The 53,679-nt window shown below is 71.3% G+C and carries 56 protein-coding genes and 1 riboswitch (2 of these 57 only partly in view); of the genes, 30 read left to right on the top strand and 26 right to left on the bottom strand.

Translation table 11 applies throughout. The annotated features are described in order from the left end of the window. Positions 1-1,637, top strand: the 3' portion of a protein-coding gene (locus tag OHA58_RS32050; protein WP_405483067.1) for an ABC transporter ATP-binding protein. It extends 154 nt beyond the left edge of the window; only the last 1,637 of its 1,791 coding nucleotides appear in the window; its start codon lies beyond the left edge, outside the window; the stop codon is at positions 1,635-1,637. A 32-nt stretch (positions 1,638-1,669) separates the two neighbouring features. On the opposite strand, the gene OHA58_RS32045 is transcribed toward OHA58_RS32050, so the two are convergent. Next, positions 1,670-2,464, bottom strand: a complete 795-nt coding sequence (locus OHA58_RS32045) for a metal-dependent hydrolase (protein ID WP_405483066.1) — start codon at positions 2,462-2,464, stop codon at positions 1,670-1,672. 157 nt (positions 2,465-2,621) lie between these two features. On the opposite strand from OHA58_RS32045, the gene OHA58_RS32040 reads away from it, so the two are divergent. From OHA58_RS32040 to OHA58_RS32030, 3 genes are all read left to right on the top strand, one after another. Continuing rightward, positions 2,622-5,135 (top strand): DEAD/DEAH box helicase, encoded by a 2,514-nt coding sequence (locus OHA58_RS32040; protein ID WP_405483064.1) that lies wholly within the window; start codon positions 2,622-2,624, stop codon positions 5,133-5,135. Positions 5,136-5,202: 67 nt separating this feature from the next. After that, positions 5,203-6,075: an acyl-CoA thioesterase gene (locus OHA58_RS32035; protein WP_405483062.1), complete on the top strand. Its 873-nt coding sequence runs from the start codon at positions 5,203-5,205 to the stop codon at positions 6,073-6,075. Beyond that, positions 6,072-6,635: a tetratricopeptide repeat protein gene (locus OHA58_RS32030; protein ID WP_405483060.1), complete on the top strand. Its 564-nt coding sequence runs from the start codon at positions 6,072-6,074 to the stop codon at positions 6,633-6,635. Before OHA58_RS32035 ends, OHA58_RS32030 begins: the two co-directional genes overlap by 4 nt. A 37-nt stretch (positions 6,636-6,672) precedes the next feature. Here the strand turns inward: OHA58_RS32030 and OHA58_RS32025 are convergent, their stop codons facing one another. Together OHA58_RS32025 and OHA58_RS32020 are read right to left on the bottom strand one after the other, a co-directional pair. Beyond that, a complete protein-coding gene (locus OHA58_RS32025) occupies positions 6,673-7,659 on the bottom strand; it encodes a DUF6397 family protein (protein ID WP_405483059.1) in 987 nt (328 codons plus the stop codon). 110 nt (positions 7,660-7,769) lie between these two features. Beyond that, on the bottom strand, positions 7,770-8,168 hold the full coding sequence (locus OHA58_RS32020) for a roadblock/LC7 domain-containing protein (RefSeq protein ID WP_405483057.1): 399 nt from the start codon (positions 8,166-8,168) through the stop codon (positions 7,770-7,772). 96 nt (positions 8,169-8,264) lie between these two features. Between OHA58_RS32020 and OHA58_RS32015 the strand changes: the two genes are divergently transcribed. Continuing rightward, entirely contained in the window at positions 8,265-8,693 is a 429-nt protein-coding gene (locus OHA58_RS32015) for a PPOX class F420-dependent oxidoreductase (RefSeq protein WP_405483055.1), read from the top strand. Positions 8,694-8,705: 12 nt separating this feature from the next. On the opposite strand, the gene OHA58_RS32010 is transcribed toward OHA58_RS32015, so the two are convergent. The 5 genes from OHA58_RS32010 to OHA58_RS31990 are packed head-to-tail and all read right to left on the bottom strand — an operon-like array spanning position 8,706 to position 13,553. Then, positions 8,706-9,320, bottom strand: a complete 615-nt coding sequence (locus OHA58_RS32010) for a GTP-binding protein (RefSeq protein ID WP_405483054.1) — start codon at positions 9,318-9,320, stop codon at positions 8,706-8,708. Continuing rightward, on the bottom strand, positions 9,301-9,732 hold the full coding sequence (locus OHA58_RS32005) for a DUF742 domain-containing protein (RefSeq protein ID WP_405483053.1): 432 nt from the start codon (positions 9,730-9,732) through the stop codon (positions 9,301-9,303). The genes OHA58_RS32010 and OHA58_RS32005 overlap by 20 nt, the downstream gene beginning before the upstream one ends. A 16-nt stretch (positions 9,733-9,748) precedes the next feature. Continuing rightward, on the bottom strand, positions 9,749-10,186 hold the full coding sequence (locus OHA58_RS32000) for a roadblock/LC7 domain-containing protein (protein ID WP_344385925.1): 438 nt from the start codon (positions 10,184-10,186) through the stop codon (positions 9,749-9,751). Next, the gene (locus tag OHA58_RS31995; protein ID WP_405483051.1) at positions 10,183-12,723 is read right to left on the bottom strand and encodes a nitrate- and nitrite sensing domain-containing protein; all 2,541 of its coding nucleotides are present in this window, start codon (positions 12,721-12,723) and stop codon (positions 10,183-10,185) included. The genes OHA58_RS32000 and OHA58_RS31995 overlap by 4 nt, the downstream gene beginning before the upstream one ends. Before the next feature lie 56 nt (positions 12,724-12,779). Continuing rightward, on the bottom strand, positions 12,780-13,553 hold the full coding sequence (locus tag OHA58_RS31990; RefSeq protein ID WP_329436242.1) for an MHYT domain-containing protein: 774 nt from the start codon (positions 13,551-13,553) through the stop codon (positions 12,780-12,782). Between the two features lie 225 nt (positions 13,554-13,778). Between OHA58_RS31990 and OHA58_RS31985 the strand changes: the two genes are divergently transcribed. Continuing rightward, complete coding sequence (locus tag OHA58_RS31985; protein ID WP_405483050.1) at positions 13,779-14,378, top strand: class I SAM-dependent methyltransferase; 600 nt, start codon at positions 13,779-13,781, stop codon at positions 14,376-14,378. On the opposite strand, the gene OHA58_RS31980 is transcribed toward OHA58_RS31985, so the two are convergent. Beyond that, positions 14,375-15,154, bottom strand: coding sequence for an alpha/beta fold hydrolase (locus tag OHA58_RS31980; RefSeq protein WP_405485285.1), 780 nt, complete (start codon positions 15,152-15,154; stop codon positions 14,375-14,377). The genes OHA58_RS31985 and OHA58_RS31980 overlap by 4 nt on opposite strands. Before the next feature lie 136 nt (positions 15,155-15,290). Here OHA58_RS31980 and OHA58_RS31975 point away from each other — a divergent pair, with 136 nt between their 5' ends. The 4 genes from OHA58_RS31975 (at position 15,291) to OHA58_RS31960 (ending at position 18,905) form a co-directional block, all read left to right on the top strand. Next, complete coding sequence (locus tag OHA58_RS31975; RefSeq protein WP_389705915.1) at positions 15,291-15,836, top strand: PadR family transcriptional regulator; 546 nt, start codon at positions 15,291-15,293, stop codon at positions 15,834-15,836. A gap of 71 nt (positions 15,837-15,907) precedes the next feature. Continuing rightward, positions 15,908-16,204 carry a hypothetical protein gene (locus OHA58_RS31970; RefSeq protein ID WP_405483049.1) on the top strand — a complete coding sequence of 99 codons (297 nt, stop codon included), beginning with the start codon at positions 15,908-15,910 and terminating at the stop codon, positions 16,202-16,204. Between the two features lie 179 nt (positions 16,205-16,383). After that, positions 16,384-17,325 carry a hypothetical protein gene (locus OHA58_RS31965; protein WP_405483047.1) on the top strand — a complete coding sequence of 314 codons (942 nt, stop codon included), beginning with the start codon at positions 16,384-16,386 and terminating at the stop codon, positions 17,323-17,325. Between the two features lie 176 nt (positions 17,326-17,501). Next, positions 17,502-18,905: a tannase/feruloyl esterase family alpha/beta hydrolase gene (locus OHA58_RS31960; protein ID WP_405483046.1), complete on the top strand. Its 1,404-nt coding sequence runs from the start codon at positions 17,502-17,504 to the stop codon at positions 18,903-18,905. 10 nt (positions 18,906-18,915) lie between these two features. Here OHA58_RS31960 and OHA58_RS31955 read toward each other — a convergent pair whose 3' ends face one another. Both OHA58_RS31955 and OHA58_RS31950 read right to left on the bottom strand, forming a co-directional pair. Further along, positions 18,916-19,098 carry a hypothetical protein gene (locus OHA58_RS31955; protein ID WP_116500187.1) on the bottom strand — a complete coding sequence of 61 codons (183 nt, stop codon included), beginning with the start codon at positions 19,096-19,098 and terminating at the stop codon, positions 18,916-18,918. 282 nt (positions 19,099-19,380) lie between these two features. After that, positions 19,381-20,436 carry a fatty acid desaturase family protein gene (locus OHA58_RS31950; RefSeq protein ID WP_405483045.1) on the bottom strand — a complete coding sequence of 352 codons (1,056 nt, stop codon included), beginning with the start codon at positions 20,434-20,436 and terminating at the stop codon, positions 19,381-19,383. Positions 20,437-20,756: 320 nt separating this feature from the next. Between OHA58_RS31950 and OHA58_RS31945 the strand changes: the two genes are divergently transcribed. From OHA58_RS31945 to OHA58_RS31935, 3 genes are all read left to right on the top strand, one after another. Further along, positions 20,757-23,627: an SNF2-related protein gene (locus tag OHA58_RS31945; RefSeq protein WP_405483044.1), complete on the top strand. Its 2,871-nt coding sequence runs from the start codon at positions 20,757-20,759 to the stop codon at positions 23,625-23,627. Further along, positions 23,624-24,961, top strand: a complete 1,338-nt coding sequence (locus OHA58_RS31940; protein WP_405483043.1) for an SWF or SNF family helicase — start codon at positions 23,624-23,626, stop codon at positions 24,959-24,961. Before OHA58_RS31945 ends, OHA58_RS31940 begins: the two co-directional genes overlap by 4 nt. 161 nt (positions 24,962-25,122) lie before the next feature. Further along, the gene (locus OHA58_RS31935; RefSeq protein ID WP_405483042.1) at positions 25,123-27,315 is read left to right on the top strand and encodes an alpha-N-acetylglucosaminidase; all 2,193 of its coding nucleotides are present in this window, start codon (positions 25,123-25,125) and stop codon (positions 27,313-27,315) included. Positions 27,316-27,378: 63 nt separating this feature from the next. Here the strand turns inward: OHA58_RS31935 and OHA58_RS31930 are convergent, their stop codons facing one another. Next, positions 27,379-28,608: an acyl-CoA dehydrogenase family protein gene (locus tag OHA58_RS31930; protein WP_116500184.1), complete on the bottom strand. Its 1,230-nt coding sequence runs from the start codon at positions 28,606-28,608 to the stop codon at positions 27,379-27,381. 164 nt (positions 28,609-28,772) lie between these two features. Here OHA58_RS31930 and OHA58_RS31925 point away from each other — a divergent pair, with 164 nt between their 5' ends. Beyond that, the gene (locus OHA58_RS31925; protein WP_405483041.1) at positions 28,773-29,429 is read left to right on the top strand and encodes a TetR family transcriptional regulator; all 657 of its coding nucleotides are present in this window, start codon (positions 28,773-28,775) and stop codon (positions 29,427-29,429) included. 34 nt (positions 29,430-29,463) lie between these two features. On the opposite strand, the gene def is transcribed toward OHA58_RS31925, so the two are convergent. Then, positions 29,464-30,018 (bottom strand): peptide deformylase, encoded by a 555-nt coding sequence (def, locus tag OHA58_RS31920; RefSeq protein ID WP_405483040.1) that lies wholly within the window; start codon positions 30,016-30,018, stop codon positions 29,464-29,466. Between the two features lie 141 nt (positions 30,019-30,159). Between def and OHA58_RS31915 the strand changes: the two genes are divergently transcribed. From OHA58_RS31915 to OHA58_RS31895, 5 genes are all read left to right on the top strand, one after another. Continuing rightward, positions 30,160-31,398: a Mur ligase family protein gene (locus tag OHA58_RS31915; protein ID WP_266667981.1), complete on the top strand. Its 1,239-nt coding sequence runs from the start codon at positions 30,160-30,162 to the stop codon at positions 31,396-31,398. 23 nt (positions 31,399-31,421) lie between these two features. Then, entirely contained in the window at positions 31,422-32,150 is a 729-nt protein-coding gene (locus OHA58_RS31910; RefSeq protein WP_405483038.1) for a type 1 glutamine amidotransferase, read from the top strand. 143 nt (positions 32,151-32,293) lie between these two features. Beyond that, positions 32,294-33,319 (top strand): 6-phosphofructokinase, encoded by a 1,026-nt coding sequence (locus OHA58_RS31905; protein WP_405483037.1) that lies wholly within the window; start codon positions 32,294-32,296, stop codon positions 33,317-33,319. A gap of 103 nt (positions 33,320-33,422) precedes the next feature. Further along, on the top strand, positions 33,423-34,373 hold the full coding sequence (locus tag OHA58_RS31900) for a cytochrome c oxidase assembly protein (RefSeq protein WP_405483036.1): 951 nt from the start codon (positions 33,423-33,425) through the stop codon (positions 34,371-34,373). An 84-nt stretch (positions 34,374-34,457) separates the two neighbouring features. Further along, positions 34,458-34,616: a hypothetical protein gene (locus OHA58_RS31895; protein WP_100597532.1), complete on the top strand. Its 159-nt coding sequence runs from the start codon at positions 34,458-34,460 to the stop codon at positions 34,614-34,616. A gap of 38 nt (positions 34,617-34,654) precedes the next feature. On the opposite strand, the gene OHA58_RS31890 is transcribed toward OHA58_RS31895, so the two are convergent. Next, complete coding sequence (locus tag OHA58_RS31890; protein WP_405483034.1) at positions 34,655-35,056, bottom strand: SSI family serine proteinase inhibitor; 402 nt, start codon at positions 35,054-35,056, stop codon at positions 34,655-34,657. A 189-nt stretch (positions 35,057-35,245) separates the two neighbouring features. Between OHA58_RS31890 and OHA58_RS31885 the strand changes: the two genes are divergently transcribed. Beyond that, entirely contained in the window at positions 35,246-35,968 is a 723-nt protein-coding gene (locus OHA58_RS31885; RefSeq protein WP_405483033.1) for a lysophospholipid acyltransferase family protein, read from the top strand. Between the two features lie 95 nt (positions 35,969-36,063). On the opposite strand, the gene OHA58_RS31880 is transcribed toward OHA58_RS31885, so the two are convergent. The 8 genes from OHA58_RS31880 to OHA58_RS31845 form a co-directional block, all read right to left on the bottom strand. Further along, on the bottom strand, positions 36,064-37,575 hold the full coding sequence (locus OHA58_RS31880; RefSeq protein ID WP_405485283.1) for an alpha/beta hydrolase: 1,512 nt from the start codon (positions 37,573-37,575) through the stop codon (positions 36,064-36,066). Positions 37,576-37,870: 295 nt separating this feature from the next. Next, on the bottom strand, positions 37,871-38,626 hold the full coding sequence (locus OHA58_RS31875; RefSeq protein WP_405483032.1) for an urease accessory protein UreD: 756 nt from the start codon (positions 38,624-38,626) through the stop codon (positions 37,871-37,873). Then, positions 38,623-39,300: an urease accessory protein UreG gene (ureG, locus tag OHA58_RS31870; protein WP_405483031.1), complete on the bottom strand. Its 678-nt coding sequence runs from the start codon at positions 39,298-39,300 to the stop codon at positions 38,623-38,625. Before ureG ends, OHA58_RS31875 begins: the two co-directional genes overlap by 4 nt. A 65-nt stretch (positions 39,301-39,365) precedes the next feature. After that, positions 39,366-40,040: an urease accessory protein UreF gene (locus tag OHA58_RS31865; RefSeq protein ID WP_405483030.1), complete on the bottom strand. Its 675-nt coding sequence runs from the start codon at positions 40,038-40,040 to the stop codon at positions 39,366-39,368. Positions 40,041-40,059: 19 nt separating this feature from the next. Next, positions 40,060-41,781, bottom strand: coding sequence for an urease subunit alpha (locus tag OHA58_RS31860; RefSeq protein WP_405483029.1), 1,722 nt, complete (start codon positions 41,779-41,781; stop codon positions 40,060-40,062). Further along, entirely contained in the window at positions 41,774-42,085 is a 312-nt protein-coding gene (locus OHA58_RS31855) for an urease subunit beta (protein ID WP_227293444.1), read from the bottom strand. Before OHA58_RS31855 ends, OHA58_RS31860 begins: the two co-directional genes overlap by 8 nt. A gap of 16 nt (positions 42,086-42,101) precedes the next feature. Beyond that, positions 42,102-42,404, bottom strand: a complete 303-nt coding sequence (locus OHA58_RS31850) for an urease subunit gamma (RefSeq protein ID WP_116501972.1) — start codon at positions 42,402-42,404, stop codon at positions 42,102-42,104. 719 nt (positions 42,405-43,123) lie between these two features. Then, the gene (locus tag OHA58_RS31845) at positions 43,124-43,402 is read right to left on the bottom strand and encodes a type II toxin-antitoxin system Phd/YefM family antitoxin (protein WP_327576918.1); all 279 of its coding nucleotides are present in this window, start codon (positions 43,400-43,402) and stop codon (positions 43,124-43,126) included. A gap of 230 nt (positions 43,403-43,632) precedes the next feature. Here OHA58_RS31845 and OHA58_RS31840 point away from each other — a divergent pair, with 230 nt between their 5' ends. From OHA58_RS31840 to OHA58_RS31820, 5 genes are all read left to right on the top strand, one after another. Further along, the gene (locus tag OHA58_RS31840) at positions 43,633-43,992 is read left to right on the top strand and encodes a hypothetical protein (RefSeq protein ID WP_405483026.1); all 360 of its coding nucleotides are present in this window, start codon (positions 43,633-43,635) and stop codon (positions 43,990-43,992) included. Positions 43,993-44,185: 193 nt separating this feature from the next. Continuing rightward, positions 44,186-44,821: an ATP-dependent Clp protease proteolytic subunit gene (locus OHA58_RS31835; RefSeq protein ID WP_405483025.1), complete on the top strand. Its 636-nt coding sequence runs from the start codon at positions 44,186-44,188 to the stop codon at positions 44,819-44,821. Between the two features lie 7 nt (positions 44,822-44,828). Next, on the top strand, positions 44,829-45,137 hold the full coding sequence (locus OHA58_RS31830) for a hypothetical protein (protein ID WP_116500168.1): 309 nt from the start codon (positions 44,829-44,831) through the stop codon (positions 45,135-45,137). Positions 45,138-45,466: 329 nt separating this feature from the next. Continuing rightward, a riboswitch (cyclic di-AMP (ydaO/yuaA leader) is annotated at positions 45,467-45,668 on the top strand. A 3-nt stretch (positions 45,669-45,671) separates the two neighbouring features. Then, entirely contained in the window at positions 45,672-46,145 is a 474-nt protein-coding gene (locus tag OHA58_RS31825) for a C40 family peptidase (protein ID WP_405483023.1), read from the top strand. Between the two features lie 107 nt (positions 46,146-46,252). Next, positions 46,253-46,810: a DUF6328 family protein gene (locus tag OHA58_RS31820; RefSeq protein ID WP_405483022.1), complete on the top strand. Its 558-nt coding sequence runs from the start codon at positions 46,253-46,255 to the stop codon at positions 46,808-46,810. Between the two features lie 21 nt (positions 46,811-46,831). Here the strand turns inward: OHA58_RS31820 and OHA58_RS31815 are convergent, their stop codons facing one another. Continuing rightward, on the bottom strand, positions 46,832-47,266 hold the full coding sequence (locus OHA58_RS31815) for an ATP-binding protein (RefSeq protein WP_405483020.1): 435 nt from the start codon (positions 47,264-47,266) through the stop codon (positions 46,832-46,834). Positions 47,267-47,539: 273 nt separating this feature from the next. Here OHA58_RS31815 and OHA58_RS31810 point away from each other — a divergent pair, with 273 nt between their 5' ends. Together OHA58_RS31810 and OHA58_RS31805 are read left to right on the top strand one after the other, a co-directional pair. Continuing rightward, positions 47,540-48,421, top strand: a complete 882-nt coding sequence (locus tag OHA58_RS31810; protein WP_405483019.1) for a helix-turn-helix domain-containing protein — start codon at positions 47,540-47,542, stop codon at positions 48,419-48,421. 9 nt (positions 48,422-48,430) lie between these two features. Then, positions 48,431-48,667, top strand: coding sequence for a DUF397 domain-containing protein (locus tag OHA58_RS31805; protein ID WP_116500164.1), 237 nt, complete (start codon positions 48,431-48,433; stop codon positions 48,665-48,667). Here the strand turns inward: OHA58_RS31805 and OHA58_RS31800 are convergent. Beyond that, complete coding sequence (locus OHA58_RS31800; RefSeq protein WP_405483018.1) at positions 48,651-49,811, bottom strand: 8-amino-7-oxononanoate synthase; 1,161 nt, start codon at positions 49,809-49,811, stop codon at positions 48,651-48,653. The genes OHA58_RS31805 and OHA58_RS31800 overlap by 17 nt on opposite strands. A 200-nt stretch (positions 49,812-50,011) precedes the next feature. Between OHA58_RS31800 and bioB the strand changes: the two genes are divergently transcribed. Genes bioB through bioD form a run of 3 tightly spaced genes read left to right on the top strand, consistent with a single transcriptional unit; the run spans position 50,012 to position 53,278 of the window. Further along, on the top strand, positions 50,012-51,229 hold the full coding sequence (bioB, locus tag OHA58_RS31795; protein ID WP_405483017.1) for a biotin synthase BioB: 1,218 nt from the start codon (positions 50,012-50,014) through the stop codon (positions 51,227-51,229). Then, positions 51,222-52,544: an adenosylmethionine--8-amino-7-oxononanoate transaminase gene (locus tag OHA58_RS31790; protein ID WP_405483016.1), complete on the top strand. Its 1,323-nt coding sequence runs from the start codon at positions 51,222-51,224 to the stop codon at positions 52,542-52,544. The genes bioB and OHA58_RS31790 overlap by 8 nt, the downstream gene beginning before the upstream one ends. A gap of 5 nt (positions 52,545-52,549) precedes the next feature. Next, a complete protein-coding gene (bioD, locus tag OHA58_RS31785) occupies positions 52,550-53,278 on the top strand; it encodes a dethiobiotin synthase (protein ID WP_405483014.1) in 729 nt (242 codons plus the stop codon). Positions 53,279-53,282: 4 nt separating this feature from the next. On the opposite strand, the gene OHA58_RS31780 is transcribed toward bioD, so the two are convergent. Together OHA58_RS31780 and OHA58_RS31775 are read right to left on the bottom strand one after the other, a co-directional pair. Continuing rightward, the gene (locus OHA58_RS31780) at positions 53,283-53,621 is read right to left on the bottom strand and encodes a fic family toxin-antitoxin system, toxin component (RefSeq protein WP_227300257.1); all 339 of its coding nucleotides are present in this window, start codon (positions 53,619-53,621) and stop codon (positions 53,283-53,285) included. Between the two features lie 49 nt (positions 53,622-53,670). Continuing rightward, a protein-coding gene (locus tag OHA58_RS31775) for a toxin-antitoxin system HicB family antitoxin (RefSeq protein WP_100597555.1) crosses the window boundary here: on the bottom strand, positions 53,671-53,679 show its 3' portion. 219 nt of this gene lie beyond the right edge of the window; only the last 9 of its 228 coding nucleotides appear in the window; its start codon lies beyond the right edge, outside the window; the stop codon is at positions 53,671-53,673.

The raw sequence follows: 53,679 nt of genomic DNA, 5'->3' as shown, positions 1-53,679 counted from the left end.
TCGCCGTCGTGGCGTCGATGGTCGGCCCCTATCTGCTCGGCGCCTTGGTCCAGGACGTCTCCGACGGCACGGACCGGCTGCGCGTAGAGCATCTGGGCAGCACCATCGCCGTGTTCGTCGTCGCGCTCGTCCTCCAGGCCGTGTTCGTGCGGCAGGTGCGGCTGCGGGGCGCGATGCTCGGCGAGCGGATGCTGGCAGACCTGCGCGAGGACTTCCTCGTACGAGCGGTCGGCCTGCCGCCCGGCGTGCTCGAACGGGCCGGTACCGGTGACCTCCTTTCCCGCATCACCACCGACATCGACCGGCTCGCCAACGCGATGCGCGAGGCCGTTCCCCAGCTGTCCATCGGCGTCGTGTGGGTGGGGCTGCTCCTCGGTGGTCTCGCCGTGACCGCTCCGCCACTGGCACCGGCAGTCCTCGTCGCGGTACCGCTGCTCGTCGTCGGCTGCCGCTGGTACTTCAAGCGGGCCCCGTCCGCCTACCGCTCGGAGGCCGCCGGCTACGCCGCGGTGGCCGCGGCCCTCGCGGAGACCGTCGACGCCGGGCGCACCATCGAGGCGCACCGGCTCGGCGACCGCCGCGTGGCCATGTCCGACCGGCGGGTCAAGGAGTGGACGGCCTGGGAGCGCTACACGCTCTATCTGCGGTCGGTGTTCTTCCCGGTCATCAACGCCACCCATGTGACGGTGCTGTGCTCGGTGCTCCTGATCGGCGGAGTCTTCGCACTCCAGGGCTGGATCGGCGTCGGGCAGCTGACCACGGGCGCGCTCATCGCCCAGATGCTGGTCGACCCTCTGGGCCTGATCCTGCGCTGGTACGACGAGCTCCAGGTCGCCCAGGTGTCGCTGGCCCGGCTCGTGGGGGTCAGGGACATCGAGCCGGACGCGGGCGACGCCTCGGTGGCGCCGGACGGCCGGCACGTGCAGGCCGACGACGTCCACTTCGGGTACCGGGCGGGCGTCGATGTGCTGCGCCAGGTGACCCTCGACGTACGGCCCGGGACGCGGCTCGCGCTGGTCGGGCCGTCCGGAGCGGGCAAATCCACGCTCGGCCGGCTGCTCGCCGGGATCTACGCGCCGCGCGCCGGGCAGGTCACGCTGGGGGGCGCCGAGCTCTCCCGGATGCCCGCCGAGCGCGTGCGCTCGCATGTCGCGCTGGTCAACCAGGAGCACCACGTGTTCGTCGGCTCCCTGCGCGACAATCTGCGGCTCGCGCGCACCGGGGCCGAGGACGCCGAGCTGTGGGCTGCTCTCGGCGCGGTCGACGCGGACGGCTGGGCGCGGGCGCTCGACGGGGGCCTCGACACCGAGGTCGGCTCGGGTGCGGTGGCGCTGACCCCGGCGCAGGCGCAGCAGATCGCCCTGGCACGCCTGGTCCTCGCCGATCCGCACACCCTGGTCCTGGACGAGGCGACCTCCCTGCTCGACCCTCGGGCAGCCAGGAACCTGGAGCGTTCGCTCGGCAGGGTCCTGGACGGCCGCACGGTCGTCGCGATCGCCCACCGGCTGCACACCGCGCACGACGCGGATGTGATCGCCGTGGTCGAGGAGGGCCGGATCAGGGAGCTCGGCAGCCACGACCAGTTGGTCGCGGCCGACGGTGCGTACGCGGCGCTGTGGCGGTCCTGGCACGGGTGACCGCGCGGGCGGGGCAGGGGGTGTGCGGCGGCTCAGATGACGTTGAGCGCGGCCGCGCACCCCACTCCGCCGAGCAGCATGAACACCGGCATCAGCACCTTGAGCTCGACCCAGCTGCCCGCTCGGAAGCGCATCATCTTGGGCGGACCGATCGGGTACCAGCGCCTGCGGCCGATGGGGATGGGCCACAGAACCGGGCAGCCGGAGACCGTGAGCGCGTCCCCGATGTCGTGGACCAGGGCGCCCAGGACGATGGGCAGGCCCAGCCACAGGTACTCCTGGCCGGGCTGCGTGAACAGCCAGTCCGACCCGTTGCCCGGCTTGTCGAGGATTCCGGCGAGTATCCAGGCGCTGGTCCCGGCGAGCAGCCATACCAGGACGTCGCTGCTGGAGCCGCGTGCCGCCCGCCACAGCAGGCCCTCGATGGCGAGCACCATGTGGACGAAGAGGAGGGCGAGGACCGCCCAGCGCCCGCCGAAGATCGCCGCGGCCGAGGCGCCGGCTCCGATGAGGACCGCCCACAGCCAGGTGTGCGTGAGGGTGCGGTGTCCGCCGGAACGGCGCGGGTCGCCCTTCATACGGGTCGCCTTGTAGACCGCGTACGACAGCTTGTCGACGATCTCGCACAGGCCGCGCGACACGGGGCCGAAGGCCCGCGAGATGGTGGCCGCCTTGTGGTCCAGGTCGGGGGCGAGGGCTGCTCCCGCGCAGATCAGTGCCCCGACGAGCACGACGGGCCAGGGCATGGGGTGCCCGGCGGCGGCCGCGGCCGCGCCCACCCCCAGCCAGGCCGCTGCTCCTGACAGCGAGTGTGCCGGTCCCATCATGGCTGCGTTCCGCCCCATTCCACTTGTGCAGGTGCCCAGTTGTCCCCACCCGGGCCACCGCGTCCTGACGCTCCGTCGGCGCCACAGCGTACCTTTCGTGATCTTCGTACGGGCAACCGATTGCCGGATCGGGTCGGAAGGCAGGCAAGATGGGGGCGTGACCCTTATCGATCAGCTGCCGCAGACCGCCGACCCCGACGCCCTCTACGAGGCTTTCGAGTCGTGGGCCGAGGAGCGCGGGATCACCCTCTATCCCCACCAGGAGGAGGCGCTGATCGAGGTGGTGTCGGGGGCGAACGTGATCGTCTCGACACCCACCGGTTCCGGCAAGAGCATGATCGCCGCCGGTGCGCACTTCGCGGCGCTCGCGCGGGACGAGGTCACCTTCTACACGGCACCGATCAAGGCGCTGGTCTCCGAGAAGTTCTTCGAGCTGTGCAAGCTCTTCGGCACGGAGAACGTCGGCATGCTCACGGGTGACGCGTCGGTCAACGCCGACGCCCCCGTGATCTGCTGCACCGCCGAGATCCTCGCGTCCATCGCGCTGCGCGACGGGGCGCGGGCCGACATCGGCCAGGTCGTGATGGACGAGTTCCACTTCTACGCGGAGGGCGACCGCGGCTGGGCCTGGCAGATTCCCCTGCTCGAACTGCCCCAGGCGCAGTTCATCCTCATGTCGGCGACGCTCGGCGACGTCGCCATGTTCGAGGAGGACCTGACGCGGCGCACCGGCCGTCCCACGTCCGTGGTCAGCTCCGCGACGCGTCCGGTTCCCCTTTCCTACGAGTACCGGCTCACGCCACTCACGGAGACGCTGACCGAGCTGCTCGACACCCGGCAGGCCCCGGTCTACATCGTGCACTTCACACAGGCGCAGGCCGTCGAGCGCGCGCAGGCACTCATGAGCATCAACATGTGCACGCGCGAGGAGAAGGAGAAGATCGCCGACCTGATCGGCAACTTCCGCTTCACCACCAAGTTCGGCCGCAATCTGTCGCGCTACGTGCGGCACGGGATCGGCGTGCACCACGCGGGCATGCTGCCCAAGTACCGGCGCCTGGTGGAGAAGCTCGCGCAGGCCGGCCTCTTGAAGGTCATCTGCGGTACGGACACGCTGGGCGTGGGGGTCAACGTGCCCATCCGTACCGTCCTGTTCACCGCTCTGACGAAGTACGACGGGACGCGGGTGCGGACGCTGCGCGCGCGGGAGTTCCACCAGATCGCGGGCCGGGCCGGGCGGGCCGGGTTCGACACGGCGGGCCTCGTCGTGGCGCAGGCGCCCGAGCACGTCATCGAGAACGAGAAGGCGCTCTCGAAGGCGGGGGACGACCCGAAGAAGCGCCGCAAGGTGGTCCGCAAGAAGGCGCCCGAGGGGTTCGTCGGCTGGACCGAGAACACCTTCGAGAAGCTGATCGGCTCGGCTCCGGAGCCGCTGACGTCCCGCTTCCGGGTGACGCACATGATGCTGCTCGCGGTCATCGCCCGCCCCGGCAACGCCTTCGACGCCATGCGCCACCTCCTCGAGGACAACCACGAGCCGCGCAAGCAGCAGCTGCGGCACATCCGCCGCGCGATCGCCATCTACCGCTCGCTCCTCGACGGCGGCATCGTCGAGAGGCTCGACGAGCCCGACCCCACGGGCCGGATCGTGCGTCTGACGGTCGATCTCCAGCAGGACTTCGCGCTCAACCAGCCGCTGTCGACGTTCGCCCTCGCCTCCTTCGACCTGCTCGACAAGGACTCGCCGTCGTACGCGCTCGACATGGTGTCCGTCGTGGAGTCGACGCTCGACGACCCGCGGCAGATCCTCGCCGCCCAGCAGAACAAGGCGCGCGGTGAGGCCGTCGCGGCGATGAAGTCCGACGGCGTCGAGTACGAGGACCGCATGGAGCGGCTCCAGGACGTCACGTACCCGAAGCCCTTGGACGAGCTGCTTTACCACGCGTACGACGTGTACCGCAGGAGCCACCCGTGGGTGGGTGACCACCCGCTGTCGCCGAAGTCCGTGATCCGTGACATGTACGAACGGGCCATGACCTTCACGGAGTTCGTGTCCTTCTACGAGCTCGCCCGCACCGAGGGCATCGTGCTGCGTTACCTCGCCGGCGCGTACAAGACGCTTGAGCACACGGTCCCGGACGACCTCAAGTCCGAGGACCTCGAGGACCTGATCGCCTGGCTGGGCGAGATGGTCCGCCAGGTTGACTCCAGCCTCCTCGACGAGTGGGAGCAGCTCGCCAACCCCGAGGTCATGACGGCCGAGGAGGCCCAGGAGAAGGCCGACCAGGTCAAGCCGGTCACGGCGAACGCGCGCGCGTTCCGTGTGCTCGTCCGCAACGCCATGTTCCGCCGGGTCGAGCTGGCCGCCCTCGACAACGTCGACGAACTGGGCGAGCTGGACGCCGACGCGGGCTGGGACGCGGACGCCTGGGGCGAGGCCATGGACAAGTACTGGGACGAGTACGAAGATCTCGGCACCGGTCCCGACGCCCGCGGGCCGAAGCTGCTGCAGATCGAGGAGGACACCGCGCACGGCCTGTGGCGGGTGCGCCAGACGTTCGCCGATCCGAACGGCGATCACGACTGGGGCATCAGCGCCGAGGTCGATCTCGAGGCGTCCGACGCGGAGGGCCGTGCGGTCATCCGCGTCACGGATGTCGGCCAGCTGTAGGCCCTGACCCGGTCGCGCACCCCGGACGCAGCGCTCGGAGCGCGGCACAGAGATGAGAGAACAACGCATGACGAACCCAGCTGAGCGGCTCGTCGACCTGCTCGACCTGGAGCAGATCGAGGTCAACATCTTCCGGGGCCGCAGCCCGCAGGAGTCTCTGCAGCGGGTCTTCGGCGGCCAGGTGGCCGGCCAGGCGCTCGTCGCGGCGGGCCGCACCACCGAGGGCGACCGGCCCGTGCACTCGCTGCACGCGTACTTCCTGCGTCCGGGGCGCCCCGGCGTGCCCATCGTGTACCAGGTCGAACGGGTCCGCGACGGCCGGTCGTTCACGACGCGCCGCGTCACCGCCGTGCAGCAGGGCCGCACGATCTTCAATCTGACCGCCTCCTTCCACAAGCCCGAGGACGGGAGCTTCGAGCACCAGCTGCCGCCGGCGCGCGAGGTTCCCGATCCGGAGTCCCTGCCGACGATCGCCGACGAGGTGAGTGCTCATCTGGGCGCGCTGCCCGCCGCGTTGGAGCTCATGGCACGGCGCCAGCCCTTCGACATCCGGTACGTGGACCGGCTGCGCTGGTCACCCGAGGACATCGAGAGCGCCGAGCCGCGCAGCGCGGTGTGGATGCGCGCGGTCGGGCCCCTCGGCGACGACCCGCTCGTGCACACCTGCGCTCTCACGTACGCGAGCGACATGACCCTCCTCGATGCCGTGCGCATCCCCGTGGAACCGCTGTGGGGGCAGCGCGGTTTCGACATGGCCTCGCTCGACCACGCCATGTGGTTCCACCGTCCCTTCCGGGCGGACGAGTGGTTCCTGTACGACCAGGAGTCCCCGATCGCGACGGGTGGCCGCGGTCTGGCGCGCGGCCGGATCTACGACGCCGACGGACACCTCCTCGTGTCCGTGGTGCAAGAGGGCCTCTTCCGGAAGCTGGGGGAGTGACCGGCGCCGTCGACCGGGACGCGTCGCTCGCCCGGGCCGTGCGGCTGCGCGAGGACGGCCTGCGCGAGGAGGCCCGCGAGCGGCTGGTCGAGCTGTCCGCCCGGTTCCCCGACGACGCCGAGATCGCGTACCAGACGGCCTGGGTCCACGACGTCCTCGGGCTCGAGGCGGATGCCGTTCCGTACTACGTGCGGGCACTCGCCGGCTCCGGCCTGAGCGCGGACGACCGGCGTGGCGCTCTGCTCGGTCTGGGCAGCACGTACCGCACTCTCGGCCGCTACCCGGAGGCGGTCGCCACGCTGAGCGGCGCCGTCACCGAGTTCCCGGAGGACAACGCCCTCCAGACGTTCCTGGCCATGGCCCTGTACAACGTGGGCCGCGCGCACGACGGGATGCGGCTGCTGCTGACCGTTCTCGCGGAGACGAGCGGCGATCCTGACCTCATCGCGTACCGGCCGGCCATCGAGCACTATGCCAAGGACCTCGACGCCACGGATCTCAACGCCACCGACCTCGACGCCACAGGTCTCGACGCCACAGGTCTCAACGCCGTCGAGTAGGCCCGCGCTTGCGAACTGCCGCTTCCGCAGGCCCGGTTCAGGCTCCTCTGCGGCGGAGCCAGCCGAACAGTCCGCGCGATGGACGGGGTGGCTCGGCCTCAGCCGGACGCTGCGCGCCCGTCCCGGTCACCCCTCCCGCCGGCGCGACATCCGGCTCCGGTGGGGCCACTGCATTTGAGTACGTGGTCGGCGCGAGTGGTTCTTGGTGCGGGGCGACGGGAGTGCCCGCGTTCGGTCGCGGCGCGGGCCGCAGGCGTCGCGCCTCCGCCAGGCTGAGCAGCAGGCTCGCCCTGAGCCAGCTGATCTCGTGCGGGTCGTCCGCTGTCATGATGCGCTCGGCGATGCGTGCCGATGGCGAGTCGGGCGCCCCGTGTCCGGTCGACTCGGGCCGCAGTTTGCTCAGATAGCCGCGCTCGTACGGGCACTTGACGAGTTCCAGGACCGTCACCGGGTCCAGGAGGGACGCGACGGCGGCGGCGCGCTCCCATGCGTCGGTGCTCTGCCCGAGCAGGTGGCCCGCGTGCCGCGACCGCCAGTTCCGGGGCCGTAGGTCGATCCCCGCGTCGAGGCGGGCGCGCATTCGGTCGGGTGCGCGTCCCGTCATCAGCGGTGCGTTGACCTCGGCCGCCGCGAACTCCCGTAGCTCTTCGGCCAGATAGAGCCAGACCACGGCTCGGTACCGGTTCAGGTAAAAGCGGACCGGCGTCAGCATCCCCGCGCGGGCGAGCCGGGTGAACCTGGCCGTGGTGATGTCCATGAGGCCCGCGCCTTCCGTGGTCCCCACGGCCCGGACATGCTCCCGCAGCGAATCCGGGAAACCCGCGGTGTCACGCACCCGCTCGATCTCCTCGCGGGCCACGCGGCGGCGCCCGCCGTCGTGGGCCGGCACGGTGCGGACACGTCCGAGTCGCACCGCCAGCTCGAACTCGCCTCGTTTCAGCCCCAGTTCGCGAGCCGCCCTGCTCTGTGCGAGCGAGGCGGCGGGTACCCGCGTGGCCGGTGTCGCGATGGTGTTGCCACCCATGTCTGATCTCCCCCGTGAGTCGTGATCGCTCCCGGGAAAAACCGTAGCCCGAAACCCGTCCGCGCCGCTGAGCCTGTGGATAACCCTGATCGGCTCGACGTTTGCGCAGGTCAGGAGCCTTCTGCTCGACGGGCACCCACGCCGAGGTGTTCGCCGACCCGATTGACGAGCAGCGTCATCTCGTAGGCGACCTGGCCGATGTCGGCCTCGGCCGAGCTGAGGACGCACAGGCAGCTGCCGTCGCCCGCCGCCGTCACGAAAAGTACGGCGTCGTCGAACTCGACCATCGTCTGCCGGACGCCACCGGCACCGAAGTGCCGCCCGGATCCCTTGGCCAGGCTGTGCAGACCGGACGACACGGCCGCCAGATGCTCGGCGTCCTCCCGCCTGAGGTCGCTGCTCGCTGCGGTGACCAGACCGTCGTTGGACAGGACGAGAGCGTGGCGCACATGTTCGACACGCTCTGTCAGGTCGTCCAGCAGCCAGCCGAGCCCCTCGTTGTCCGCCATGATCCCGTCTCCCCCATTCCCGATCGCTCCCCTACCCGGAGGATCTGTCTCGCCAGCCTTCCCCACGCTCGGCGTCTCGGCAAGCAGGATGACCCCATGGCACACAAGATGACCGATGAGGAATGGCGGGCGTTCGTCTCCGAGGGGACCCGTACCGCCAAGCTGTCCACCGTGCGGCCCGACGGCAGCCCGCACATCGCGCCCGTCTGGTTCGTCCTCGACGGCGAGGACCTCCTGTTCAACACCGGCAAGGACACCGTGAAGGGCCGCAATCTCGCCCGGGACAACCGGGTAGCCCTGTGCGTGGACGACGAGCGGCCGCCCTTCTCCTTCACGGTGATCGAGGGCCGCGCCGAACTCATCGAGGAACTGGGTCAGTTGCGGGACTCGGCCACCAGGATCGGCGCGCGCTACATGGGCGAGGACCGCGCCCAGGAGTTCGGCGAGCGCAACGGCGTACCCGGCGAGCTCCTGGTGCGTGTGCGGATCGAGAAGGTCGTGGCCCTCGCGGGGCTCGCCGACTGACGACGCCGCGCCTCAGCCCACGGAGTCGAGGAGCCGGGCGGTGTGCATCCGCCCGGCGTACTCGACGAGCCGGATCAGCACCTCCTTCCCCGAGTCGCGGTCGCGGGCGTCGCACAGCACGACGGGTGTCCCGCGGTCGAGGTCGAGGGCACGCGACACCTCGAGGGCACCGTAAGTACGGGCGTTCGTGAAGCAGTTGACCGCCACCACGAACGGGATGCGGCGGTGCTCGAAGTAGTCCACGGCGGGGAAGCTGTCCTCGAGCCGGCGGGTGTCCGCGAGGACCACGGCGCCCAGCGCGCCCTGCGAGAGTTCGTCCCAGAGGAACCAGAAACGGTCCTGGCCCGGCGTGCCGAACAGGTAGAGCGAGAGGCCGGAGCGGATGGTGATGCGGCCGAAGTCCATGGCGACGGTCGTCGTGGTCTTGCGCTCCACGGCTCCGGTGTCGTCCACGTTCTGGCCGAGCTCGCTGAGCAGTTCCTCGGTGCGCAGCGGTCGGATCTCGCTCACGGCGCCGACCAGGGTGGTCTTGCCCACCCCGAATCCGCCCGCGACCAGGATCTTCAGAGCCAGGGCTGAGTTGTCGGCGTTGTCGGCGTTCGTTTCTTCAGAGTGCTCGGAGGCCATCGATGACTTCCCTCAAGATCTTTTCGTCGGGTAGCTGAGCGGGCGGCACGGGCCGGCTGACCTTGACGCAACCCATGTCGAGAAGGTCGCCCAGGAGCACCCTGACCACCCCTACGGGGAGGTCGGTGCCCGCGGCGAGTTCGGCGACCGACTGTGTCTCGGTGCGGCACAGCTCGATGAGCGCCCTGTGCTCGGGGCCGAGCGCCGTGTCGTCGTCCTTGCCGGGCGCGGCGTCGTCGAGCTTGACGAGTGCGATCAGGTCGAAACGCACCCCTCTGGGCCCGGGTGAGGTGCGCCCGCCGGTCATCGCGTAGGGGCGGACCAGGGGCCCGGCCTCGTTGTCGTACCACTGGCTGCCCGACCGGTCCTGGCTGCCCCGACCCTGGTCGTCCCTGTGCCCGTGATCGTTCATCGTCGTGGCCGTCCGGTCATCCGGCGGCGGGCGGGTGCGCGGCGAACCGCGGTGGGGTGTAGAGGTGTTCGCCGACCCGCTTGACCATGCGGGCCATCTCGTACGCGACGAGGCCGATGTCGGCGTCGGCCGTGCTGAGGACGGCGAGGCAGGAACCGTCGCCCGCGGCCGCGACGAAGAGGAAGCCGTCGTCCATCTCGACCATGGTCTGGCGGACGCCGCCCGCTCCGAAGTGCCGGCCGGCCCCCTTGGCGAGGCTGTGGAAGCCGGAGGCTACGGCGGCCAGGTGTTCGGCGTCCTCGCGGCCGAGACCGCTCGACGCGCCGACGGCGAGCCCGTCGTTGGACAGGACGACCGCGTGCCTCAGCTCGGCCACGCGCTGCACCAGGTCGTCGAGGAGCCAGTCGAGTTCTCCGGACCGGGGCGCGGCGCCCGTGGTGGGGTCCTGGATCATGTGGGATCTCCTTCGGTGCTGTCGCTGCCGGGCACGGGTCCTGAGCCGGCTCCTGGTGGGCGGCCGCCGCCCCGGACCCAGCCGTCACGGAAGGCCGCCATGCGCTGCCGCGCCTCTTCGGGCGTTCGTGCGTCGGGTTCCTGGTGCTGTGCGGCGCCGTTCTGCTCCTCGGGCCGCTCGCGCAGCTGGGGTGCGAGGCTCGCCTGCCGCACGCGCTTGGGCAGTCCGTCAGGTGCCTCGGCGTCGTTGTCGTCGGCGTTGTTGGCGGGTTGCCTGTGCAGGCGCAGGGCGGTGACGCCCGGGGGCGTTGGGGTGTCGTGCCCCGTGTCGCCGTCCGGTACGGCGTGTACGGCGGCGGCGATGGCGGGGCGCGGCCCCTGGGCGGGCACGGAGTTACCGTTCATGTGGGGTGCTTCCGGGTCGGGCACGCGCGCGTAGTGGTGCTCCGTCGCGTGTTCCTGGGCGGTGTCCGCCCGTTCCGGGGTTCCGGCGTGCAGCAGGGGTGTGGGCAGCAGGACGACCGTGGTGGTGCCGCCGTAGGGCGAGGTGCGCAGGTGCACCTTGATGCCGTGGCGGTGGGCGAGCCGGCTGACCACGAAGAGCCCGAGCCGGTCGCTGTCGAACAGGTCGAGCGCTTCGGAGTGGGCGATGCGGTTGTTGGCCTCGGCGAGGGTCTCCTTGCCCATGCCGAGCCCCCGGTCCTCGATCTCCAGGGCGTAGCCGTTTCCGACGGGTTCGCCGCTGACCCGCACCTTGGTGTGCGGTGGGGAGAACTGGGCGGCGTTCTCGACGAGTTCGGCCAGGAGGTGGGTGAGGTCGGCGACCGCCGCGCCCTGTACGGAGGCGGCGGGCAGTTGCCGTACCTCCACGCGCGCGTAGTCCTCGACTTCGGAGACGGCCGCGCGGACCACGTTGGTCAGCGAGACGGGGGTGCGCCAGGCGCGGCCCGGGGCGGCTCCGGAGAGGATGATCAGGCTTTCCGCGTGGCGCCTCATACGGGTCGTGAGGTGGTCGAGGCGGAAGAGGTCGCTGAGTTCGTTCGGGTCCTCGGCCCTGCGCTCCATGGTGTCGAGGAGGCCGAGCTGACGGTGTACGAGGACCTGGCTGCGGCGGGCGAGGTTGACGAAGACCCCGGAGATCCCGCTGGCGAGTTCCGCGCGTTCGGCGGCGGCGCGCAGGGCTGCCCTGTGCACCGTGCCGAGCGCCTCGGCGACCTGTCCGGTCTCGTCCTCGGCGGGAGGTCCTTCCGGTGCCTCGGCGCGGACGTCGATCTCCTCGCCGGCGCGCAGTTTCCGCATGGCGTGCGGGAGTTTGCGACGGGCGATCTCCAGGGCGCTGTTGCGCAGGCTGATCAGTTCGATGACCAGGCCCCGGCCGATGCGTACGGAGATCACGAGGGAGGCGGCGACGGCCAGCAGGCCGAAGAGGACCGCGGCGCCCGCGGGCGTGAGCAGTCCGCGGGTGAACGGATCCGCCCGGACCGCGGCCGTGTGCGCCGCGTCCGTCTCGATCGAGCGGAACCGGTTCTGCACGGTCGTGTGCGCGCTGTCCCAGGTGAGTGCGGGAGCCGCGGCGAGCGACGCACTACCGGGCCTGGCGGCGAGCACCTTGTCCTCGACGGCGCGTACGTCGCCGTACGCACTTCCTTCCACGAGGTGGCGCCAGGCGGTCCGTTGCGGTGCCGGGAGGTCGGCGACTGCCGATTCGGCGAGGGTCCGCCGGGTGTCGACCGCTCCGGTGAACAGCCGCAGCCGTGCGCCGTCCAGGGGGCCCGCGAGTCGTGCGGCGGCGAGCAGGGAGTCCTCGCGGGCGAGCATCTCGCCGGACCGTGAGAACTCGAGCAGCACGCGCGCGTCGGAGCCGAGACGGTCGTCCTGGATCCCGGTCACCGCGCCGGTCACCGCGAACGCAGAGTCGATCGTCTTCGTGTACTGCCCGTACGCGCCCTCCCAGCCGGTGCGTCGGCCGAGCACCGCGCTGCGCACGGAGCGCAGCTTTTCGGCGCCGGTGACGAACGCCGAGAGGCGCTCACCGACCCGGGCGGGCAGATCGGCGCCGTCCGCGACGGTGTTGACGTCGCCGAGGCGGAGCTTCGCCACGGCCTTGTCGGTCGCCGAGGTGCGCTTCCTGAGGTCGTCACCGCGGTCGGCCGCCGGCTTGGCTGCGTAGGCGACAGCGGCGGTGCGTTCGGCCTGGAGCGCGGTGACCGCGTCGGCGACCGGGCCACGGACCGTGGAGTCGACCCGCTGCAACTGCCGCATGCGGGCGACGTCCTGGGCGGTGGTGACCGTCGCGTACGCCCACAGGGCGAGCAGCGAGACGACGGGCACCATCAGGAGGCAAACGATCTTGGCGCGGACCGTGCGGGGCCGCAGTCCTCGGCCTCCCGCGCGCGCGGGAGGCGCGGTCGGAGCGGACGGGTCGTCCGCTGTGTGGTCCTCTTCCGCGGGCGGTCCGGCGTGCGCGCGCCGTCCGCGCGCCGGGGGCGCGGACTTGGGCGTCGCGCCGTTGATGGGGGTCCTACGGGGTGTACGCATGGCCTCCTCGCTCGTGGTGCGCTCGTGGTGCGAAGGGTGGTGGCGCCGGTCCGCCGTCAGCGGGCGACGCTCTCGACGGGCCGCTGGGCCGACGCGGAGGCCTCGCGCTCCCCCGTGGTCGGGGACAGCGCGACGAACGCGGACGTCAGGAAGAGGTAGGACCCGAGGCCGACGGCGAGGGGGAAGATGAACTGCATCGCCGTGGCCCCGGGCAGGGCCGCTGCGGAGGACGCGACCTTCACGCTCACCGCCATCATTCCGGTGTAGTGCATGCTGCTCACCGCGCCGCCCATGACGAGGGAGGCGACCGCGACAGCGGCGGGCGACTTGATGTTGAGTCCGGCCCAGAGGGCGGCCGTCGCGGCGACGACGGCGATGGCGACGGAGAGCCCTACGAGCAGCGGGTCGTAGCGCACCTGGCCGTGCAGGCGCAGCGCCGCCATGCCCAGGTAGTGCATGCTCGCGACGCCGAGTCCCGTGGTGAGCCCGCCGAGGGCGAGAGCGCGGTTGCGGTCGCGGCTGTAGCCGACGGCGAAGACGCCGACGCCCACGACGGCCACGGCGACGACCAGGCTGAGGACGGTGAGCGGCACGTCGTAGCGGATCTCCGTACCGGTGACGCCGAAGCCGAGCATCGCCACGAAGTGCATCGTCCAGATGCCCGTGCCGATCGCGGACGCCGCGGTGATCAGCCAGTTGCGCCGCGAACGGCCGGTGGCGCCGAGGGCGCGGACGGTGCAGCGCAGACCGAGCGCGGCGCCGATGGAGGCCATCACGTATGACAGCACGGGGGTAAGCCAGCCGAAGGTGGCGTGGTCCAGGTGTCCCATGGCTCCGGGACGCTAGACCTCTCGGGGGCGCACAACAGGGGCGCATTTCGAAAGCTGCTGGAATATGACAGAGAGATGCGCGGGAACGATCGCGTCAGGCTCGAACGTGTGCACCGTCCGCGCATGCGGCGGTTTCGGTTCGCATCGGTTCCCATCGGTCGCATGCGGAGTTTTCGATCCCTCACACCCGCCCACGCGCGCCCGCACACGAGGGATCATGGAGTCATGAGCGACGACCACACGCACGTACAGGAGTTCTTCTCGGCCCGCGCGGCCCAGTGGGACACGCGGTTCCCCGACGACGGTCCACGCTTCGAGGCAGCCGTCGCCGAGCTGGGGCTCCGCGCGGGCGACCGGGTGCTCGACGCGGGATGCGGCACAGGGCGCGCCCTGCCGGCGCTCAGGGACGCCGTGGGGCCTTCGGGGGCCGTACTCGGGGTCGACCTGACGCCCGCGATGCTGGAGGCCGCCGTGCGGGCGGGACGGGATCGCGCCGGCTCGCTGCTGCTCGCCGACGTGACGCGCCTGCCCGTACGGCCCGAGTCGCTCGACGCCGTCTTCGGTTCCGGCCTTGTCGCACACCTTCCCGAACCCCAGGAGAATCTGCGGGAGTTGGCGAGGGTGGTGCGCCCGGGTGGACTCCTCGCGCTGTTCCACCCCATCGGGCGGGCGGCACTGGCCGCGCGACAAGGCCGCAAGCTCACCCCGGACGACCTGCGCGCCGAACCGAACCTCCGCTCACTGCTGGCCGGTTCGGGCTGGCGGATGACGTCGTACGTGGATGAGGACGCCCGTTTCCTGGCGCTGGCGGAGCGCCGGGGCTAACGCGTGCCGGGCAACGCGAGAGCATGGTCCGCGACCGCCGCGGCGAAGGCCTCCGCGTTGTCGAACATGACGTTGTGCCCGGCGTCGGGCACGGTGCGCACGCGTACACCCGCGGCCTCGAGGCCCGCGCGGTCCGCGAGTTCACCACTGCGCGCGCCCTGGAGATACAGCCGGTCGATGTCCAGGTCCATGAGCATCCGCCGCATGGTGGGGCGGGTGCCGTGGGCGAGCCCGACGGCGGTGCGGTGCAGGGCGAGGGGGTCCGCGAGACGCATGGTGGCCGCCCACAGGGGACCCACCTTGGCGAGCACGCGCGCGTGGCCGACGCCGTTGACGTACTCGTCCTCTCCGTAGGAGGCGATTCCGCTGCTGCCCTCCACGCGGGGAGGGTACGGGTCGAGGTTCGCCTCGGTGAGCACGAGCCGCGAGACGAGGTCGCGGCGCCGGTGGGCGAGAACAATCGCCACGGCGCCGCCCATGCTGTGCGCGACGAGCTCGGCCCCGGACACGCCGGCCGCGTCGAGAGCGGCCGCCAGAGCATCGGCGTGGTCGTCCAGCGAGTACCCGAAGTCGGCGGGCCGGTCACTGATGCCGTGCCCCGGCAGATCGACGAACAGTGAACGCCGGCCCGCGAGTTCGGGCCTGCTGGCGATGTGCGCGTGGTAGATGGTCGAGGCGGACCCCAGCCCATGGACGTACACCAGCGGAGCCCCGTCCCCGTCGGCCTCGACCCAGCGGATAAAGCTCCCCTGCGAGTCGAACCGGGCCTGCTTCATCATGCGCCCCCACTCCCTCTCCCCAGCAACCGCACAGCCCCGCCCTTACGAGGCACTCCGTAGAGCATACATCGGTGCCGATGTATTACTAGACCGATGTACACCGAACCCGGAGGGAGTGCGGCACAATGGGGGCATGCTGGAACTCGCCATCCTCGGCTTCCTCTACGACGCACCCCTGCACGGATACGAGCTGCGCAAACGGATCACGGCACTGACCGGCCACGTGCGGCCCGTCGCCGAGAGCACGCTCTATCCGGCGATCAAGCGCCTGGAGAAGGCGGGCCTGCTCACCCGCGAGACACAGCCGGGGTCGGTCGCGGCCCAGCGCCACGTCCTCAACCTCACGGCGGCGGGCCGGGAGGAGCTCCGTGGCAGGCTGGCGGAGCCCGGCCGGGCCGACATCACCGACGAGAACCGCTGGTTCACGGTCCTCGCGTTCCTGCGGCACCTCGACGACCCGGCGACGCAGGCGACCGTACTCGCGCGCAGGCTGGCGTTCCTGGAGGAACCGGCCAGCTTCTTCTACGAAGGGGAACGCCCCCTGCGCGCGGAGGAGTTGGACGACCCGTTCCGCCGCGGCATCCTCACCATCGCCCGCGCGACCAGCCGGGCCGAACTGGCCTGGCTGCGCTCCACCCTCACGGACTTGCGAGCACGCACGGAGACAAAACCCTTCTGACGCTCGAACTCCCGCTCTATGTTGATGATGTGACGCACCGTCGCACACCACACAGGGGGAAGGTGGCGTACATGTTCGACAGACTCCGCAAGGTCTTGGCCACGCGGACACCGGCCGGCGCGAGCGTCGCGACACCGCCGCGCAAGCGGCCGCCCAACCTCTTCGAGGCGGCGGCCACCTATGTGTCGGCATCCGTCGAGGACGACGAGGACAGGCTCGCCGAGGCCGCGACCTGGGTGTCTCCGGAGGCCCTGACGTTCGGCATCAACGAACTCGCGTGCCGTGCGGTCGTCGCGCTCGCACGGGAACGCGACGAATCGCCCGAGGTGGTGGCACGGGCGCTGCTCGGCCTGCCCGCCACCACCTGACCCGCGACTCCCGTCGGCCCTCCACGGGAGGCACACGAAGTGCGCACGGGATCTTGGCATGGTCCACCCACCGGGCGTCACACCGGGTCCCCCGGGAGAATTTCCAGCTCAACGCCCTCGACGATCTCCACCGCGACTGGTTAGGGTGCGCCGACGGACGAAGCTCAGGGGAGGCTGGCATGGCCGGGACGGACGACGCGGTCGCCGCCGGGGACGACGCGCTGTACGTACTGACGGCGGTGTTGCTGACCCCTGCGAAGTTCCCCAGTGTGCTCGGGGACGACTACCCGGAGGCATGCGCCGCGCTCGGGCTCGCACCCCTCGCCGACGGGTACGGGCTCGTACTCGGGCAGGACGGGGCCGGGGCGCGCTGGACCGTCGTCATCGACGACGTGTCCCTGGTCGCCGTCGCCATCGCGTCCTGGGACTGCGGCATGGAGTACGAGTTGTCGCCCGACGAGCGCACGGTGGTCTCGGCCCTGCCGGGGTGGCCGCTCGCCCTGTCCGTGTCCGCGCCGGGCGTCCCCGCCCCGCACGACCCGGAACACGACCCCGAGATCATGGACGGTCCGCCCCTCACTCCGCCGAACACCGAGACGTGGGGCCCAGCCCAACGCCGCCTCGGCGCCGACGAGATCGCCCTCCAGTGGGCGTCCTGGCGGGAACAGATCGACGACAGCGCGTTTCTGACGGACGACGCGGGCGGCGCCTCTGGTGCGGAGGGGACAGACGGCACGAACGCCGACAGCCCCGACTCCGACAGCACAGCCGCCCCCACCACCACCGATTCCGGCGACGCCGCCACGGCCACCGCCTCCGGAAGCGACACCGAGGCGCACAGCACCCGCGCCTCGCACACCGGCATCCGGCGGGTCCTCGCCGAGGTGCGCGCCTATGTGGACAGCCCTCCGCCCCTGGGCCGTGTCCGGTCGGCGTTCGCGTCCGGGGATGCCCGGACGCTCCGGGCCGACGGTCCCGGCTGGTCCATGGTGGCCCGGACGGACGACATCGCGTTCGTGCTCCTGGACGACGAGCCCGGTGAGGTGCTGCCCGTGGGGCGGGGCCCCGAGCTGCCCGGCCTCCTGGAAGCGCTCGACAAGATGGCCGTACGCCCTTCCTGACCTCTCCCGCAGCGGGCCACCCGACCCGCTGCGCGCAGGCCGCCCCAAACCCCCCGCCCCACATACCGCTCCCCCTCCCCCATGTGGCGCCGACCCATGGCCCGGTGACTGGTCCCGCCCGCACGATGGCCCCGCTCGTCACCCTTGCCGGTCCCTCGTCGTCGCGGAGGCTCACCATGCGCGTGCCCGGAACAGTCCCCCTCTTTGCCACGGCCCTGCTGGCGCTGGCCGCCTCGGGGCCGGTGCCCGCGGGGGCCGCCGTGGAGAGCGGCGGAGGCGGGGCGCACTGCGCGCGCCAGGAGCGGGTGCACGTCCCGGGTGCCGCCCTTCAACAGAGCGCCTGCCTGGACGACTTGACGACAGCGGCTCTGGCCGGAACCCCGTACACCGACACCGCCGACCAGGCGGGCCTCACCGCGAAGGGGACCCGCAACCCGTCCGGCGTCCCCGGTTCGCAGATCGACGGGTACTTCCCGGACGACTCCACGTCGAACGCGACGCACGGCTGGCAGCACGATGCCCAGTTCGTGATCAGACTGCCCGACCACTGGAACGGCGGCCTCGTGGTGACCGGCTCACCCGGCAACCGTAAGCAGTACTCGACGGACGCGGCGATCTCCGACCGAGTCCTGGCCCAGGGATACGCCTACGCGGCGACCGACAAGGGCAACACCGGACCCGACTTCTACCGTGACGGAAAGCGTCCCGGCGACGCGATCGTCGAGTGGAACAACCGGACCACTCAACTCGCCAGAGCCGCGAAGAAGGCCGTGGCCCAGCGCTACGGGCGGGCTCCGCGGCGGACCTACATGACCGGCATCTCCAACGCCGGCTATCTGACGCGCTGGCAGCTGGAGAACCATCCCGAGCTGTACGACGGGGGCGTCGACTGGGAGGGCACCCTCTGGACCGCGGACGGCCCGAACCTGCTCACGTCACTGCCGACCACAGTCGCCTATGGGCTCGGGAAGGCCGACGCCGACGATCTGTACCGCGTGGGCTTCGCGCGCGGGTCCGAATTCCTGTGGGCCTACCACCAGAAGGCCTACTGGGGGATCACGCAGAAGATCTACCGCGCCGAGTTCGACCCCTCGTACGACTCCAAGTGCCCGGGCCCATCAGCGGGTTCGACGACGGACGAGCTGCTCGCGCCGTGTGCGTCCGACGCCTCCTACGACTACGCGGCACGGCCCGCCTCGGTCCACCGGGCCGTCGCACGGATCGCGCTGAGCGGGCGGATCGGGAAGCCGCTGATCACGCTCCAGGGCGACCTGGACACCCTGCTGCCGATCGCGGCCGACGCCGATGTCTACGGACGGATGGTCGACGACCGGGGGCGCGGCCGCCTGCACCGCTCGTACACCGTGCAGGACGGCACGCACACCGATGGCCTCTACGACACCTATCCCGACCGGCTGCGGCCCGTGCTGCCCTGCTACCGGTCCGCGTTCGACCTGCTCACCGCGTGGGTGGAGGACGGCGCGCGGCCGCCCGCCGACCACACCATCGCCAGGCCGGCGAGCGGCGACGTCGTCAACGGCTGCTCGGCGACGGCAGGGGCAGCTGCCACCCGCCCGTAGCACCCGTCCGTCAGCGGCCGATCTCCCTGCGTGAGGCGCGGCGGAGCCTGCGCCGCTGGGAGGGGTCCAGCGCCAGGTAGGCCGCCGCGGGCACCCCGAGCACGATCAGGAGTGACGCCCACCAGGGCAGCCAGATCAACAGGATGAGCCCGGCCGCCACACCTCCTGCGGCGATCTTCGCGTTCCTCGACATGTCCGTCGCCTCCTTCGGGGGCTGCAAACCGCCCTCGCCATGAGAGGCGGGCCCCCGCCTCTACTCTCTGAAACGGACTCGCGGCCCGGGCGGTTCCTGTTCACGACCCTGAGACACCCCTGAGCCTCCACCCTGACGCACCCCTGAGCCCCGCGCAGCTCCGGAGACACGCACCCCTGAGCCCCGCGCAGCCCCAGGCGGGACGCACGCCCTGAGCCCCGGGCGAGGAACCCGGGGCTCAGGGCGGTACAGGGGGCCGACCGGACCCACCCGGCCAGGGCCTCACTCCATGCGCAGTGGCTCCCCGACCTCGTACATGTGGCGCAGGGCCTGCCGGTAGGAGTCGACGAGCCCGGTCTCCGTGAAGGGGATGCCCAGGTCGCGGCAGTGGGCCTTGACGAGGGGCTGGGCCAGGCGCAGGTGGGGGCGGGGCATGCTCGGGAAGAGGTGGTGCTCGATCTGGTAGTTGAGGCCGCCGAGGAACCAGTCGGTCAGCGCGCCGCCCTTGATGTTGCGGGAGGTGAGGACCTGCCGGCGCAGGTGGCCCCAGCGTTCGCCGTCCGGGTCGGGCATCTCCATGCCCTTGTGGTTCGGCGCGAAGGCCATGCCGAGGTGCAGGCCGAACAGTGCCTGGTGGATCGCCGCGAAGGCGAGGGCGTGGCCGAGCGGCATGGTGGTCAGGAGCAGGGTCACGTAGCCGACGACGTGGGCGACGAGGAGCAGTCCCTCCACGGCGCGCTCGCGCGGGGGCTGGCGGCGCAGGTCCTGGAAGCCGTACAGCTTCAGGGCGAGGCCCTCCAGGAGCGTCAGCGGGAAGAACAGCCAGGCCTGGTTGCGGGTGAGCCAGCGGCGGAAGCCGGAGCGGGTCGCGGCCTGCTTGCTCGTGAAGACGAGGACGTCGGCGGCCACGTCGGGGTCCTTGTCGATGTGGTTGGGGTTGGCGTGGTGCCGGTTGTGCTTGTCGTTCCACCAGCTGTAGCTCATGCCGAGCAGGAGATTGCCGTGGATGAGCCCGATGACCCGGCTCACGGCGCGGTTTCCGGTGATCTGCGCGTGGCCGGCGTCGTGCCCCACGAAGGCGGTGCGCGCGCAGAGCACCGCGAGGACCGGCGCGAGCGCGAGGACCCACCAGGAGCCGCCGATGAGGGCCATGCCCGTGCCGACGGCGCCGAGGGACAGGGCGTTCAGCGCGATGTTGCGCACGTACCAGCCGGTGCGCCGCTCCAGGAGATCCTGGCTCTTGACGGTGCGCAGCAACGGCGTGAACTCGCTTCCTTGCGGCTGCGTCCCGGCCGCTCCTGAGGAATGGTCCGCTACGGGTTCGACAGCCAGGGTCATGGCGAGGTCTCCGGTCTCTGGGCATGGCGGTGGGAGTAGTGAGGGGGAGGGGAAAAGCGTTCTGTCCGGACGCCCTGCTCACGAGACGGCCCGACCTCAACAAACCTAGGAATCAGCGGCCTTGGGCACCATGAGGCCACCACCCGACTGCGCGCGGGGGTAGCACCGCCCCCCAAGGGGGGCTACCCACACCCCTTCGAGCAGGAGTGACCGACATCACCTTGCGGCGCGGTACACCGGTCGGAATCTTGGGGTACCCTCGGCGATTCCGTCCGGTAGTCAAATTTGAGGAATACGTCATCGCTGCCCACAGGCGTCCCGTGGCAACACTCCCCGAGATCTCCGAACTGATCCGCTGCTGCGCTGTCTTCGTGCCCGGTGACCCGGCACGCGAAGGACGAGTCGCCTTCTGGCGCCCCGACGGCGGGCGGCCTCCGCACACCGAGGCCGGCACGCCCGAGGAGCTGAGCCTCGCCGTGCCCGGAGACACCGGTGCGCAGAGCGAGTCCGTACCCGCCGTCCTGCTGCCCGTACGCGCCGCGCTACCGGTCCTCACGCGCGCGCGTGCCACCGCGCGGGCGCACCCGACTGCCGTCTTCTGGGGCGCCGCCTCCGTGCTCGCCCTCCAGTTCGCGGCGCGCGGCCTGCTGCTGCCCGGGCTCACGCCGACCGATCACGACGCCTGGCGCGTGGGCCCGCTCCGGGCCGAGGACCTGGAGCGGGTCGGGGAACTGGCCGCCGCGATGCCGCCCGAGGCCCACGCGACACCCCTGGACGGTCCGGGTCCGCTCCGCCTCCCCGCGCCCGAGGCGCTGCTGCGCGCCTTCCTCGACGCCGTCGCCGACACCCTGCCCCGCTCCCCCGCGGCGAGCCTCGCGGCGGGCGCACGGCCCTTCGCCGCGCCCGAGCCGCAGCAGGTGCCCGAACACCGCGCGTGGGCCGCCGATGTCGCCGCGGGACACGACGCGGGCGTGCGGATCTCGCTGCGCGTCGAGGTACCGGGCCTCGACCGGGGCGTAGCGGGAGCCGAGGACGAGGAACACGTCGCCTTCCGCGCCGTGCTCCAGATGCACAGCGTCAGCGACCCCGCGCTGGTCGCCGACGCCGCCGAGGTCTGGGCGGCGTCGGGCGCTTCGGCCAAGGCCTTCGGGCCGCGGACACGCATGGACGCCCTGCTCGCGCTGCGGCGCGCAGCCCGCGCCTGGGCGCCCCTCATGCCGCTGCTCTCGGCGGCCGTCCCGGACGCGCTCGATCTCGCGGACGAGGAGATCACCGACCTGCTCGGCGCCGGTGCGCGGGCCCTCGCGGCGGCGGGCGTCGACGTGCACTGGCCCCGGCAGTTGGCGCGCCGGCTGAGCGCACGCGCGGTCATCGGCCCTCCGGACGAGAGGTCACCCGGAGGGGAAGACCCGGACCGGCTCCGGACGGACACCCCGTCGTTCCTCGCGGCGGACGCGCTCCTCGCGTTCAACTGGCGCTTCGCGCTGGGTGACCAGGAGCTGAGCCGGGAGGAGCTCGACCGGCTCGCCGAGGCCAACCGGCCCGTCGTCAGGCTGCGCGACCAGTGGGTCCTCATCGACCCCGAGGAGGCCCGGCGCGCCCGCGAGCACCAGGACCGCAAGGTCACGCCGATCGACGCGCTCGGCGCGGTCCTGACGGGCTCCACGGAGGTCGACGGCCGCCGCGTCGACGTCCACCCGACGGGCTGGCTTGCGGAGCTGCGGGAGCGGCTCGCCGACCCGGAGGGCATGGAGCCCGTCGGTCAGCCCGCCGCGCTGGCCGCCGACCTGCGCGACTACCAGCTGCGCGGCCTGAACTGGCTGGCCCGGATGACATCCCTCGGCCTCGGCGCCTGCCTCGCCGACGACATGGGCCTGGGCAAGACGATCACCCTGATCGCCCTCCACCTGCACCGGCAGACCGCCCCGGAGACCGCCGCCCCGACCCTCGTCGTCTGCCCCACGTCCCTCATGGGCAACTGGCAGCGCGAGATCGAGAAGTTCGCACCCGGCACCCCCGTACGCCGCTTCCACGGCGGGCGCCGCAGCCTGGAGGACCTCGCCGCCGGCGAGTTCGTGCTCACCACGTACGGCACGATGCGGCTCGACGCCGCGCAACTCGCGTGCGTGGACTGGGGCATGGTCGTCACCGACGAGGCACAGCACGTCAAGAACCCGCACTCGGCGACCGCGAAGGAGCTGCGGACCATCGGTGCACGCGCGCGCGTGGCGCTCACCGGCACCCCCGTGGAGAACAACCTGTCCGAGCTGTGGGCGATCCTGGACTGGACGACCCCGGGGCTGCTCGGAAAGCTCGGCACGTTCCGCACGCGTTACGCGCGCGCGGTGGAGGAGGGCAAGGACCCCGCCGCCGCCCAGCGCCTGTCCCAACTGGTGCGTCCCTTCCTGCTCAGGCGCCGCAAGTCGGACCCCGGCATCGCGCCCGAGCTCCCGCCGAAGACCGAGACCGACCGCGCCGTGTCGCTCACCACCGAGCAGGCGGGGCTCTACGAGGCCGTGGTGCGCGAGACGCTCGCGGAGATCTCCGGAGCGGACGGCATCGCCCGGCGCGGACTGATCGTCAAACTCCTCACGGGGCTCAAGCAGATCTGCAACCACCCGGCCCAGTTCCTCAAGGAGGACGAGCCGCGCATCCCCGGCCGCTCCGGCAAGCTGGAACTGCTAGACGAACTGCTCGACACCATCCTCTCCGAGGACGCGAGCGTGCTGGTCTTCACGCAGTATGTGCAGATGGGGCGCCTGATCGAGCAGCATCTGGCGGCTCGCGGCGTGGCCTCTCAGTTCCTCCACGGCGGCACGCCCATCGCCTCGCGCGAGGCGATGGTGGGGCGCTTCCAGGAGGGCGAGGTGCCGGTCTTCCTGCTCTCCCTGAAGGCCGCGGGCACGGGCCTCAACCTCACCCGCGCCGAACATGTCGTGCACTACGACCGCTGGTGGAACCCCGCGGTCGAGGCGCAGGCGACGGACCGCGCGTACCGGATCGGGCAGAACAGGCCGGTGCAGGTCCACCGCCTGATCGCGGAGGGGACGATCGAGGACCGGATCGCCGACATGCTGGTCCGCAAGCGGGAGTTGGCCGACGCGGTGCTCGGCTCCGGCGAGGCCGCCCTGACCGAACTGACCGATTCCGAACTGGCCGATCTGGTCGAGCTGCGAGGGGGCGCACGATGACGGACCGTCACGAGTACGAGGACGACCTGTTCGACACCGAAGGCGACAGCGATGGGGCAGACGCATCGGATGAGGAGCGTGTCTTCGCGGCGCTGGCGGCCGTCCAGGGGCGCGGCTTCGCGCAGTCGTGGTGGGGGCAGACCTGGCTCAAGGCGCTGGAGGACACGGCACTCGACCTTCAGCAGCTGAAGGCGGGACGCGCACTGGCGCGCGGCGGGTCAGTGGGGGCCGTCTCGGTGCGGCCGGGGCGGGTCACCGCGCTCGTCAAGGACCGGGGCGGCGCCGTGTACCGCGCCGACGTGCTGCTGCAACGGCTGAGCGAGGAGGAGTGGGACCGCTTCCTCGGGATGGCGGTCGAGCGTGCGGGGCACATCGCGGCGCTGCTCGACCGTGAGATGCCGCCGCACCTGGTCGAGGACGCGGCGGCGGCCGGTGTGGAACTACTGCCCGGTATAGGCGACTTGGAGCCGCGCTGCGGGTGTGATGCGTGGGACCACTGCGCCCACACGGCGGCGCTCTGCTATCAGCTGGCCCGTCTCCTCGACCAGGATCCGTTCGTACTGCTGCTGATGCGCGGGCGTGGCGAGCGGGTGCTGCTCGACGAACTCCAGGTGCGCAGCGTCGCGTCCGCCTCGGCCGGGTCCGCCGACGAGGAGGCCGACGAGGAGCCGTTGGACCCGGACGGCGTCGACGCCACGGAGGCCTTCGCGGCGGGGAGCATACTGCCGCCGCTGCCCGCCGCTCCCCCGGTGCCGCCCGAGGCGGGGCCCGTACCGTCCCTGGACACGGAGACGGAGCCGCCCACCGGGACGAATGTGGCGGCACTGGAGTTCCTCGGGGCGCGGGCGGCCGCCGAGGCGCACCGGATGCTGACGGATGCGCTGACTCCTGGCCACGAACTCCGCACACCGGATGAAGAATTGATGATCCATCAGGATGCCGTCCGACTGGCCGCGGGCGCCCCCGAGGCGTGGATCGGGGCCCGGCTCGCGGAGGGGTCGGGGCGGGACGGCGATGGTCTCGCGGCGGCCGTACTGGCATGGGAACACGGAGGCACCGCCTGCCTGTCCGTCCTGGAGGACGAGTGGACGCCGGACGCGGAGACCGCGGCACGCGCGCGTACCGCTGTCGAAGCGGCCTGGGACGCCGGGGAGCGCCCACCGTTGCGGGCGACCCGCAATCGGTGGACGGCCGCCGGCACGGGCACACAGATCCGCCTCGGCCGCGACGGCCGCTGGTGGCCGTTCCGCGAGAACCGCGGCCGGTGGCTCCCGGCGGGCCCGGCAGCCCATGACCCGGCTGCGGCGCTGTCGGCCGCCGCCGGGGACGAGTGACGTCCGGCCGGGGTGAACACGCGCCTGTGTCCACCCCGGTCGGCCCTCCCGTCCGAAGGGCTCCCGCAAGCGCTTACCCCCGCTCCCTACCGAACCCTCCCCGCCCTCCGTAAGATCCCCGGCGCAAGTGGTCCAGTCCACTCACGCGCTTGGAGTGCTCCATGAACCTCGGTCGCCGTACCGTGCTCACCGCCCTCGGCTCCGCCGCCGCACTCGCCGCGTCCGCGCCCGGTGCCACCGCCGAGAGTGCGGCGGCCTCCCGCACCCCGGCCGCCGACGCCCTGGCCCGGCTGCTGCCGCGCCACCACGACCAGGTCACCTTCCGCACCGTCCCCCGCCCTGCCGGTGGCACGGGCGACGCGTTCAGGGTGTCGGGGTCCAGCGGCCGCATACTCGTCGAAGGCACCACGCCCGCCGTGCAGTTGACGGGCTTCCACCAGTACCTCCGCCACCACGCCCACGCGCACTTCTCGTGGAACGGGGAGCAGACCGAGTCCCTGCCGGCGCGACTGCCCGGCCTCGCCACGCCCCTGACGCGCGCCGCGAACGTCGCCCACCGGTTCGCCTTCAACGACACCAACGACGGCTACACAGGCCCGTATCACGGCTGGGACTACTGGGAGCGCGAGCTCGACGTCCTCGCGCTGCACGGCTTCAACGAGGTCCTCGTGTATCTCGGCGCCGACACCATCTACCACCGCACGTTCCAGCAATTCGGTTACGGCGACGCCGAGATGCGCGCGTGGATCGCAGGCCCGGCCCACCAGCCGTGGTGGCTGCTGCAGAACATGTCCGGGTTCGGCGGCCCCGTGTCGCGGCGGCTCCTCGACCGGCGGGCGGCGCTCGCCCGCAGAGTCGTCCGCCGGATCCGCGAACTCGGCATGACCCCGGTGCTCCCCGGCTACTTCGGCACCGTCCCGCCCGGCTTCGCCGACCGGAACCCGGGCGCGCACATAGTCCCCCAGGGCGATTGGGTCGGCTTCACGCGCCCCGACTGGCTCGACCCGCGCGACCCGCACTTCGCCAGGATCGCGGAGGCGTTCTACCGCGTGCAGAGCGAACTGCTCGGCGACACCACCATGTACAAGCTCGACCTGCTGCACGAGGGCGGCAAGCCGGGTGACGTGCCGGTCGGCGAAGCCGCCAAGGCGGTCGAGAAGGCGCTGCGCACCGCCCATCCCGGCGCGATCTGGAACATCCTCGGCTGGCAGACCAACCCGCGCCGCGACATCCTCGACGCCGTCGACCGCTCCAAGATGTTCATCGTCGACGGTCTCTCCGACCGCTTCCCCTCGGTGACCGACCGCGACAAGGACTGGGCGGGCACGCCCTACGCGTTCGGCTCGATCTGGAACTTCGGCGGCCATACGACGATGGGCGCCAACACCCCCGACTGGGCTTCGCTGTACGAGAGTTGGCGCACCAAGGAGGACAGCGCCCTGGACGGCATCGCGCTCATGCCCGAGGGCGCCGACAACAACCCGGCCGCGTTCGCCCTCTTCAGCGATCTGCCGTGGACGGACGGCCCGGTCGAGCTGAAGAGCTGGTTCGAGCAGTGGCCGGTGCAGCGCTACGGCGGGCACGACGCGCACGCGGTGGCCGCCTGGGACGTCCTGCGCCGCACCGCGTACGGCACCACGCGCGCGGACAGCTGGAGCGAGGGCCACGACGGCCTGTTCGGCGCCCGGCCCGATCTGGACGTCTCCAGCGGGGCGTCGTGGTCGCCGGGCGCGCTGCGTTACGACCCCGAGGAGTTCGCCCGCGCCCTGCCCGAACTGCTCGCGGTCGCACCGGGCTTGCGCCGCAGCTCCGCGTACACCTACGACCTGATGGACGTCACCCGGCAGACGATCTCGCACCGCAGCCGCATCCTGCTGCCGCGGATCAAGGCCGCGTACGACGCCAAGGACCGCGCGGCGTTCGAGGAGCTGACGGGTGAGTGGTTCACGTGGCTCGGTCTCCTTGAGGAGACCGTCGCCACGCAGCCGCGGCACCTGCTCGGGCGCTGGATCGCCGACGCGCGCGCGTGGGGCGACGACGACGAGGAGCGGGACCGTCTCGAGTACGACGCCGTATCTCTGGTGACCGTGTGGGGTCCGCGTTCGGGCGCCGACGACGGCGGGCTCCACGACTACGCGAACCGCGAGTGGGCCGGGCTCGTGGGCGGCCTCTACACACTGCGCTGGCGAACCTACTTCGACGGACTCACGGCCGCACTCGCCGACGGCACCACCCCGCGGCCGGTCGACTGGTACGCCCTTGAGGACGGCTGGGTCCGTGACCACCCGGCGTACTCCGCACGGCCTTCGGGCGATGTCGTCCGTATCGCCCGCAAGGTCGCCGCACAGCTCTGACCACTGCGGCACGGCCGCCGAAGCCGGTGCCCTCCGCCGCGCGAAGGGCACCGGCCGATTCGGCTAGCGGATCGGCAGACCCGAGAGGGTGCGGGCGATCACCAGGCGCTGGATCTCGCTGGTGCCCTCGAAGATCGTGTAGATCGCGGCGTCGCGGTGCATGCGCTCGACGGGGTACTCGCGGGTGAAGCCGTTGCCGCCGAGGATCTGGATGGCCTGGCCGGTGACCTTCTTGGCGGTCTCGCTCGCGAAGAGCTTCGACATGGAGCCCTCGGCCGACTCGAACTTCTTGCCCGTGGTCGCCATCCAGGAGGCACGCCACACCAGGAGTCGCGCCGCGTCGATCTGCGTGCGCATGTCGGCGAGCTGGAAGGCGACGCCCTGGTTGTCGATGATCGGGCGGCCGAACTGCGTACGCGTCTTGGCGTACTCCAGGGCCTCCTCGTAGGCGGCGCGGGCCGTGCCCACCGCCATCGCGCCGACGGCCGGGCGGGACGCCTCGAACGTGGCCATGGCGGCGTTCTTCACGCGCTCGCCGCCGCCGGCCTTGGCGCGCTCACGGGCGCGTGCCATGCGCTCGTCGAGCTTGTCCTTGCCGCCGAGCAGACAGGAGCCGGGGACGCGTACGTCCTCGAGGACGACCTCGGCGGTGTGCGAGGCGCGGATGCCGTGCTTCTTGAACTTCTGCCCCTGGGACAGACCCGGCGTGTTCGGCGGGACGATGAAGGAGGCGTGGCCCTTGGAGCCGAGCTCGGGGTCGACGACGGCGACGACGACGTGGACGTTGGCGATGCCGCCGTTGGTCGCCCAGGTCTTGGTGCCGTTGAGCACCCACTCGTCCTTGGCCGCGTCGTAAACGGCGCGGGTGCGCATGGAGGCGACGTCGGATCCGGCGTCCGGCTCGGACGAGCAGAAGGCGGCGACCTTGACGTCGTTGGCGTCGCCGTACATCTGGGGGATCCAGGTGCCGATCTGCTCCTCGGTGCCGTTGGCGAGGACGCCGACCGCGGCGAGCCCGGTCCCGACGATCGACAGGGCTATGCCCGCGTCACCCCAGAACAGCTCCTCCATGGCCATCGGGATGCCGAGACCCGTCGGGTCGAAGAACTGCTGCGCGTAGAAGTCCAGGGAGTAGATTCCGATCTTGGCTGCTTCCTGGATGACCGGCCACGGCGTCTCTTCGCGCTCGTCCCACTCGGCGGCCGCGGGACGGATCACATCGGCGGCGAACCCGTGGAGCCAGTCCCTGACTTCCTTCTGCTCGTCGTTCAGATCCATCGTGAACTCGGCCATGGCCCCTCCAGCACTGCGTACACTTCACACGTTACTTGCGGTAACGGCAGTCTGTTACTCGCCAGTAGCCCCTGTCAACTCCCGGCAGCCCGTTCGATGCCCCCAGGGCGTCGAGTGTTACGTTTCCCGTGCGTCAGGCCATCGCACGGGCGGGGAGAAACCTCATGGAGACCACACAGCGGACGGAACAGCAGACGTCTGCCGAGCGCCGGCGGCGTGAGCTGCTGGAGGCCGCGGACCGCGTGGTGCTCCGCGACGGGCCCGGTGCGTCCATGAACGCCATCGCGGCCGAGGCGGGCATCACCAAGCCGATCCTCTACCGGCACTTCGGCGACAAGGGCGGCCTCTACGCCGCGCTCGCCAAGCGCCACACCGACGCGCTCCTCGCCTCGCTGCGGGCCGCGCTCGACGCCCCGGCCGAGCGCCGGGAGCGGGTCGAGTCGACGCTCGACACCTATCTCGCGGCGATCGAGGCACGCCCCCAGGTGTACCGCTTCCTCATGCACCCCTCGGAGAGCGTGTCCGAGAGCACAGCGCCGGGCGAGCAGGGCTTCTACGTGGGCAAGCACTCCGCCCCCCTGCTGCGCCGCATGGGCGAGGAGCTCGCCGAGGTCATCGAGGAGCGCGTCGACCTCGGCCCCGGCAGCCAGCAGCTCGCGCGGGTCTGGGGTCACGGAATCGTCGGCATGATGCACGCCGCGGGCGACTGGTGGCTCGGCGAAAGGCCCTGCTCGCGGAGCGAGTTGGTCAGCAGCCTGGCCGACCTGCTGTGGGGCAGGCTCGCGGCGGCGGGCGACAAGGTGGGCGGGCCGGGGTTCTAGTACTCCAGCAGCGTGGAGTACCAGCCGGGAGGCTCTAGGACGCCGCCGTGCCGGTCGCCCAGGAGGCCCGCGCCGCCTGGCGCAGAACCCTGCGGCGGCGCCACCCCGTGACGTGGTCCGTGTAGACCCGCCCCTCCAGGTGGTCGCACTCGTGCTGGAGACAGCGGGCGAACCAGCCCGTGCCGTGCACGACCAAGGGCTCTCCCCGCAGGTCCACGCCCTCGACGAGGACATGGTCGAAGCGGGGCGTCCCCGCCTCCAGGCCCGGCAGCGAGAGACAGCCCTCCGGGCCGCGCACGATCACGCCGTCCGCCTCGACAAGGCGCGGGTTCACGATGTGCCCGAGGTGGCGGACGTCCTCGTCGTCGGGGCAGTCGTACACGAACACCCGCGCGGACTCACCGATCTGGTTCGCCGCGAGGCCCACGCCCTGGGCGGCGTACATCGTCGCGAACAGGTCCTCCACAAGACGGCCGAGCGAGGGGCCGAACTCTGTCACCTCCTCGCAGTGCGTGTGCAGCACGGGATCACCGAGCAGGGTCAGGGGTCGTACGCGCCCGGAGGCGCCCGGGATCGAGCCGTGTCGCATGGCCGTAAGGGTACGGTCAGGGCGAGCCCCGGATCCGGGGTGGTGCCGCGGTTCGGGCTCAAAGGTGGATCTCGATAGGCTGACTCCACCAAGCGATGCCGGGGGCAGGCGCGGCGCCGTACGCAAGGAGGATCCAGAACGATGTCAGGCAACTCGGAGCCGCTGACTCCGCGGGCCAAGCTGGCCGTCACGGCGGGCAAGGCGGCCGCGGCGGTGTCCCGCGCGGCGGGCCGCGGCAGCGGATCGGTGATCGGCGGCAAGGTCGCGCTCAGGCTCGACCCCGAGCTGCTCGGGCGGCTTGCGCAGCATCTGGACGTGGTGCTCGTCTCGGCGACGAACGGCAAGACCACCACCACGCGGCTGATCGCGGAGGCCCTGCGCGCCGCCGGCCCCGTCGTGTCGAACGCGCTCGGCGCGAACATGCCCGCGGGCATCACGTCGGCGCTCGCCGGCGGCTCGGACGCGAAGTTCGGCGTGATCGAGGTCGACGAGAAGTACCTCGCGGGCGTCGCCCGCGACACCGCTCCCAAGGCGATCGCGCTGCTCAACCTCTCGCGCGACCAGCTCGACCGCGCCGCCGAGACCCGCATGCTCGCCGAGAAGTGGCGCGAGGGCCTGGCCGGTTCGAAGGCGATCGTCATCGCGAACGCGGACGACCCGCTGGTCGTCTGGGCCGCGTCCTCCTCGCCGAACGTGGTGTGGGTCGCCGCCGGCCAGGAGTGGAAGGACGACGCATGGTCCTGCCCGTCGTGCGGCGGCGTGATGCAGCGCCCCGGCGACGACTGGTACTGCGGCGAGTGCGGCTTCCGCCGTCCGACGCCCAGCTGGGCGCTCCAGGGCGACTACGTCCTCGACCCGCACGGCTCGGCCTGGCCGATCCACCTCCAGCTCCCCGGCCGCGCCAACAAGGCGAACGCGACCTCGTCGGCCGCCGTTGCCGCGTGCTTCGGCGTGCCGCCCCAGGTGGCCCTCGAGCGCATGTACCAGGTGCAGGCGGTCGCGGGGCGCTACGACGTCGTGCAGTTCCTCGGCCGTGACCTGCGTCTGCTGCTCGCGAAGAACCCGGCGGGCTGGCTCGAAACGTTTTCCCTGATCGACCCGCCGCCCACCCCCGTGATCCTTTCGGTCAACGCACGCGGCGCCGACGGCACCGACACCTCCTGGCTGTGGGACGTCGACTACACGCGTCTGGCCGGTCACCCGATCTTCGTGATCGGCGACCGCAGGCTCGACCTCGCCGTGCGGCTCGAGGTCGCCGGCCTGGACTTCCGGGTCTGCGACAGCGTCGACGAGGCGGTGCAGTCCGCCCCGCCCGGGCGGATCGAGCTGATCGCCAACTACACCGCGTTCCAGGACGTCCGCCGCCGCGTCGGCAACTGAGACCCCGCAGAGGATTCATGAGCATGAGCGACAACGGCCTTCGTCTTGTCTGGGTCTACCCCGACCTCCTGAGCACGTACGGCGACCAGGGCAACGCCCTCGTCGTGGAGCGCCGCGCCCGCCAGCGCCGCCTCGACGTGCACCGGCTCGACGTGCGCAGCGACCAGCCGGTACCCACCTCCGGCGACATCTACCTGATCGGCGGCGGTGAGGACCGGCCGCAGCGTCTCGCCGCGGAGCGGCTTCGGCGTGACGGCGGTCTCCAGCGGGCCGTGGCCAACGGCGCGATCGTCTTCTCGGTCTGCGCCGGTTACCAGATCCTCGGCCACGAGTTCATCAACGACCTGGGCGAGCGCGAGCAGGGCCTCGGCCTGCTCGACGTGGTGTCCACGCGTGGTGAGGGCGAGCGGTGCGTCGGCGACGTACTGGGCGACATCGACCCGCAGTTGGGGCTCCCCCCGCTGACGGGCTTCGAGAACCACCAGGGCATCACGCACCTCGGCCCGTCGGCGCGGCCCTTCGCCCGCGTGCAGATCGGCAAGGGCAACGGCACGGGTGACGGCACGGAGGGCGCGTTCAACGACACCGTGTTCGGCACGTACATGCACGGCCCCGTCCTCGCCCGCAACCCGCTGATCGCGGACCTGCTCCTGAAGCTGGCCCTCGATGTGAACGCGCTGCCGCCGGTCGACGACCGCTGGTACGAGGCGCTGCGCAACGAGCGGATCTCGGCGGCTCAGCAGCCCGCCTGATCGCTGTCCCGCACAAGTGAGCGGGACAGTCCAGCAGGCGGACGCCCGGTGCGGCCCCGCCCCCTCCCGCCGGTAGGGTGGCGGGGATCCAGCCCGGACGACGTGGTCCGGTCATCGGCCCACGTTGCAAAGGTTTTCGGGCTATGCGTATTGGTGTCCTCACCTCCGGCGGAGACTGCCCCGGCCTGAACGCCGTGATTCGTTCGGTCGTGCACCGTGCCGTCGTCGACCACGGCGACGAGGTCATCGGCTTCCACGACGGCTGGAAGGGCCTGCTGGAGTGCGACTACCGCAAGCTCGACCTGGACGCGGTGGGCGGCATCCTCGCCCGCGGCGGCACGATCCTCGGCTCGTCGCGGGTCCAGCCCGCGCATCTGCGCGACGGCGTGGAGCGGGCCAGGGGCCATGTCGCGGATCTGGGTCTTGACGCGATCATCCCGATCGGCGGAGAGGGCACGCTGAAGGCGGCCCGCCTCCTGTCCGACGGCGGCCTGCCGATCGTCGGCGTACCGAAGACGATCGACAACGACATCGCGGTCACGGACGTCACCTTCGGCTTCGACACGGCCGTCGGCGTCGCGACCGAGGCGCTCGACCGCCTCAAGACGACCGCCGAGTCCCACCAGCGCGTCCTGATCGTCGAGGTCATGGGCCGTCACACCGGCTGGATCGCGCTGCACTCGGGCATGGCCGCGGGCGCCCACGCCATCGTCGTGCCGGAGCGCCCCTTCGACATCGAGGAGCTGGCCGCGAAGGTCGGCGAGCGGTTCTCCGCGGGCAAGAAGTTCGCCATCGTCGTGGCCGCCGAGGGCGCCAAGCCCGCCGCCGGCTCCATGGAGTTCGACGAGGGCGTCAAGGACATGTACGGCCACGAGCGCTTCGCGGGCATCGCCACGCGGCTCTCCGGTGAGCTGGAGCAGCGCCTCGGCAAGGAGGCCCGCCCGGTGATCCTCGGTCACGTCCAGCGCGGCGGCACCCCCACCGCGTACGACCGGGTGCTCGCCACGCGCTTCGGCTGGCACGCCGTCGAGGCCGTGCACCGCGGCGAGTTCGGCATGATGACGGCGCTGCGCGGCACGGACATCGTGATGGTGTCGCTCGCCGAGGCCGTGGAGACGCTGAAGACGGTTCCGCAGGAGCGGTACGCCGAGGCGGAGTGCGTTCTGTAGTTCGTGCTTGAAGAGTCTGCCCCCGGTCGCAGCCGCGACCGGGGGCAGTTCTACTCTGGTGCGGACAGACAGCCCACAACCAGTACCAATCAGGAGCCGGCGGATGGATCACAGCGGGCACGGCATGAACATGGATCTGCCGCCGTTCACGCTGGGGCGAGGCCTCGAATGGTCGGCGGACCCCTTCTTCCTGATCGGGTGCCTGGTGGCGCTCGGCCTGTACGGCTGGGGTGTCGTGCGGCTCGCGCGGCGCGGTGACAGCTGGCAGGTGGGCCGCACGCTGTCGTTCGTCGTCGGTGTGCTGACCGTGATGCTGGTGATGTGCACCAAGCTGAACGACTACGGCATGGTCATGTTCTCCGTGCACATGGTGCAGCACATGGTGATCAGCATGTTGTCGCCGATCCTGCTCCTGATGGGCGCGCCGATCACGCTCGCGCTGCGGGCGATGCCGGTGGCGCGGCGTGGCACCAAGGGGCCGCGCGAGCTGCTCCTGATGTTCCTGCACAGCCGGTACATGCGGATCATCACGCATCCCGCGTTCACGATCCCGCTGTTCATCGCGAGCCTGTACGCGCTCTACTTCACGCCGATCTTCGACACCCTGATGGGTTCGAAGGTCGGACACATCGGCATGATGGTGCACTTCCTCGCCGTCGGCCTGGTCTTCTTCTGGCCGATCATGGGCGTGGACCCGGGCCCGCACCGCCCCGGCTACGTGATGCGGATGCTGGAGCTCTTCGCGGGCATGCCCTTCCACGCGTTCTTCGGCATCGCGCTGATGATGGCGTCCGGGCCGATGATCGGCACGTACGAGCACCCGCCGGCCTCGCTCGGGATCGACGCGCTGGCGGACCAGACGGCGGCGGGCGGCATCGCGTGGGCGTTCAGCGAGGTGCCCTCGGTGCTCGTGCTGCTCGCGCTGCTGTTCCAGTGGAAGAAGTCCGAGGACCGGCAGGCGCGCCGCAAGGACCGGGCCGCTGACCGTGACGGCGACCAGGAGCTGGCCGCGTACAACGCGTACCTCGCCTCACTGAACACACGCGGGCAGTAGCGCCCGGCGCCCCTGAGGGGTGACCATGGTGTTCAGCCGTGGTCCGGGCGCTGCGCCGTCCGGGTTGCCGGGAGGAGGCGGGCCATGCCCGGATCGATGAAGACGATGGGGGTGCTCACCGTCGGCGCCCTCGTCGCGGTGACGGCCTACACGGTGGCACTCGGGAGCAACGGCTGGCTGTGGTTCGGCTGGGTCGTGCTCGGTCTGCTCACCCTCGGGATGGCCGCGTCGCGCAGCACCTGACGCCTGGCGCGGTGCCGCGCGAGAGCGGGTCACGGGCGTCAGAAGCGGAAGACGTATCCGGTCGACGCTTGCATCGTGCACGCGTTGGCGAACGTCTTCTGCCAAGTGATCGGCTTGCCGCGGTACGTACCGCTCGCACTCACGGTGACCGGGGCGTAGACCTGGGTGCACATCTCCGGATCCGCGACGAGCGCGTCCAGGTTCCCGTGCGCCCTGTCGAGTGCGCCGCACGCCTCGGACGCGTGCGGGTGGTGTCCCCACGCCTCCGGCTCGCAGCGCAGGAGCTCACCGCGCATCCACGAGCCCTGGTCCCCGGCGACGGTGAGGAAGACCCCCTGTGGCGCGGGCGGGTCGGTGGCGGCGGCGTGGGCGGGGCCGGCCGCAGTGAGGGCTGCAGCGAGGGCGGTGAGGGCTGCGGCGGCGACAACGAGCGGACGCATGCGGGACCTCCGGTGAGGGTGCGGGACGAAGGGAGGCCAGGGCACTCCCTGCACCGGGCGGCCGCCAAGCGGACGCGCCGTACGGTCCCCCGGCCGGAGGTCCGGCGAGGTCCGAACGGGCTCTCGCGCGCGGGCCGCCGATTGGTTACTGTGCGCACGCATCTGGATCCACGGGGAAGGCGGCCCAGCATGTTCTACCGACTGCTCAAGTACGTGATTCTGGGCCCACTGCTGCGGCTGGTCTTCCGGCCCCGGATCGAGGGGCTCGAACACGTGCCGGAGTCCGGCGCGGCGATCGTCGCGGGCAATCACCTGTCGTTCTCGGACCACTTCCTGATGCCGGCCATCCTGAAGCGGCGCATCACGTTCCTGGCGAAGGCGGAGTACTTCACGGGGCCCGGCATCAAGGGCCGGCTGACGGCCGCGTTCTTCCGCAGCGCCGGCCAGATCCCCGTGGACCGCTCCGGCAAGGAGGCGGGCCAGGCGGCGATCCGCGAGGGCCTCGGCGTGCTGAGCAAGGGCGAGCTGCTCGGGATCTACCCCGAGGGCACGCGCTCGCACGACGGGCGGCTCTACAAGGGCAAGGTCGGCGTGGCCGCGATGGCGCTCACGGGGCAGGTCCCGGTGATCCCCTGCGCGATGATCGGCACCTTCGAGGCCCAGCCGCCCGGCCAGGTCATCCCGAACCTCCACCGTGTGACGATCCGCTTCGGCGAGCCCCTGGACTTCTCGCGCTACGCGGGCATGGACGGCGAGAAGGCGATCCTCCGCGCGGTCACGGACGAGATCATCTACGCGATCCTCGGCCTGTCCGGCCAGGAGTACGTCGACAAGTACGCGGCCGACGTCAAGGCCGAGGCCGAAGCGGCCAAGGAGAAGGCACGGAAGTTCCCGCGGATGCCTCTGAGCTGAGCCCGGGGCAGTTCGGGCGCCCGGCGGCGACGGCATGAAGACGGCCCGGCCTCTGAGGGAGGCCGGGCCGTCACAGGTTCACCGCGGGACGGTGGTTACGGCTTGGGCGTGGCGTGCGGGGTGCAGGTCACGTCCTTGCTGTCCGTCTTGCCGGTGAGCAGGTAGGTGTCGACCCGGTCGTTGATGCACGGGTTGGTCAGGCCGGTGACACCGTGGGAGCCCGCGTCCTTCTCGGTGATCAGGCGCGAGCCCTTGAAGCGCTGGTGCAGCTCGACGGCGCCCTTGTAGGGGGTGGCCGCGTCACGCGTGGACTGGACGATCAGAACGGCGGGCAGGCCCTTGCCGGTCTTCACGTTCACGGGGGTCTGCTGCTTGGTGGGCCAGGTGGCGCACGGCAGGTTCATCCACGCGTTCGCCCACGTCATGAACGGATAGTCCTTGTGCAGGCGCGTGTTGTCGCGGTCCCACTTGTTCCAACTGGTGGGCCACTGGGCGTCGGCGCACTCGACGGCCGTGTAGACCGCGTTGCCGTTCTCCGACGCGGCGTTGCCCGCGGTGTCCGACATGTCGGGGGCCGCGGCGTCGACGAGCGCCTGGGTGTCCCCGGCGACGTACTTGCTCCACACCTGCGCGACCGGCACCCACGACGAGTCGTAGTACGGGGCGCTCTGGAAGAAGGCGATCAGCTCGGCGGGGCCGACGACGCCGCCGATGGGGTTCTTCTTGGCGGCGGCGCGCAGCTTCAGCCACTGGGCCTCGACCTTGGCCTGCGTGTCACCGAGGTGGAAGGAGGCGTCGTTCTTCGCCACCCACGACGTCCAGTCGTTCCAGCGGCCCTGGAAGGCGACGTCCTGGCCGAGGTTGGCCTCGTACCAGATGTTGTCGCGCGACGGGTCGACGACGCTGTCGACGACCATGCGGCGGACGTGGCCCGGGAAGAGCGTGCCGTAGACGGCGCCCAGGTATGTGCCGTAGGAGACGCCCAGGTAGTTGAGCTTCTTCTCGCCGAGGGCGGCGCGGATGACGTCGAGGTCGCGCGCGGTGTTCGGCGTGGTCATCTGCGGCAGCATGTCGCCGCTGCGCTCGGCGCAGCCGTCCGCGTACTCCTTGGCGAGCTTGCGCTGGGCGAGCTTGTCGGCCTCGGAGTCGGGGACCGGGTCGGCCTTGGGGGCCTTCACGAACTCCTGCGGGTCGATGCAGGAGATCGGCGCCGAGTGGCCGACGCCGCGCGGGTCGAAGCCCACGAAGTCGTACGCCTTCGACGTCTTGGCCCACAGCGGGTTCTTGTTGGTGACACGGGTCGGGAAGCGCATGCCGGAGCCGCCGGGGCCGCCCGGGTTGTAGACGAGGGCGCCTTGGCGCTCGTCCTTGGTGCCGGTGGAGCCGATGCGGTCGACGGCCAGCTTGATCTGCTTGCCGTACGGCTTCGCGTAGTCGAGCGGCACCGTGACCCAGCCGCACTGGATGGGCTTGGCTATGCCCCAGTCAGCGGGGCAGTCCTTCCAGTCGATGCCGGCCTTGGCGGCACGGGCCGCCGCGACGGCCGCACCGCGGGCCTCGCGGTCCTGGCCGGTCCGGGAGTCCGCGCTCGCCACCGGCGCCGCCATCGCTCCGGCAATCAGGGTCGCCGCCACCAGGGTTCCGGCGGAGCCGATCACCGCCGTCCGGCTGCTTCGACTGGTAAGTCGAGTCCGTCTCAACTGAGGCCTCCGTACATCGATTCGATCGTTACTTCGATCGGGTTCTCGATCAGTACGGGGATCCTTGCGCCTGCACCGTCCCTGACAACAGAGACAGTTGACGTTCTTTACCAATCCGATAAACGGTATAACTCGTCCCGGTGAGCGGAATGGGCCCGTACGGTCGTTTGGTTCGGACCGGCCGGGCCCCCTGGGCCGTCGCTCAGGCCAGGCGGCGCAGGGCGTCGTCGAGCGTTCCGCGCAGCCGCAGCGCGTCGGACGCGAGAGCCGTGACCAGGACCGCGGGCCCGGCGAGCGGCGTCAGCGCGGCGTTCTCGCCGAGCAGCGCGGGAGGTGGCCTGTCCTTCTCGAACTCGGGCCTTACGACCACGAGTTGCCCGAGCGCCCGGTGTCCCCCGAGCACGGCGGGGCCGTCCCAGCCGCCGGGTGCGCCCGGACCGCAGGCCAGCTCCTGGTCGAGCAGCGGCCGGCCCGCTCGGTGGACGGTGAGTCGGCTGGTGAGCCGACCGGGCTCCTCTGCGGTGCGGCCGAGCACCTGCTCCTCACGCAGCACGAACCGGGCGCCCTGGGCGAGCTCGGCCCGCGTGCTGACCCGCAGGTCGCTCTCACACGCGGAGATCAACTGCTCGGGCAGCCAGTGCAGTTCGGCCCCGTCGTCGACCGTGAGACGGACGTCGTAGCGCGCCTCGCCCTTGGCCTGGCCCGGCAGGGCGATCGTCGCGGCGACGGACCCGATACGCAGGCGGGCACCGGCCGTCGCATGCGCCTCGACCCTCATGTGGTCGCCGCCGAGCGGCCCGCTCATGGCGCCGACGAGCATGACGCGCGCGTCGGGACCGGTCGAGCGGATGCGGCGCAGGGCCAGGGAGCCCTCTCCGTCGAGGACGGGCAGACAGGTGCCGCCCCGGCCGTCGTCGCTCGCCGTGATGCGGGCCGTGGAGCGTACGCCTGCTGTCATGCGGTCCACGCGGTGAGCTGTCCGCGCACCCAGTCGGCGACCTCGCGCACACCGTCGGCGGAGCGCAGGGACTGGAGGACGACGGGGAGTTCGGCGCGCTGCGTCTTGGCGTCGGCGGACATCCGGGCGAGGTCGGAGCCGACGTGCGGGGCGAGGTCCGTCTTGTTGATGACGAGCAGGTCGGCGGTGGTGACGCCGGGGCCGCCCTTGCGCGGGATGTCGTCGCCGCCGGCGACGTCGATGACGAAGACCTGCGCGTCGACGAGGCCGCGCGAGAACGTGGCGGTGAGGTTGTCGCCGCCGGACTCGACGAGGATCAGGTCGAGCGGCCCGACCTCGTCCTCCAGGTCCTCCACGGCCTCCAGGTTGGCGGAGATGTCGTCGCGGATGGCGGTGTGCGGGCAGGCGCCGGTCTCCACGGCGGTGATGCGCTCGGGCGGCAGCACGGCCTCGCGGAGCAGGAACTCGGCGTCCTCACGCGTGTAGATGTCGTTCGTCACGACGGCGAGGGACAGCTCGTCGCGCAGCGCGCGGCAGAGCGCGGCGACGGTGGCCGTCTTCCCCGAGCCGACGGGGCCGCCGAGGCCGATACGGAGGGCGCGGCGAGTGCCGTCGGGACGGCGGGCGTCGGCGCTGACCGCGGCGGGGCCGTCGTGCGAGTGGTCGAGGTGCATGGTGTTACTCCAATCGTTCTGTGTGGAGGTCGGGGCGCCCTGGGGCGCGTCCGCCAGGTCGCTTCCTACGAAGCGAACAGGCGTACAGCCCAGGCCGCGTGGGCCTCGGCCCCCACCTCCAGCAGCGGCGCGGACGCCGCGGGCAGTGAATCCACCCCTTCGGTGACGGCGCGTGCCGCCGCCTCGGCGGCCGCCGTCGCGACGCGGTCCATGTCGTTCGCGAGGCGCGCGAGCCCCGCCGTCGCGTCGAACGGATCGAGGCTGAGCAGCCTGACCGTCGCGGTGGCGGGCCCGCTGACGCTCTCGTACGCGGAGCAGTAGGCGGCGTCGACAGGTCCGAGGCCCGCGGCCCGCGCGGTGAGGCCGAGGACCACCGGCTGGTGCGCCCCCTTGGGGAACCGCCGGGCGAGCGCGTCGAGTTCGGGATGCGGCCAGGCCGCGCGCGCGGCGCGCATGAGCTGTCTGCCGAGCCTGCGCGCCGCGGTGCGCAGGGCGGGCGAAGGCGTGCGGGCGTCAGCGGCCTCGTCCAGGGTGACCGGGTCGAGGCCGAGCGCGGCGGCGGCCGCCAGGGACGCCGACACCAGTCCCGTGGTGTGCAGACGGCCCCGGCAGAATTCCTCCAGGCTCGCCGCGCCGGTGATGCGTCCCGCCTTGACGGCGGCCTCCGCCCCGCCGGAGTGGGCATGCCCACCGGCGGGGAAGCGGCCGTCGGCCAGGACGAGTAGTGCGGCTCGTGTCATGACTCTTCTTCTCGGCCCGTCAGAACAGGAAGTACCGCTGGGCGAGCGGCAGTTCGGCGGCTGGCGCGGGCTCGACGAGTTCGCCGTCGATGGTGACGGCGAAGCTGTCGGGGGCGACCTCGACCCGCGGCAGCGCGTCGTTCTCCCGCATGTCCGCCTTCGTGCGTCCCCGCGTCGAGCGGATCGGCACGAACTTCCGGTCGAGACCGAGGCGTTCGGGCAGACCGTCGTCGAGGGCGGTCTGCGTCACGTAGAAGAACGAGTTCGAGGCGGGGGCCCTGCCGTGGGCGCCGAACATGGGGCGGGGCAGGACGGGCTGCGGCGTGGGGATGGACGCGTTGGCGTCACCCATTTGAGCGTACGCGATCTGGCCGCCCTTGATGACGAGCTGCGGCTTGACGCCGAAGAACTGTGGGTCCCAGAGCACGAGGTCGGCGAGCTTGCCGGTCTCGACGGAGCCGATCTCGTGGTCGATGCCCTGTGCGACGGCCGCGTTGATCGTGTATTTGGCGACATAGCGACGGGCGCGCCGGTTGTCGGCGCGGGTGTCACCGGGCAGTTGGCCGCGGCGGCGCTTCATGACGTGCGCGGTCTGCCAGGTCCGCAGGACGACCTCGCCGATGCGGCCCATCGCCTGGGAGTCCGAGGACATGATCGAGATGGCGCCGATGTCGTGAAGGATGTCCTCGGCCGCGATGGTGGTGGGCCGGATCCGGGACTCGGCGAAGGCCAGGTCCTCGGGGACGGCCGGGTTGAGGTGGTGGCAGACCATCAGCATGTCGAGGTGTTCCTCGACGGTGTTGACGGTGTGCGGCCGCGTCGGGTTGGTCGAGCTCGGCAGCATGTTGGGCAGCGAGACGGCCGTGATCATGTCGGGCGCGTGTCCGCCGCCCGCACCCTCGACGTGGAAGGCATGCAGGGTGCGGCCGGCCACGGCGTCGAACGTGGCGTCGACGAAGCCCGCCTCGTTCAGGGTGTCCGTGTGGACGGCGAGCTGCGCGCCGGTGTCCTCACAGACGTTCAGGCAGGCGTCGATGACGGCGGGGGTCGCGCCCCAGTCCTCGTGGATCTTGAAGCTGACGGCGCCCGCGCGCAGTTGGGCGTACATCGACTCGGCGGACGTGGTGTTGCCCTTGCCGAGGAAGCCGATGTTGACGGGGCTCGACTCCATCGCCTCGAACATGCGGGCAAGATGCCACGAACCAGGGGTGATCGTGGTCGCCTTGGAGCCCTCGGCCGGGCCGGTGCCGCCGCCGATGAGCGTGGTGACACCGGAGGCGAGCGCCTCGTCGACGATGGTCGGCGAGATGAAGTGGATGTGGGTGTCGATGGCGCCAGCGGTGACGATCTTGCCGTTGCCCGCGAGGATCTCGGTCTCGGGGCCGATGACGAGGTCGGGGTGGACGCCGTCCATCGTGTCCGGGTTGCCGGACTTGCCGATCGCGGTGATCCGGCCGTCCCGTATACCGATGTCGGCCTTGACGATGCCCCAGTGGTCGATGATCACGGCGCCGGTGATGACGGTGTCGGGGGCGCCGTCTGCGCGCGTAGCGCGTGACTGGCCCATGGACTCGCGGATCACCTTGCCGCCGCCGAACACCGACTCATCACCGGAGAGTCCGGGGCCGCCGGAGCGGTCCTCCTCGATCTCGATCAGCAGGTCGGTGTCCGCGAGGCGGATGCGGTCGCCTGTGGTGGGGCCGAACAGGTCGGCGTAGGCGGCGCGGGAGAGTTCAGCCATCGAGGGCACCTCCGGTCCGGCCCCGCAGGCCGGGCACGATGCGCCGGCCGGCCAGAGGCACGAGTTCGATGTCGACAGGGATTCCGGGCTCGAAGCGCACGGCGGTCCCTGCGGCGACGTTGAGTCGCAGACCGTGCGCTGCGGCACGGTCGAACTCCAGACCGGGATTGGCCTCGGCGAAATGGTAGTGGGAGCCGACCTGGACGGGCCGGTCGGCGGCGTTGAGCACGGTCAGACGAGTGACCTCGCGGCCCTCGTTGAACACGACGGGCTCGTCCGCGAACAGGATCTCTCCGGGGATCATGGAAGCGCTCCCCTCGTCAGACGATCGGGTCATGGACGGTGACGAGCTTGGTGCCGTCGGGGAAGGTCGCCTCGACCTGCACATCGTGGATCATCTCGGGGATGCCCTCCATGACGTCGTCGCGCGTGAGCACCTTGCGACCGGACGACATGAGTTCGGCCACGGTCCGGCCGTCACGTGCGCCTTCGAGAATGTGCGACGTGACAAGAGCGATCGCCTCGGGATGGTTGAGCTTCAGACCCCGGGCCCGGCGCTTCTCGGCCACGTCGGCAGCCACATGAATGAGCAGTCTCTCCTGCTCGTGCGGGGTCAGTTGCACGGCTCCCACCTCACAGTCCTTCACTCCGGACCGTGCGGGGTCCGGCTGCCGCGGCCACCGCGACGGGTATAGATGTAACATACAAGAAATGCACATGATCTTGTGCATCCCGGCTACAAAAGCCCCTGGTGACGTGCGGTGCAGGCTAATTGCGGGGAGTTTCAACGAGGTTAACCACCCTTTGACCCACTCATGACTGCCAGCTGGGATCACCCATACCCATCAGGGCCTGCAGGCCGTTCTGCAAAGTTTCGATATGGACCTCCCCGGACAGCGCCTGCCGCGCGGCTCCAGCCGGCCGTGACCGCCGTGGCGCTGTGACCGCCGAAGCCCCGAAGGGCACGCAGGTGCGGGGGCGTCGTCGGCGCCGCCGATGCTGCTGCTGCCGCCCGAACCGGTGGGCCGCATCGGCCAGTTCACGCCGCCGGGCGCGGGCGAAACGCTGCTGCGCTCGGTCTTGTACTTCGACGGGGGCGGGCCTTGACGCCCGCGATCACGCCGGCGGCCTGGGCGGGGCTCGGACTCGTATACGTACTGCTCGGCGGGCTGCGCAAGAAGCGGGGCGGGCGCCGACGAAGGGGCCAGGGAGCCCAAGTCACCTGATCCAGGCCCCGCTTGAGGCCTGGCATACGTACCCCACCTACCAGGTCAGCCAGATCTGCCGGACCTGTCCGACCTCCCGACCCCCTAACCTGTCCGACCTGTCCGACCTGTCCGACCTACCTGACCTCCGGCCCACGGTGCTCCGCGGCGATGCCGAATCGGTGGCGGTCGCCGCCGGTGGACGAGGTCGAGCCGATGCTGGAGACGGAGCTGATCACTTGCTCGCCCTCCGGCTCCCCCAGGGCCTCGAGGCGCTCGAGATCGGCGGCGGAGACCAGCGCGACGAGCGGCTTGCCGTGCCGGGTCACGACGACGCGCTCCCCGCCGTACACGACGCGGTTGATCAGATCGGCGAGCTCAGCGCGGGCTTGCGTCACCGGAATCTCGTAGGCCATGTCCTCCAGCTTAGACCGGGCCCGCAGCACGGACACGGTCCGTGACCGCACCGCGACCCACAGGTGGGACGGCGGCCCGGGCGGGACGGTTCGGGGCGCCGCCGATGTCAGTGGCTGCGCGTAGCGTCGACGTGTCAACTGTTCGTGCTGCATGGCTGCTTGCGCGGATCCGACGGAGCCCCGCCCGGAACAGCGCCCGCGGCGGGGCCTCGCGCGCCTAGGCTCCGCGCATGGAACAGAGCGAGATCATCTTGCGCGCAATCGGCGTCCTGACCGAGACCCAGGAAATGGTGCGCAGGCTCAGCAAGGATGCCGAGCCCGACATCGAGGCCGAGGACGCCCAGCTCGGGCGCCTGGTGACAGAGGTGTTCCCCTCCATCGAGATCCCGGCGGAATCGAGCGTGGAGGAGGCGGCGCAGGCCACCGTCGCGGCACTGATGCCGGTGACGATCTCCCTGGTGGGCGCGTTCGCGTTCCTCTTCTCCGAGCTCGCCGAGGTGCATGACGCGGGCCGGACCGACATCAAGACCGCCGACCTCCTGCAACACCTCGCGCTGCGCCTGTCCAGGTCTGACGACGGCGACCGGTAGCCACGACACAGGAGAACGGAGCAAGGGGTCGGCCTGCGCCTCGGGCGCGGGCCGGCCCCTTTTCGCGTCTGTCGCAGCCTGCGCCCTCCCCATTCACGTTTCTCGCAGCCTGAGCCCTACCCGGCCATCCGTACGTCCTGTACATTTTTTACAGAAGCAGCGACAGAGTTCCGCGCTCACGGAGGCATGTGCCATGAACCGACCTTCCGCCCGCTACGTCCTGCCCGAGTTCACCGAGCGCACCTCGGCCGGGCACCGCACCCTCGATCCGTACTCCAAGCTCCTGGAGGAGCGGATCGTCTTTCTGGGGACGCCGATCGACGACATCTCCGCGAACGACGTGATGGCGCAGTTCATGCACCTCGAGTACGCCGCGCCGGACCGGGACATCTCGCTGTACATCAACTCCCCCGGCGGCTCGTTCAGCGCGATGACGGCGATCTACGACACGATCCGGTTCGTCAGCTGCGAGGTCGAGACCGTGTGCCTCGGGCAGGCCGCCTCCGCCGCCGCCGTGCTCCTGGCCGCCGGGACGCCGGGGAAGCGGGCCATGCTGCCCGGCGCGCGCGTGGTGATCCATCAGCCGGGGCTGCCCGAGCCCGTACAGGGCCAGCCGACCGACCTGGAGATCCAGGCCCGTGAACTGGTGCGTATGCGCGCCCAGCTGGAGGAACTGCTCGCGCGGCACACCGGGCAGAGCCGCGAGCGCATCGGCGCCGACATCGAGCGGGACACGATCCTCCGGGCCCAGGACGCCGTCGAGTACGGGCTCGTGGACCGGGTCATCGACAACCGCAAGACGTCCGGTTCGGCCCCCGGCGCCAGGTGAGCCGACGATGCTGCCGCCCGAACTGCCCCCGCTGCCCGCACTGACGCGCGCCGAGTGCGAACTCCTCGACCGTTATCTGGAGGTGGTCGACCTGCTCGGCAGGATCAACCCGGCGAGGAGCGACCACACGTACGGCGGACTGCGCGCCGCGCAAGCGCTCGTCGGCCGGGCGACGGCTCTCAGGGACGCTCTGACGCTCATGCATCAGCGGGGCGAGAGCGAGGTCCACGCGACGACGTTGGCTCAGGCTCTGCGGGTCCTGGACGGAGAAAGGAGGACACAACGGGTCACAGTGCCGCCGGAGTCGGTCAATTGACGGACCGTTCAAGACCGAAGCGATCGATCCGAACCGTCCGGGCCGGGGTCGAAACGGACCAGACGAGGTACCCACTTACGGCGTAGCCGGTACTCGCACATGCGAACCGGAAAAGTTGCGCGGAACGCCTACCCAGAGTCGGGAATTCCGCCTTCCGCTGCTGGTGCGGGGCTCGTTGGGACCCCCGCGCCGGGGTGGAAAAGTGTGCTGTCCACCCGAATGGATCACTCGTGAGGACACTCACACAACGCCGATTCGGCTCTGCGTTCGCGCCGTTCATGCGTGAAGATCCCTTCCGACGACAAGCCCCCGCCGCCGCGGCGGGGCGGTCCGTGCGGACGCCGAGTCCTGCCGCCGTACGGATGCCAGGTCGACAGAAGTGGATCGGCAGGAGTGGAGGACCCGAGCACGACGGGCCGCCGGAGCTGTTTTCCGGGCCGGCCCTTGGGGTGAAGCCGCACATCGCGGCCGGGCAACTTCGCCAGCCCGAATCCGACAGGTCATCCTTCACAGGCGGCTGACGAAGGGTTGCGCATGACTGCGCTCAATCGTGTCCCGTCGCTGCTCGCCCGGGCCGGAACCGCCTCGGCCCTCACGCTCGCCGTAGCGGGTGGCAGCCTGCTGGTCCCCGGCGCCGCGCCCGAAGCGGAAGCCGCGCCACCGGCGACGAAAGCACTCCAGATCGCGGCCTCCAAGAAGGGAAGCCCCTACCGGTGGGGCGCCTCAGGGCCGCACACGTTCGACTGCTCGGGCCTGACGGTCTACTCGTTCAAGCGTGTAGGCAAGAAGCTGCCCCGTACCGCCGCCCAGCAGTACAACAAGACCCGCCATGTCTCCGCGTCCCATCGCAAACGCGGTGACCTGGTCTTCTTCCATTCGGGCCGCGGCGTCTACCACGTCGGCATCTACGCCGGGAAGGGAAGGATCTGGCACTCGCCGAAGACCGGTGACGTGGTGCGGCTCCAGCGGATCTGGACGAAGAGCGTCTGGTACGGGCGCGTGCGGTAGCGCCACCTGACGGGTCCCCGGGGGCCCTGGGGGCCCGTCAGGCGTCACCGGGTGCACGCGCCCGCCCCGGCCGTCTCGGAACCGCGCGATGGGGTACTCGTGGTCGTATGGACGAGGACCGACCGGCCGGCGACGAGGACGCCCCACGCAACTCAGGTCCAAGGAGCGTGGGGCAGGGCCGGCACGAGACGCCGCTGGAGCGCGCGGACCGGAACTTCGGCGAGCTGCTCCAGGAGCTGAGAGTCACCCAGACGGGCGTGCAGATCCTCTTCGCTTTCCTGCTGACGCTGGCGTTCACTCCAAGGTTCCCGGCGCTGGACGGCGTGCAGCGCGCGACGTACATCGCGACGCTGCTGCTCGCGGTACTCGCCGCCGCGCTGTTCACGGCGCCCGCGGCGCTGCACCGCGCGCTGTTCGGGCGAGGTGCCAAGCCGCAGATCGTGCAGATGTCCTCGCGGCTCGCCGCGGCCGGCCTGGGCGTTCTGATGCTCGCCCTGGCCGGGTCCGTGCTGCTCGTCGTGGACGTCACCGCGGGGCGGGCGGCGGGCATCGCGGCCGGGGCGGGCACGTTCGCGGTCTGTGCGGGCCTGTGGGGCGTGCTGCCGCGACTGGTGCGGCGCTCGCTCACGCGGGCGCAGGAGGGGACGGACACCCCGTCCCCGTAGCCGCGCCACCACCGCCGGCCTTCACACCGACTGGACAGGGACCGTCCACGGCAGGGCGATCCATACGGTCTTGCCACCTTCGGGGGTGGGCCTGACCGACAGGCTTCCGCCGCACTCGGCGGTCAGCCAGCGGATGATCACCATGCCGCGCCCGTTGTCCTGCTGGACGGCGGCCGGGAGCCGCTTCGGGTAACGCGGGTGGCTGTCCGTGACGCCGATGCGCAGGTGTTCGTCGCGCTCCAGCTGCACGTCGACCTTGAAGACGGGCGACTGTCCGCGGGTGTGCATCACGGCGTTCGTGGCGAGTTCGGAGACGATGAGCCGGACCGTGTCGGCGGTTTCCGCGTCGCGCGGCATGCCCCATTCGGCGAGTACGTCGCTGACATATGTGCGGGCCGAGGAGACCGAGGCGGGATCGCTCGGCAGAGTGACGGATGCTTCCTGGTGATCTGCCATGGCGACGTCGTCCCTCTTTTCGCCGGGGCCTGAATCCGACACATGGCGGATGACTCGAGGCGACCCCCGGACTGGTGCTTCGCGCCAGAGTGCCACTCCCGCCCGGCCAGTGGAGCCGATCCCCCGAGATATGCATATATCTGTCGCTCGAAGCGGTGAACTCTGCGTCGGTGGACCGCATTTGGGCGTACGCCGCCGGCTTCCTCTACCGTCGGCTCAGAACACCGATCCGCCGGGCCGGAAGGAGCCGGGCCGCAGGTCCGAGGAGACAGGATGAAACACGGTCCGGCGGTGCGCCGCCACAGGCTCGGCGCGGAGCTGCGCGCGCTGCGTGCCCGCGCGGGGCTCACCAGTGGCGAGACGGCCCGGCTCGTCGGCTGGCACCAGTCGAAAGTGAGCCGTATCGAGACCGGGCGCAGCGGCGTGAAAGCGTCGGACGTGCGTCTCCTGCTCGACGCGTTCGAGGTCGCGGACCCCGGCATACGGGATCTGCTGGTCGCGCTGGCGGGGTCGGGGGACGACGGCGGCCAGCACTGGTGGCACGCCTACCGGGGCCTTCTGCCGCCCGCCTACCGGGACTTCATCAGCCTGGAGTCGCAGGCGTGCCGGGTCAGGACGGTCGAGACGTCCGTCGTACCGGGCCTCCTCCAGACGCCCGACTACGCGCGTGCGGTGACCAGGGCCGCGCTCGGCGGGCTGCCGGACGGGCAGGTCGACGCCCTGGTCGAGGTGCGGATCGCCCGGCAGGACGTGCTGCGTTCCGCGTCCCCGCTCCGGCTCAGCGCGGTGCTCGACGAGGCGGTGCTGCGGCGCCCGGTGGGCGGTCCCCGGGTGATGGCGGAGCAGCTGCGTCATCTGGCTGCCTCGGCGAAGCTTCCCCATGTGCGGCTTCAGGTATTGCCGTTCGCTGCAGGGGAGCATGTCGGACTAACCGGCCCTTTCGTTGTGTTCTCATTTCCGAACACTTCTGATCTGGACGTAGTAGTTCTCGACCATTTGACGAGTAGCCTCTACCTCGAGCGGAAAGAAGACCTCAAGGCGTACACGGACGCCTTTGACGCCCTTCGGATCCACGCCCTTTCGCCCGGGGACTCGTTGGATTTCATCGCCGGGATCGCCGGAGCGCACCGCCCTCCGGACAGTGAACGCACGTAAGGAGGCACCATGTCAGCACTGCCTCGGTACGTACCATCCGCCGCGGTTCCCAGCACCTCCCTGCACGACGCGCCATGGCGGCGAAGCAGCCGAAGCACCGGAATGAACAACTGCGTCGAGACGGCTCCGCTGCGCCGCGGCCCTTCGGCCGGACTGCTCGCCGTGCGCGACTCCAAGCGCACAGCCGGACCCGCCCTGCTGTTCTCGCCCTCCGCGTGGGAGGGGTTCCTCAACTCCTTGCGGTGAACGCCGAGTCGGGAGCGTTTCGGCTGATCACCCGTACTGCCTGGGCGATTTGATCGTCGGTCAGGTCGGCTCGGGCGGTCAGCCGCAGCCGTGAGATGCCGTCCGGCACCGACGGGGGACGGAAGCAGCCGACGGCGAGGCCGGCTTCGCGGCAGTCCGCCGCCCAGCGCACCGCCTCCTCCGGGGACGGCGCGCGCACGGAGACGACGGCGGCGTCGGGCCGTACGGCCTGGAGCCCCTCGGCCGTGAGCAGTTCGTGCAGCGAGGACGCCACGGCGCGGGCCCTTTCGGCGCGCTCGGGTTCGCGGCGCAGCAGGCGCAGGGCCGCGAGCGCGGCGCCGGCCGCCGCGGGTGCAAGGCCCGTGTCGAAGATGAACGTCCGTGCGGTGTTGACGAGGTGGTCGATCACCCGGGCCGGACCGAGGACGGCGCCGCCCTGGCTGCCGAACGACTTGGAGAGGGTGACGGTGACGACGGTGTCGTCGGCGCCCGAGAGCCCCGCCGCCTGCGGCGCGCCCCTGCCGCCGTCGCCGAGCACGCCGAGCCCGTGCGCATCGTCGACGATCAGACCCGCCCCGAACTCCCTTGCCGCTCCCGCGAGTTCAGCCAGTGGAGCCGCGTCGCCGTCCACCGAGAAGACGGAGTCCGACACGACGACGGCGTGCCCCTGATGCGTGTCGAGGGCCTTGCGGACGGCGTCGGGGTCGGCGTGCGGGACGACCTGCGTCGCGCCGCGGGCGAGCCGGCAGCCGTCGATGAGGGAGGCGTGGTTGCTCGCGTCCGAGACGATCAGGGAGCCGTGCGGGGCGAGAGCGGTCACGGCCGCGAGGTTGGCGGCGTAGCCGGACGACAGGACGAGCGCCGCCTCGAAACCGCAGAACTCGGCCAGTTCGCGCTCGAGTTCGGCGTGCAGCTCCGTGGTGCCCGTGACGAGCCGCGAGCCGGTGGCGCCGCCGCCCCAGCGCAGCGCCGCGTCCGCCGCTCCCCCGGTGATCTCGGGGTGGCGCGTGAGGCCGAGGTAGTCGTTGCTCGCGAGATCGAGGAGGGGGTTCGAGGCGGGGCGGGGGCGCAGGGTGCGGACGAGTCCGGCGCCGCGGCGCACGCGCTCCTGCTCGTCGATCCAGCCGAACGGCGATCCCGCCATGTGAGTCCCTCCGACGGCCGTGTCGCGACCGGTTCTCGAGTGGAGTGTGCTGTCCCGTGCCCGCTGCGTCTTTGTAGGCAGTGCACAGACATTAGCGGGACATCCAGCCACCCAGGGTGTGGCAATACCCACACGTCGAACCGGCAGAGTTGTCCGAAGCCTCCTTGGCCTGAGCAGGGGACGTAGGTCAGGATCGGGCCATGGACCTGCTGAACACGCTGGTGGACAAGGGGCTGCGGCGCGAGCTGCCGAGCCGTGAAGAAGCGCTCGCCGTTCTGGCGACTTCCGACGACGAACTGCTCGATGTGGTGGCCGCGGCCGGCAAGGTGCGGCGGCAGTGGTTCGGCCGGCGGGTGAAACTCAACTATCTGGTCAACCTCAAGTCGGGCCTGTGTCCCGAGGACTGCTCGTACTGCTCGCAGCGGCTCGGGTCCAAGGCGGAGATCCTCAAGTACACGTGGCTGAAGCCCGACGAGGCGTCGAAGGCCGCGGCCGCCGGTGTCGCGGGCGGCGCGAAGCGGGTCTGCCTGGTGGCGTCCGGGCGCGGCCCGACGGACCGCGACGTCGACCGTGTCTCGGAGACCATCGGCGCGATCAAGGAGCAGAACGAGGGCGTCGAGGTGTGCGCCTGCCTCGGTCTGCTCTCCGAGGGCCAGGCCGAGCGGCTGCGCGGCGCGGGCGCCGACGCGTACAACCACAACCTCAACACCTCCGAGGGCACGTACGGCGACATCACGACGACGCACACCTACGCGGACCGCGTCGACACGGTGCAGAAGGCCCACGCGGCCGGTCTGTCCGCCTGCTCCGGGCTCATCGCGGGCATGGGCGAGAGCGACGAGGACCTGGTCGACGTCGTCTACTCGCTGCGCGAACTCGACCCGGACTCGGTGCCGGTCAACTTCCTGATCCCCTTCGAGGGCACGCCCCTCGCCAAGGAGTGGAACCTGACGCCGCAGCGCTGCCTGCGGATCCTCGCGATGGTCCGCTTCGTCTGCCCCGACGTCGAGGTGCGGATCGCGGGCGGGCGCGAGGTGCACCTGCGCTCGATGCAGCCGCTGGCGCTCCACCTCGCCAACTCCATCTTCCTCGGCGACTACCTGACGAGTGAGGGCCAGGCGGGCAAGGCGGACCTGGACATGATCACGGACGCCGGGTTCGAGGTCGAGGGCACCGACCAGGTGACGCTGCCCGAGCACCGGGGCGGGCCGTGTGGTTCCGAGGCGGAGGCGGCCTGCGGTTCCGGTGCGCATGCGGCATGCGGTTCCGGCGCGGGTTCGGCCTGCGGTTCCGGTGGGGGCTGCGGCTCCCATGAAGAAGCTGCAAAGCCCCCGGTCGCCGAGGTCCCCGAGGCGCGCACGGACCTGGTCGCCGTACGCCGCCGGGGTGCCGGTACGGATCTCGCGCCCAATGCCTGAGCGGCCCGGGCCCGCGGTGACGGGGCTGCCCGTGGCGGAGCTGCTCGACCTCGACCGGCGGCACGTCTGGCATCCGTACGGTCCGATGCCGGGGCGGCAGGAGCCGCTGGTCGTCGAGTCGGCGGCCGGGGTACGGCTGCGACTCGCCGGCGAGGGCGGTGAGAGCGGTCAGGGTGCCGAGCTGGTCGACGGGATGTCGTCGTGGTGGTCGGCGATCCACGGCTACAACCACCCCGTGCTCAACGAGGCGGTGCGCGACCAGCTCGGCCGGATGAGCCACGTCATGTTCGGCGGGCTCACGCACGAGCCCGCCGTCGCGCTCGCGAAGCGTCTTGTCGACATGTCGCCGGAGGGGCTTGAGCATGTGTTCCTCGCCGACTCGGGCTCCGTGTCCGTCGAGGTCGCGATCAAGATGTGCCTCCAGCACTGGCGTTCCCTCGGGCGGCCGGAGAAGCGCCGGCTGCTGACGTGGCGCGGCGGCTATCACGGCGACACCTGGCAGCCGATGGCGGTCTGCGACCCCGAGGGCGGCATGCACGAGCTGTGGTCGGGGGCGCTGCCGCGGCACGTGTTCGCCGACGCCCCGCCCACCGAGTACGAGCAGACCTACGCGGATCATCTGCACGAGCTGATCGGGCGGCACGCCCATGAGCTGGCGGCCGTGATCGTGGAGCCCGTGGTGCAGGGCGCGGGCGGGATGCGGTTCCACTCCCCCGCGTATCTGCGGGTCCTGCGCGAGGCCTGCGACGCGCACGACGTGCTCCTCGTGTTCGACGAGATCGCCACGGGGTTCGGCCGGACCGGGGCGCTGTTCGCCGCGGAGCACGCGTCGGTGACGCCCGATGTGATGTGTGTCGGCAAGGCGCTGACCGGCGGCTATATGACACTGGCGGCGACGCTGTGCACGGCGCGTGTGGCGGACGGGATCTCGCGGGGCGACGTGCCGGTGCTCGCGCACGGGCCCACGTTCATGGGGAACCCCCTCGCCGCCGCGGTGGCCTGCGCCTCGATCGACCTCCTGCTCGGGCAAGACTGGGCGACGGAGGTCAAGCGGATCGAGTCGGGGCTGCGGGAGTCGCTCGGCGCTGCCTCGGAGCTGCCCGGGGTACGCGATGTGCGCGTGCTCGGCGCGATCGGTGTCGTACAGCTGGACCACGAGATCGACATGGCGGCGGCCACACGGGCGGCGGTGCGCGAGGGCGTGTGGCTGCGGCCGTTCCGCGACCTCGTGTACACGATGCCTCCGTACATCACGGGGGACGAGGATCTGGCACGGATCGGCCGCGCGGTGTGCGCGGCCGCGCGGGAGGGCTGAACAGCATGACGGTACTGGTGGTCACGGGGACCGGAACCGAGATCGGCAAGACGGTCACGACGGCGGCCGTGGCGGCCGCCGCGCTGGCCGCGGGGCGGTCGGTGGCCGTCCTGAAGCCGGCCCAGACCGGGGTCGGGCCCGGTGAGCCCGGGGACGCGGACGAGGTGACGCGCCTGGTGGGCGGCGGGGTGACGGCCGTCGAACTGGCGCGGTACCCCGAGCCGTTGGCGCCCGCGACGGCCGCGCTGCGCGCCGGCCTCCCCCCGGTGCGCCCGCACGAGGTGGCCGACGCGGCGGCGAAGCTGGCGACGGACCACGACCTCGTCCTGGTCGAGGGCGCGGGCGGCCTGCTCGTGCGGTTCGACGCGGACGGGGGCACGCTCGCGGACGCCGCCAGGCAGCTCGGAGCGCCGGTCCTCGTCGTCGCGGCGGCGGGGCTCGGCACGCTCAACTCGACGGCCCTGACGACGGAGGCCCTGCGCGCCCGGGACCTGACGCCGCTCGGCGTGGTCGTCGGCAGCTGGCCGGAGCACCCCGACCTCGCGGCCCGCTGCAATCTCGCGGACTTCCCCGAGGTCTCGGGGACGAAGCTCCTCGGCGCGATCCCCGAGGGGGCCGGTACGCACCCCGACTTCCGCGCATCCGCGCCGAGTTGGCTGGCGCCGGAGCTGGCGGGGACATGGGACGCGGCGGCCTTCGCCGCGAGCACCGAGGCGCCCCCGGAAAGGCCCTAGCGGCTCACAGGCTCCATCTGCGCAGTTCCTCCGCGATGTCGTGCACAGTCGCCCCGCCGTCCTTGACCAGGCGGGCCAGTTCCCTGACCTGGTCGGGCGACGTGGCGACCTTCAGGCCGCTCGCGACGAGATAGGCGTACGCGACGGCCGACGCGAACATCGCGTTCGAGCGTTCGAGGGCGGGGACGTGGAGGAGCAGCTGGAGCAGTGCGGCGGCCCGCGCCTGTGGGCTGTCGTACACGGCGGTCCCGAATATCTCCGCCTCGTGCCGGCTGACGGCGGCGACGAGCGCGCCCCAGTCGGTCACCTGAGGGTCTCCGGGGGTCTTCTGTTCGGCGATCATGAGAAGCCAGGCCAGGTCGATCCGCACGTTCTTCGATTCGCTCAAGGGCTCAGCGTCG

It is taken from the genome of Streptomyces sp. NBC_00009 (genome assembly GCF_045040855.1).
Classification (GTDB): domain Bacteria; phylum Actinomycetota; class Actinomycetes; order Streptomycetales; family Streptomycetaceae; genus Streptomyces; species Streptomyces aureus.
The sequence above is the reverse complement of the archived record's forward strand: the minus strand, read 5'-3'. Positions and strand labels throughout refer to the sequence as shown.

What these genes read in the sequence shown, in the direction of transcription:
- OHA58_RS31935 (WP_405483042.1), top strand. Translation starts at nt 25,123, where the DNA reads ATGAACCTCGGTCGCCGTACCGTGCTCACCGCCCTCGGCTCCGCCGCC.
- def (WP_405483040.1), bottom strand. Translation starts at nt 30,018, where the DNA reads ATGCGACACGGCTCGATCCCGGGCGCCTCCGGGCGCGTACGACCCCTG.
- OHA58_RS31810 (WP_405483019.1), top strand. Translation starts at nt 47,540, where the DNA reads ATGAAACACGGTCCGGCGGTGCGCCGCCACAGGCTCGGCGCGGAGCTG.
- bioD (WP_405483014.1), top strand. Translation starts at nt 52,550, where the DNA reads ATGACGGTACTGGTGGTCACGGGGACCGGAACCGAGATCGGCAAGACG.
- OHA58_RS31995 (WP_405483051.1), bottom strand. Translation starts at nt 12,723, where the DNA reads ATGCGTACACCCCGTAGGACCCCCATCAACGGCGCGACGCCCAAGTCC.
- OHA58_RS31915 (WP_266667981.1), top strand. Translation starts at nt 30,160, where the DNA reads ATGTCAGGCAACTCGGAGCCGCTGACTCCGCGGGCCAAGCTGGCCGTC.
- OHA58_RS31890 (WP_405483034.1), bottom strand. Translation starts at nt 35,056, where the DNA reads ATGCGTCCGCTCGTTGTCGCCGCCGCAGCCCTCACCGCCCTCGCTGCA.
- OHA58_RS32000 (WP_344385925.1), bottom strand. Translation starts at nt 10,186, where the DNA reads ATGATCCAGGACCCCACCACGGGCGCCGCGCCCCGGTCCGGAGAACTC.
- OHA58_RS31905 (WP_405483037.1), top strand. Translation starts at nt 32,294, where the DNA reads ATGCGTATTGGTGTCCTCACCTCCGGCGGAGACTGCCCCGGCCTGAAC.
- OHA58_RS31855 (WP_227293444.1), bottom strand. Translation starts at nt 42,085, where the DNA reads ATGATCCCCGGAGAGATCCTGTTCGCGGACGAGCCCGTCGTGTTCAAC.
- OHA58_RS31820 (WP_405483022.1), top strand. Translation starts at nt 46,253, where the DNA reads ATGGACGAGGACCGACCGGCCGGCGACGAGGACGCCCCACGCAACTCA.
- OHA58_RS31975 (WP_389705915.1), top strand. Translation starts at nt 15,291, where the DNA reads ATGCTGGAACTCGCCATCCTCGGCTTCCTCTACGACGCACCCCTGCAC.
- OHA58_RS31970 (WP_405483049.1), top strand. Translation starts at nt 15,908, where the DNA reads ATGTTCGACAGACTCCGCAAGGTCTTGGCCACGCGGACACCGGCCGGC.
- OHA58_RS31800 (WP_405483018.1), bottom strand. Translation starts at nt 49,811, where the DNA reads ATGGCGGGATCGCCGTTCGGCTGGATCGACGAGCAGGAGCGCGTGCGC.
- OHA58_RS31990 (WP_329436242.1), bottom strand. Translation starts at nt 13,553, where the DNA reads ATGGGACACCTGGACCACGCCACCTTCGGCTGGCTTACCCCCGTGCTG.
- OHA58_RS31910 (WP_405483038.1), top strand. Translation starts at nt 31,422, where the DNA reads ATGAGCGACAACGGCCTTCGTCTTGTCTGGGTCTACCCCGACCTCCTG.
- OHA58_RS31925 (WP_405483041.1), top strand. Translation starts at nt 28,773, where the DNA reads ATGGAGACCACACAGCGGACGGAACAGCAGACGTCTGCCGAGCGCCGG.
- OHA58_RS31840 (WP_405483026.1), top strand. Translation starts at nt 43,633, where the DNA reads ATGGAACAGAGCGAGATCATCTTGCGCGCAATCGGCGTCCTGACCGAG.
- OHA58_RS32035 (WP_405483062.1), top strand. Translation starts at nt 5,203, where the DNA reads ATGACGAACCCAGCTGAGCGGCTCGTCGACCTGCTCGACCTGGAGCAG.
- ureG (WP_405483031.1), bottom strand. Translation starts at nt 39,300, where the DNA reads ATGCACCTCGACCACTCGCACGACGGCCCCGCCGCGGTCAGCGCCGAC.
- OHA58_RS31875 (WP_405483032.1), bottom strand. Translation starts at nt 38,626, where the DNA reads ATGACAGCAGGCGTACGCTCCACGGCCCGCATCACGGCGAGCGACGAC.
- OHA58_RS31900 (WP_405483036.1), top strand. Translation starts at nt 33,423, where the DNA reads ATGGATCACAGCGGGCACGGCATGAACATGGATCTGCCGCCGTTCACG.
- OHA58_RS32005 (WP_405483053.1), bottom strand. Translation starts at nt 9,732, where the DNA reads ATGAACGATCACGGGCACAGGGACGACCAGGGTCGGGGCAGCCAGGAC.
- OHA58_RS31965 (WP_405483047.1), top strand. Translation starts at nt 16,384, where the DNA reads ATGGCCGGGACGGACGACGCGGTCGCCGCCGGGGACGACGCGCTGTAC.
- OHA58_RS31845 (WP_327576918.1), bottom strand. Translation starts at nt 43,402, where the DNA reads ATGGCCTACGAGATTCCGGTGACGCAAGCCCGCGCTGAGCTCGCCGAT.
- OHA58_RS31830 (WP_116500168.1), top strand. Translation starts at nt 44,829, where the DNA reads ATGCTGCCGCCCGAACTGCCCCCGCTGCCCGCACTGACGCGCGCCGAG.
- OHA58_RS31825 (WP_405483023.1), top strand. Translation starts at nt 45,672, where the DNA reads ATGACTGCGCTCAATCGTGTCCCGTCGCTGCTCGCCCGGGCCGGAACC.
- OHA58_RS32045 (WP_405483066.1), bottom strand. Translation starts at nt 2,464, where the DNA reads ATGATGGGACCGGCACACTCGCTGTCAGGAGCAGCGGCCTGGCTGGGG.
- OHA58_RS32015 (WP_405483055.1), top strand. Translation starts at nt 8,265, where the DNA reads ATGGCACACAAGATGACCGATGAGGAATGGCGGGCGTTCGTCTCCGAG.
- OHA58_RS31930 (WP_116500184.1), bottom strand. Translation starts at nt 28,608, where the DNA reads ATGGCCGAGTTCACGATGGATCTGAACGACGAGCAGAAGGAAGTCAGG.
- OHA58_RS32010 (WP_405483054.1), bottom strand. Translation starts at nt 9,320, where the DNA reads ATGGCCTCCGAGCACTCTGAAGAAACGAACGCCGACAACGCCGACAAC.
- OHA58_RS32020 (WP_405483057.1), bottom strand. Translation starts at nt 8,168, where the DNA reads ATGGCGGACAACGAGGGGCTCGGCTGGCTGCTGGACGACCTGACAGAG.
- OHA58_RS31960 (WP_405483046.1), top strand. Translation starts at nt 17,502, where the DNA reads ATGCGCGTGCCCGGAACAGTCCCCCTCTTTGCCACGGCCCTGCTGGCG.
- OHA58_RS31790 (WP_405483016.1), top strand. Translation starts at nt 51,222, where the DNA reads ATGCCTGAGCGGCCCGGGCCCGCGGTGACGGGGCTGCCCGTGGCGGAG.
- OHA58_RS31885 (WP_405483033.1), top strand. Translation starts at nt 35,246, where the DNA reads ATGTTCTACCGACTGCTCAAGTACGTGATTCTGGGCCCACTGCTGCGG.
- OHA58_RS31940 (WP_405483043.1), top strand. Translation starts at nt 23,624, where the DNA reads ATGACGGACCGTCACGAGTACGAGGACGACCTGTTCGACACCGAAGGC.
- OHA58_RS31865 (WP_405483030.1), bottom strand. Translation starts at nt 40,040, where the DNA reads ATGACACGAGCCGCACTACTCGTCCTGGCCGACGGCCGCTTCCCCGCC.
- OHA58_RS31895 (WP_100597532.1), top strand. Translation starts at nt 34,458, where the DNA reads ATGCCCGGATCGATGAAGACGATGGGGGTGCTCACCGTCGGCGCCCTC.
- OHA58_RS31955 (WP_116500187.1), bottom strand. Translation starts at nt 19,098, where the DNA reads ATGTCGAGGAACGCGAAGATCGCCGCAGGAGGTGTGGCGGCCGGGCTC.
- OHA58_RS31805 (WP_116500164.1), top strand. Translation starts at nt 48,431, where the DNA reads ATGTCAGCACTGCCTCGGTACGTACCATCCGCCGCGGTTCCCAGCACC.
- OHA58_RS31880 (WP_405485283.1), bottom strand. Translation starts at nt 37,575, where the DNA reads ATGGCGGCGCCGGTGGCGAGCGCGGACTCCCGGACCGGCCAGGACCGC.
- bioB (WP_405483017.1), top strand. Translation starts at nt 50,012, where the DNA reads ATGGACCTGCTGAACACGCTGGTGGACAAGGGGCTGCGGCGCGAGCTG.
- OHA58_RS32025 (WP_405483059.1), bottom strand. Translation starts at nt 7,659, where the DNA reads ATGGGTGGCAACACCATCGCGACACCGGCCACGCGGGTACCCGCCGCC.
- OHA58_RS31980 (WP_405485285.1), bottom strand. Translation starts at nt 15,154, where the DNA reads ATGAAGCAGGCCCGGTTCGACTCGCAGGGGAGCTTTATCCGCTGGGTC.
- OHA58_RS31835 (WP_405483025.1), top strand. Translation starts at nt 44,186, where the DNA reads ATGAACCGACCTTCCGCCCGCTACGTCCTGCCCGAGTTCACCGAGCGC.
- OHA58_RS31815 (WP_405483020.1), bottom strand. Translation starts at nt 47,266, where the DNA reads ATGGCAGATCACCAGGAAGCATCCGTCACTCTGCCGAGCGATCCCGCC.
- OHA58_RS31985 (WP_405483050.1), top strand. Translation starts at nt 13,779, where the DNA reads ATGAGCGACGACCACACGCACGTACAGGAGTTCTTCTCGGCCCGCGCG.
- OHA58_RS31950 (WP_405483045.1), bottom strand. Translation starts at nt 20,436, where the DNA reads ATGACCCTGGCTGTCGAACCCGTAGCGGACCATTCCTCAGGAGCGGCC.
- OHA58_RS31780 (WP_227300257.1), bottom strand. Translation starts at nt 53,621, where the DNA reads ATGATCGCCGAACAGAAGACCCCCGGAGACCCTCAGGTGACCGACTGG.
- OHA58_RS31860 (WP_405483029.1), bottom strand. Translation starts at nt 41,781, where the DNA reads ATGGCTGAACTCTCCCGCGCCGCCTACGCCGACCTGTTCGGCCCCACC.